Origin of the sequence: Maribellus sp. YY47, assembly GCF_023111095.1 — a bacterium.
Taxonomy (GTDB): domain Bacteria; phylum Bacteroidota; class Bacteroidia; order Bacteroidales; family Prolixibacteraceae; genus Draconibacterium.
Genome location: NZ_JALGYW010000033.1, coordinates 1 through 41,549, shown reverse-complemented (window position 1 = coordinate 41,549; position 41,549 = coordinate 1). Strand labels below are relative to the sequence as shown.

Below are 41,549 nucleotides of genomic sequence, written 5' to 3'. Positions count from 1 at the left end.
GAACGAAAGATTTTAGGTGGCTACAGCGGCGGGGCACCACCTCTTCCCATTCCGAACAGAGAAGTTAAGCCCGCCAGCGCCGATGGTACTGCGTAACAGTGGGAGAGTAGGTCGCTGCCAACTTTATCAGGCCCTGGTTCCGAAAGGAGTCAGGGCCTTTTTTATGCAATAAACCCAGGCCGAAGCAAAAGAGAACCCACCCAAAACTCAAAAGCCCGGGTTAATAATTGTAAAAAGTGCCTGCCCAATGCCACGGGCTTCAATGCTTTTTTTAGTTTTGTGCTGTTAACGCAAAGTTATATGCAAAGGATACTTACTGTTTTATTTATTATATCTGGTTTTCTGTTTACTGCATTAAACGCGTATCCGCAACGCGATTTAGATTTGCAATCCAACAGAGGAGAAGTAGAGGCAAATGCGGGAAAGCCGGATACAATTAAACCTGAAATAGGTTTATGGTATTTGAGTGGCTATGGTGCGTTTATCGATTCTACCCAATTAGATACGTTGCAGGATTATATCCATATTTTTCATCCGGTTTACAAAAACAATGTTATTACGGCTTCTTATGTGGGTAATTACGGAACTCCGGCATTGGACAATAACTTCTTTAACCGCAAGTACAACACAAATTTCTTTTTTGCACGAACACGCGATGCTTATATTTTATCGCCAGCGAAATTGAAATACATCAACACCCATACGCCTTATACGCGCTTGGATTATACCCAGAGCGAGAACAAATCAAAAAATAACGAGACAAGGTTTAATGTAATTCATTCACAAAACATAAAACCTTGGTGGAATTTTACATTTAGAGTTGATTTAGCCAAGTCTGACGGACAATACATTGCTCAGGAGGCAAAAAATAATTCCGTTACGCTATATACGAGCTACACAAAAGATAATTTATTCATACATGGCGGTTTTATAACAAATTCGCTGAATAATAACGAGAACGGAGGCTTAATATCGGATTCGTTGCTTTTGGATGAACAAGGCGCTGAATACTGGAATGTCAATCTTAATTCAACACAGTCGCATTTTGCCAGTAGTTATTTCTTTGCAGACGGAGAATATCGTTTTGGAAAGTTTATTGAAACAGGAGAAGACGGTGAGGAACAATTCCGCCCGATATTTGGAATGCTGTATAATGTTGAATTGAATTTTAACCGGCAGGATTTTACTGACAAGGAGGATGATAAAAATAAATTTTTCCCGACTACCTATTATCCCGAGAGTTATACAACAGATTCGATTCGATATAACCGCGTTTCCAATATCTTTCAATTAAAACAATACGAGAATACCAACAAAAAATACAGTTTTGGGAAACGGGCGTTTTTAGGCGTTGAATTAAACCGGGGATCGATGCCTGGAGAATACGATTATGTAAGTAAAAGCTCGCAGTTCCCGTATCCGGAACATCTGTTGGGAGTTCAGGTTGCCGATAGTATGGTGTACAAAACCGATATAAAATATTCAAATACATTTGTTGGCGGAGGAATTTTTAGAGAGACCGGGAAATTCTGGAAGTGGAATGCTGAAGGGAAAATTTATCTGACCGGACGAAATGCAGGGCAAACTGAATTGAGAGGTATTATTTATAAACCTATGCATTTTCTGGGAGATTCTCTTGCTTCCATTAGTTTTTCAGGAGCTATAGAAAATCTGAAACCCGATTATTTTCAGGAAAAATTTTATTCCAATCATTTCCGCTGGGATCAGAACCTGAAAACGGAGCAACGCCTAACTGCAGGAGGTACATTTAAAATGCCCCGCAGAAAACTGGAACTCGGAGCAAAATATGCGGTAATCAATAATTACATTTTCAACGATACACTGGGTATCCCGGATCAAACGAGTAACGAAATATTGGTTTTATCGGCTTACGTCGATAAAGATTTCAACTTTCGGAAACTGCATTTTCGCACACGCGTGCTCTGGCAAAAAGTGTCGGAAGAAAGATATATTCACTTACCCGATTGGTCAGCCTTTATTTCGGCCTATTATCAATTTACGATTTCCAAGGTTATGTTTACGCAAATCGGAACAGATGTGCGTTACAATACCAAATATTATGCAGATGCTTATGCTCCGTCAACCGGATTGTTTTACCTGCAGAATGAGAAACAATACGGAGACTATCCTTATATCGATGTGTATGCAAGTCTTCGCTTAAAACGCACACGCGTATTTTTTAAATGGATGAACATTGGAACGCGGTTTCTGGATGGCGAGTACATGACTGTGCCGCATTACCCGATGAATCAATCTACGTTCAGGTTGGGCGTTTCGTGGGCATTTTACGACTAAAGCTCTTTTTTGTGCGTGATGGTTTCCAGTACATCCGAAAATTCAGAAAGAATCATAGCAGTGGCTCCCCAAATAACTTCATTTTTAAAGATGACACAGGGGACATCTATGTCTCCGGTTGAAGTTGCAAGCTCGAGGTGTTGAAAAGGAGGTTTGAAAAGCTCAATTGGAAAGTGAATGATCTTTTCCACTTCTTCGTTACAGAGCCTGCATGAAGGGATCTCGTGCAGCCAGCCAACAATCGGCTTTATCTGAAAACGACTTACTTCAACGTAGAACTCTGATAATTCTCCCAAAATTTCAATGGCTTCCTTTTTTACCCCTATCTCTTCCCAGGTTTCGCGCAGAGCCGTTTCTACAGCTGTTTCGCCTTCTTCTATTCTACCTCCCGGGAGTGCAATTTGTCCGGCATGGTGTTTCATGTGCCGGGGGCGTTTAATCAGCAAAACGTTCAACCGTTTTTCCTCCTCAAAAAGTAACAATAAAACACTGCTGTACTTTATCCTGCTTTTATCCTCCGGAGCAGCCTTTAGCGTACGGTTGGCCGGAAGCAACTTGTAATGCGACCCCAGTCCCGGAAGTTTATGGTGCAGTGCAGCTTTTATATGGTCTTTAAGGACGATCATGGAGCAAAAATAATCAAATCAGCTTTACTTCGGAATTCAATAAACGCAGGTGTAGAATTTCTATTGCCCAATATTTATGTGAAAGGTTGGGGAGTGATTGTAAGTATACCGAGGCTTAATCGAAACGAATGGTTTTGTCGGGCGAAATACGGCTGATCAGCCAACTCGGAATAATCAGGATAAGCGAGGTAACGGTAATGGTTCCCAAATTCAGGAGCAATAGGTGAAGAACCGAAAAATTCATCGGAACATAATCGACATAATAGGCCGTGGGATCTAGTTTTATGAGGTGGAAAAACCCCTGTGCCAGAACAATGGTTATTCCAATCGCATTTCCCCACAACATGCCACGTCCGGTCAGAAAAACGGAAAGGTAAATAAATACTTTGCGGATGCTCCAGTTGGCGCTTCCCATCGCTTTTAATACCCCAATCATCGAAGCCCGTTCCAGGATGAGCACCAACAATCCGGAAACCATATTAAACGAAGCAACAATTACCATCAGCAACAATATGATCCAGACGTTCATATCGAGAACCGACAGCCAGTCGAAGATTTGCGGATACAGCCGGGTAATGCTCTCGGTGCGCATTATGTCGGCCTCAGCATCGCGAAACTGAATTACACTGTTGCGGATTTCCTGTTCGATGTTATCGATTTGATTGAAATTGTTGATTGCCACTTCAAATCCACTGATCTGGTCGTTTCGCCAATCGTTTAGGCGTTGTACCTGTTTCAGGTCTCCTAAAATGAAAATCTTGTCGAATTCTTCAAAACCACTGCGGTAAATGCCACAAACCGTGAGTTGCAACAAACGGGGCAACGGGTCTTTTTCGTTGATAAAATAAACGACAACCTGGTCGTTCAGCTTAATGTTCAGTAGATTCGACAGGTATTCTGAAAGGATGATTTCGCGTACCCGGTTGCTGTCGTTAAGGGCGGGAACGTGTCCGGTTACCAGGTTTTTTGCAAAAAAGTCCCAGTTGTAGTCCTTGGTTACTCCTTTAAATATGATTCCCTGGTGGTATTCATTCGTTTTCATCATACCTGGCTTAGTGGCAAAAGGCTGAATGTATTTCACTCCCGGAATCGAACGAACCGCTTCAAGAAAGGGTTGATCGCTAGAAACCGGACGGGTTTCGTACGAACTGTTGGAATCGTAATTAATGATCTGAATGCTGGAGCCAAAGCCAATTACGCGGTCACGGATTTCTTTTTTGAATCCGGTAACAACTGCCACCGAAACGATCATAACCGCAAGACCCAATGCAATACCGATTAGCGCAATTCGAATAATGCGTTGCGAAAGCAGCTTCCGGGTTGCTTTGTCAGAAAACAGTCGTTTGGCAATAAAAAGCTCGGTATTCATGAAGCTGAATTTACACTTTTATGGGCACAAAATACCTTTTCAGGTACGTACATTATGTAATTCCACCACATCGTTTCTCCGGTTGATAAACGGAAGGATCAGCAGCGAAATAATACCAATTAAAATGATCATAACCGTCATGGAAGTGTGGGCGACAAACGCAAAAATAATTCCGTTTTCATTGGCAACGCCATATAAGGAAAGGGCTTCTTTGGCCATAAAATGCCAGGCGCCAATACCTCCCTGCACCGGTGCAACCATTCCGAAACTTGCCAGAACAAAGGTGGTAAGCCCGGCGATCGGGTTCAGATCAGATGTAAACTCAAAGGCAAAAAAGATAACATAAAGCATCAGGTAATACATCCCCCAGATAAACGCTGAATGAAAAAAGAACCAGCCTTTATTCTCCATATTACGTATGGAAATAAAGCCTTCCTTAAAGTTGCTGACAATTTCCATGATTTTACGGAAGATAACGGTATGTTTAAATGCTTTGCGGAATACAATAAACAGGATAACCACCACGACTACAACAATGATCAGCACTGGAGAGCCGATGACAGCCATGAGTTTCCCTTTTATTTCGGGATTGGCGTCGATAAAATTAAGCATTTTGCCAAACTGCGAAACAATCACAATTCCGAGTAAAATCAACAGCGATAATACATCAATGAGACGCTCAGCAACCACTGTCCCGATTAGTTTGGTAAAAGAAATTTTTTCGTAACGAGCCAATACGCCGCAACGCGATACTTCACCCATTCGAGGAAACGCCATGTTCATCAGGTAACCCACCATAACGGCCAGAAATGTATTGATAAACCGAGGTTTATGTCCTACCGGTTCGATCATCATCCCCCAGCGAAGCGTTCGGCTGATGTGACTTAGCAATCCTAAAAAAAGCGATAACCAAACCCAGCCATATTTAACGTCGTTTTTTAGTACCGATTTAATATGTTCAATATCCTGATCTTTATAGATGAGCCAGAATATAAAGGCTCCCACTGTGAAGAAGGCCAGAAACTGGAGAATCTTAACAATTGTCTTTTTCAAAATTCAGATTTTTTAAGCTTTCTGTTTGCAATACCCCGTACTCCTTAAAATTTTACTACTTTTGGCTTGCAAATTTACCGCCTGGTATAAGCTGTTTGCAGCAAGCAAAAATAGAAATTTGTTTGAGAATCGAAGTAAAAAAGAACAAGAAGTAACGAATAGAAATGGACGACCCGGAGAGTAATGAGTTTAGTAAAACCCAAAAAAGTACTTGGTCAGCACTTTTTGACGGACCAGAATATTGCCCGTAAAATTGTTGACAGCCTGGGGAGTGAAGTTCCGGATATTCTGGAAATCGGCCCCGGAATGGGCGTTTTAACTCAATACTTGTTGCAACGTTCGGAACTGAATGTTCATGTTATCGAAATCGACCGTGAATCGGTTGAATATCTTCAACAACATTTTCCAACGCTTCAGCACATCTGGTCTGAAGATTTCCTGAAAGCCGATATTGCCGCCAGGTTTAGCGGAAAATTTAACGTGATTGGTAACTTTCCGTACAACATTTCTTCTCAGATATTTTTTCGCGTGCTGGCCCTTCGGAACCGGATACCGGAAACCGTAGGAATGGTGCAAAAGGAAGTTGCAGAACGTATTGCCGCTTCGCATGGCTCGAAAGTCTACGGAATTTTGAGCGTTTTGCTACAGGCTTTTTTCGATATCGAATACCTGTTTACCGTTTCTGAAGGCGTATTTAATCCGCCGCCAAAAGTCAAGTCAGCTGTTATTCGGTTGAAACGTAACAACGTGGAGGCGCTTCCCTGCGATGAAGATTTTTTTGTGCAAGTGGTAAAAGCTGCTTTTAATCAGCGTCGTAAAATGCTACGAAATTCATTAAAAGATTTTTGTGACAGTTTGCCCGCTGAATTTGCCGAAAAACGCCCGGAACAATTAAGTGTAGGCGATTTTATTTCGCTTACCTGCCAGATTGAGAACCTGAAAAAGAATAAGGCATGAGCTTCGAAATTACCAGAGAATTTGTAGATCAGCTAAAGGCTTTTATCGAAGAGGAGAATCAGAAAGAAGTAGCCGCATTGCTGGAAGATCTTCACCCGGCTGATATTGCCGAGATGATGGACGACCTGACGATGGAGGAGGCCAAGTTTATTTATCTTTTGCTTGATGGAGTAAGAGCCTCTGACGTTCTGGTAGAGATGGACGAAGCCGATCGAAAGCGCCTGTTGAGGGAGTTGCCTTCTGATATTATTGTAAGTAAGTTCATCGACTTCATGGATTCGGATGATGCTGCCGACGTGGTGGCTGATCTGGATGAAGAACAACAGCGCGAGGTTCTAAACGAAATTGAAGACATTGAACAAGCCGGCGATATTGTTGATCTGCTTGAATACGACGAAGACTCTGCCGGTGGGATCATGGCCAAGGAGCTGGTGAAGGTGAACGAAAACTGGAACGTTGCCACCTGTTTAAAGGAAATTAGTGTACAAGCCGAAGAGGTTGACGAGATATTTTACATTTATGTGACCGACGACGATGATAAACTGAAAGGTGTATTGTCGTTGAAAAAACTTATCCTAAATCATACGAACGCCAAAATAGCCAATCTGTACGATCCTGATGTGAAGAAAGTAAATACCGATGCACGACAGGAAGAGGTAGCCGAAATTATGGATAAGTACGACCTGGTTGCCATCCCGGTGGTGGACGACATTGGACGTTTAAAAGGTCGAATTACCTGGGACGACGTGATCGACATTGTACGTGAAGAAGCCGAACGCGACTACCAGATGGTTTCGGGTATTACCGGCGACGTGGAGTCGAGCGACAAGGTGTGGCCGTTGATTCGCGCCCGTTTCCCCTGGCTGCTGGTTGGTTTACTCGGAGGAATTGTTAGTGCCACGATTTTGCGAACCCATGGCAATTCAATTTCAAAGGTAACACAGCTGGCCTTTTTTATTCCTCTAATTGCTGCAATGGCCGGTAATGTAGGGGTTCAGTCGTCTTCCATTATTGTAAAAACGATAGCGAGTGGGGTAAAAGACCTGGAAACGCCTGTGCGTAAATTGCTAAAAGATACCTCGGTGGCTTTTCTTACGGCAACAGCTTTTTCGGTGCTGATTTTCATCTATAATTTCTTTACCGCCGGAGATATCAACTTAACTTATGCAGTCTCCATTTCTTTGTTTATCGTGATTTTATTTGCCTCCTTATTTGGAACCGTCATTCCTTTAATATTGCATCGTTTCAAGATCGACCCTGCACTTGCAACCGGGCCGTTTATTACTACCATGAACGATATTCTCGGATTGTTTATTTATTTGGGAGTTGCCGGTTTATTTTTTGACCTTCATTAAAGCGAATTAATTGCGATCACCGGGTCGAGTCTCGCGGCAGAACGCGCCGGCATAAATCCAGCCAGAAATCCGATCACACTCGAAATGATTAATCCTTTAATGATGTTGACCATCGTAAGCGTTATTTCAAATTCGGTGGAATAGGAGATAATGAGTGTTCCGATGTAAATCAGCAATAACCCGACAAGTCCTCCGATTACCGATAATACAATTGCTTCAAAAATGAATTCAAGCAAAATAAAATAACGTTTGGCTCCCAACGATTTTTGAATTCCGATGATTTTAGTGCGTTCTTTGACCGACACAAACATGATATTGGCAATTCCGAATCCTCCGACAAGAATCGAGAAGCCACCAATGATGGCCCCCGCCAGGTTAAATACTTTGAAAAACTGATCGAACCTTGACGAAATCAGGCTGACCTCGTTTAAGGCAAAATCGTTGTCTTCCACAGGTTTTAAGCGGCGAAGTGTTCGCATAATGCCTTCGATTTCGGCTTTAAAGCGTTCGTTGTCGACATTCGGTTTCGCTTTAATACAAATCGTCTGTCCTACATCCCGGTTTCGGATATCCACCATACTCATCGACTTCATGACCGAAATGTGAACGTTTTTGTCCATCGTATTTCCAAAGGCATCCTGTCCTTTTCTGCGGTATACTCCGATAATCCTGAATTTGTGCCCCTGAATTTTTATATCCCGGCCAAGCGCATTCATCCCGGCGAATAATTCCTTTTCAATGTCGGCGCCAATAACGGTAACCGGGGCTCCGTTTCGCATTTCCGATTCGGTAAAATAGCGGCCTTTTTCCACATCCAGACTCCATACATCGTACATGGCGTGGGTGGTCGCCATAATGGTAACATTGTCCATGTTGTCGCTTCCGGCTTGTACAGTGCGCGAAAAGCCAAATAAAAAAGCCGCATTTTCGATAGTGTTGGCTCGGCGTATAATTTCTTCGGTTTCCTCAAGTTCAGGAGACGGGCGGTTCATGTACCTCCACCACGGGTATTCCGTTTCGCCTTCGGGAGGTGTCCAGGGCCATTTCGCTACGTAAATCATATTGCTGCCTAATCCTTCGAGCGATTCCCGGATGCCTCGCTCCAATGAATCGATGACGGTAAAAACAGAAATAATCGCAAAAATACCAATGGTGATGCCTAGTAACGATAAAAACGTACGCAGCTTGTTTGCCCGTAACGAATTAAAAGCAAACGATAAACTCTCATATATAAGGCGAATCAAAAGCATCAATCTGGTTTATGCAGGATAAAAATAGCACATGTTTTTCAGAAAACAGGTGAATCCTTTCATCCTTTCACTTGTAATATTAGTGTCGAAATAAATAAATGATTACACTTTACGTTCTAAATAAGAATTACGCATAATAATATTTTTAAAGTACTGTTATAATAGTAAATGAACGGTTTTTTTTATCTTTGCGAGCGAATCCGAAAAATCCAATAAATGGCTGATAATAAAAAAATTAAGACTGCGTTGGTTTCAGTCTTTCACAAAGAAAATTTAGATAAGATTATTTATAAACTAAACGACTTGGGTGTTAAGATTTTAAGTACGGGGGGTACGAAAAGTTTTATCGAGTCGTTAAATGTTGAGGTTACTTCTGTTGAAAGTCTTACCGGTTATCCGTCCATTTTGGGAGGCAGAGTAAAGACCTTGCATCCGAAAGTATTTGGGGGGATTTTGTCGCGCCGTGATAATCAGGGAGATGTGAGCCAGTTGAACGAGTTCGAAATTCCGGAAATCGACCTGGTAATTGTGGATCTTTATCCGTTTGAAGACACCGTTGCTTCGGGTGCCGCAGAACAAGACATTATTGAAAAAATAGATATCGGCGGAATTTCGTTGATCCGTGCCGCTGCCAAAAATTTCAAAGACGTGGTAATTGTTCCTTCTCAAAAGGAATATCAACCACTGTTGGATCTTTTGGAAGAGAAAAACGGAGAGTTTTCACTGACCGATCGCAAATGGTTTGCAAGTCGTGCCTTTGGCGTTTCGTCACACTACGATTCAGCCATCTTCGGATATTTCAACGAAGGAATTGGAGAAGCTACCGAACGTGTGAGTCTGAACGACGGACAGGTTTTGCGTTATGGCGAAAACCCGCACCAGGCAGCGTCGTTCTTTAAATTCAATAACGGAGGTAATTCTGCAACACTTGCAGATGCTGAAGTTTTGCAAGGAAAAGCGCTTTCATACAACAATATGCTAGATGCCGACGCAGCCTGGAAATCAGCCAGCGATGCCTATCATTCGGTAACGCATCTCGAAAACAAAGTGGCGGTCTCTGTGATCAAACACTTAAATCCATGTGGTTTGGCTGTGACCAATAGTATCATGGAGTCACTGGAACTTGCCTGGGCAGGTGATCCGATCAGTGCCTACGGAAGCATCATCTGTTTTACAGATACGGTTACACAGGAAGTGGCTGAATGGTTTGGGAGTAAGTTTGTGGAGATTTTAATCGCTCCGGCTTATACAAAAGAGGCCATGGAAGTCCTTGGTAAGAAAAAGAACCTGCGTGTATTGGTGACACCCATTCGCGAAGCAGTGCCGGGCGAGAAGCTTTATCGTTCGATTAGCGGAGGTATGTTGGTTCAGGACGAAGACGAAGGTTTGGATCAGGAATTCAACACTGTTACTGAAAAAGAATTTGAAGGATCAAAAATGAACCTGGCTAAATTCGGAACCATTGCCTGCAAACACCTGAAAAGCAATGCAATTGCGGTGGTAACTGAAAACGCTGACGGAGGATTCTGGTTAACCGGTGCAGGTATGGGACAACCCAACCGTTTGGATAGTTTGCGTTACCTTACCATGCCACGCTTCGAATTAAAAGGAGGTTTGGATATCACCAATTCAGTACTGATTTCAGACGCATTTTTCCCGTTCCGCGACAGCATTGAAGCCGCCAACGAATACGGTGTGAAATACATTGTTGAGCCTGGAGGAAGTATCCGGGACGAAGAAGTTATTGCTGCCTGTAACGAATTTGGCATTGCCATGGCTTTTACAGGAAGACGACATTTCAGACATTAATATTAATTATATCTTTATAAAACAATACCACTAGATAAACAGCAAATTAATGGGGTTATTTTCATTTTTAACACAGGAAATTGCCATTGACCTTGGCACTGCAAATACCATTATTATTCATAATGATAAGATTGTAGTGGATGAGCCCTCAATTGTTGCCATCGATCTGAAATCAGAAAAGATGGTTGCAATCGGTGAAAAGGCGCGGCAGATGCAGGGGAAGACACACGCCAACCTGAAAACAATCCGGCCTTTACGCGACGGTGTAATTGCGGATTTTAACGCGGCGGAACAGATGATTCGGGGAATGATTAAAATGATTAACCCAAAACCGAGGATGTTCTCACCGGCGTTGAAAATGGTGGTTTGTATTCCATCCGGAAGTACAGAAGTTGAGATTCGCGCGGTTCGTGACTCCTCGGAGCATGCCGGCGGACGCGAAGTGTACATGATCTATGAACCTTTGGCAGCAGCCATCGGGATCGGGCTCGATGTGGAGGCTCCGGAAGGTAACATGGTGGTGGATATCGGTGGTGGTACAACCGAAATTGCTGTGATTTCGCTTGGTGGTATCGTTACCAACAAATCGATACGTATTGCAGGGGATGACCTTACTGCCGATATTATGGAGTACATGCGTCATCAACATAATATAAAAATCGGGGAACGCACGGCCGAAGAAATCAAAATTCATGTGGGATCAGCGCTTTCTCAGTTGCCTGAACCTCCTCAGGATTATGTGGTACAGGGCCCAAACCAGATGACCGCTTTGCCGATCGAGGTACCGGTTTCGTACCAGGAAATTGCACACTGTCTCGAAAAATCGATTTCGAAAATCGAAACAGCCGTGTTAAGTGCATTGGAACAAACTCCGCCTGAATTGTATGCCGACATTGTTTCCAAAGGAATTTGGCTGGCAGGTGGCGGGGCGCTTTTAAAAGGTCTTGACAAACGTTTAACCGACAAGATTGGAATTCCGTTCCACATTGCTGAAGATCCGTTAAGGGCTGTGGTAAGAGGTACGGGTATTGCCTTGAAAAATGTAGATAAGTTCTCGTTCCTGATTCGATAAAAGCCTTCTTAATACTGTAAATGCGAAGTTTATTCAGACTACTGGTAAAAAACTATCCGTTTCTTCTATTCCTTTTTTTAGAAGTTATCTCAGTGGTGTTTATCGTAAACTACAACAGTTTTCAGCGTTCCAGGTACCTGAATACTTCCAATGCAATCAGTGCATCGCTCTATAGTTCCTATAGTTCGGTGGTTCAGTATTTTGGGTTAAAGAAGGTGAATAAGCACCTGATGGAAGAGAATGCCCTGCTGCGGAACCGGATTGATCAGTATGAAAGCAGTCTTTTGGATTCGGTACGTTTGGAGACATCTTCAGACAGTACTTTTCGCTATATTCCGGCGAGGGTAGTCAACAATTCGGTGAACCGTCAGCAGAATTACATTACGCTAAACCGTGGGCGAAAGCACGGTGTAAAACCCGACCAGGGAATTATTTCAAGTACCGGTATTGTTGGAATTGTGACCTCTGTGTCCGAATCGTATTCCATGGGTTTGTCGGTTTTAAATCCACGCTGGAGTATTTCAGCCAAACTCAAAAAGAACGGTTATTACGGGTCGTTGATTTGGAACGGAAAAAGTTATAAGAATGCTGAACTCGGTGACATCCCGTTTCATGTGGATGTTGCAGTTGGCGATACCATTGTAACCAGCGGTTATTCCTCGGTGTTTCCCGAAGGTATTTTAGTCGGAAAGGTCGAGTCTTTTACTCAGCCGCCGGGAGAGAATTACTACGTGATTAATGTGGAGCTTTCAACCGATTTTAAATCGGTAACCTGGGTCGAAGTAATCGACGGCATCAAATCGGATGAATTGGAAAAATTAAAACAGGCAACATTTAATGGAGAGGATGGGATTTAAATATTTTGTCATGTTCATAGTGCTGCTGGCGGTTCAGGTGTTGTTCCTGAATCAGATTCAGTTTAGCGGTTACATCAATCCGTTCATTTATGTGCTCTTCATTATGCTGCTTCCTGTAAATATTCCAAAGTATGCGCTGATGTTGCTTGCCTTTGCGATGGGAATCAGTGTCGATGTTTTTTCCAATAGTTTGGGAGTGCATTCGGCGGCATCGGTGTTTATTGCCTATTTAAGACCGGGTATTATCCGGGTAATCACCAATCGCGAAGAGGATATGAATGAATATCCCGGGCTGGCTCAAACCGGTTGGCGCTGGTTTTTAGGCTACGCTATCCTGATGGTGCTGTTGCATCATCTGGCTTTATTCTATCTCGAAGTATTTACTTTTGCGAATTTTCTAAACACTTTATATCGTGTAATTTTAAGTTCTGTATTTTCATTTTTTGTGATAGTTTTAAGTCAGTTTATCATTTTTAGAGATTAGGGCAGAACGTGAACGATTATTCAAAAAGAAGTTACATTATAATACTGGTTTTTGTACTTGTGGCCCTGGTGTTTCTTATCCGGCTGTTTCGCTTACAGGTACTCGATTCCACGTATAAACAATACGCTACCAATAACGTGTTGCGCGAAGTGGTGCAATATCCGGCACGCGGACTGATATACGACCGCAACGGAGAACTGTTGGTATACAACAAAACAGCATACGATTTACTGATTACGCCCCGCGAAGTAAAAGCATTTGATACCACCTTGTTTTGTAATCTCCTGGATATTACCCGCGAAGACCTGGAGGCAGGAATTGATAAAGCAAAGAAGTATTCGAAGTACAAACCATCCATCCTGGTGAAGCAAATATCGCCCGAGAATTATGCAGTATTGCAGGAGCAGCTGTATAAATTTGTGGGCTTTCATACCCAGACCAGGACACTTCGCGAGTATTCTGCACCGGCAGCAGCTCACGCTTTAGGGTATGTGGGAGAGGTTACTCAAAATGATATCAACAAAGATGCTTATTACAAATCCGGTGACTATATCGGGGTTAGTGGAATTGAAAAAACGTATGAGGCGCAACTTCGGGGCACTAAAGGTGTGAAAAAGAACCTGGTGGATGTGCACAACCGTATCCAGGGAAGTTATCTCGGAGGCAGCGAAGATATACCTGCGCAAATTGGTAATAACCTGACAACTACGCTCGATATTGATCTTCAGTTGTATGCCGAGAAACTATTTAAAAATAAAAAAGGAGCAGTAGTTGCCATTGAACCTTCAAGCGGTGAGGTTTTAGCTTTGGTAAGCGCCCCGGTGTACGATCCCGGGTTATTGGTTGGAAGGGTGCGAGGTGCAAATTATAGTATGCTGGAATCCGACTCTTTATTAAGGCCCTTGTTTAACCGTGCGTTATTGGCAAAATATCCGCCCGGATCTACCTTTAAAACGATTAATGCCCTGATTGGCTTGCAGGAACAGGCCATTACCACGAATACAATGTTTACCTGTTACGGGAAAGGATCGAGTCCTATTCGATGTACTCACGATCATGGAACCATTAATGTTGTTGGAGCTATCAGCGGTTCGTGTAATCCGTTTATGTGGAACACTTTCAGAAGTATTATTGGCAGATCAAAAACATCGGCAGAAGGATTTAATAAATGGCGGCATTATTTGCTGGATTTTGGCCTGGGCACAACTCTCAGTGAGGATTTCGCCAACTCGCTAAAAGGCGATCTTCCTACTGTAGATTATTATAACCGGATTTACGGGAAAGGGCACTGGAATGCACTTACGGTGCGGTCGCTGGCGATCGGGCAGGGTGAACTTGGCGCAACGCCGCTCCAAATGGCTAATGTGGCTGCAATTGTTGCCAACAGAGGTTATTATTATGAACCTCACATCGTAAAAGCTATTGAAGGTGACACGATTCGTAGTTCATTCAAAACAAAGCATGGTGTAGAAATCGATGCAAAGTATTTTGAACCGATTATTGAAGGTATGAGTCGGGTTGTTAAAGGAGCCTATCTGATACCGGGTCTTGAATATTGCGGAAAAACGGGGACAATACAGAATAACCACGGGATTGATCACGGCGCTTTTGAAGCCTTTGCACCCAAAGATAATCCGGAAATTGCAATTTTTGTTTATGTTGAAAACAGTAAGTGGGGAGCCAGTTATGCTGCACCCATTGCCGGTTTGCTTATCGAAAAATATTTAAATGATACTATTGCAACAAACCGGCAATATGTGGAAAAATTGATGTTAAATGCCAATCTTTTGGATCCCAATAAAATTGTAATTGAAGATGATTCAGAGGAATAACATATGGTCGAACATCGACTGGATTACAGTGCTGTTGTACCTGGTGCTGGTCTTTATGGGCTGGTTTAATATTTATGCTGCGGTGTACGACACCGATCATCAAAGTATTTTTGATATCTCGCAACGCTACGGCAAACAGCTTTTGTGGATTGGTGCAGGCGTGGCCTTAGCCATCATTATCATGTCGATAGAAACCAACTTTTATGTTTTTTTCTCTTATGCCATTTACGGCGTAATGGTTTCTCTGCTGCTGCTGGTATTGTTGATTGCCAACGAGGTAAACGGCGCCCGGTCGTGGCTTGAGATCGGCGGATTTAAATTACAGCCTTCCGAATTTGCCAAATTTGCAACAGCGCTGGCCCTGGCGCGGTATATGAGTACTTTCGATTTTAAACTAAAGAACTTTAAATCGCTGGCCATTATGGCGCTGATTATTTTTACACCGGCGGCGCTTATCCTTTTGCAAAACGACACCGGATCAGCGCTCGTGTATTTTTCGTTTGTTCTGGTGTTGTTCAGGGAAGGACTCTCAGGTTTGGTATTGTTTCTCGGAACACTCGTTGCTACATTGTTTATTCTGGCTTTAATCCTTTCAAAACTCACACTAATATTGGTTTTGCTGGGAGCTGCGGCCCTTATTTATTTGATCCTGAATCCAAAGTTTTCCCAGTATTTTAAAATACTTGTGTTTTTTGCCACTGGCATTTTATTGTCTTTTCTGTTGAATGCAATTCTGGGGAAGAAATACGAGCTGGGAGATATTATCATTTTTGGATCCATTCTGGGATCGTTGGTGACTTTGGTATATTCGCTCATAAAGAAGTTTAAAAATTACGCAATCATATCGCTCTTTTTCCTGGGATCAGTACTGTTTTCTATTTCGGTTGATTATACATTTAATAATATACTGGAAAGCCATCATCAGGTTCGAATCAAAGAATTATTGGGGCTTGAATCCAATCCATATGGTGCAGGATACCACGTAAATCAAAGTAAAATTGCCATTGGTTCCGGAGGAATGTGGGGAAAAGGTTATCTGAACGGAACGCAAACCAAGTTCAATTTTGTGCCCGAGCAAAGTACCGACTTCATATTTTGTACAGTAGGAGAGGAGTGGGGATTTGCCGGAACGTTTGTAGTAATCGCGCTGTTTGTGTTTTTTCTGAGCCGTTTGGTTTGGTTGGCTGAACGACAGCGATCGGTTTTCTCCCGTATCTATGGTTATTCAGTAGCCATTATCCTGTTTTTCCACTTTGTGGTGAACATCGGGATGACAATTGGTATCATGCCAGTGATCGGGATTCCTTTACCTTTTTTTAGTTATGGTGGCTCGTCGCTTTGGTCGTTCACCATTCTTCTTTTTATTTTTATCCGGCTGGATGCAAGTCGTTTAGAAAACTTCCGCGACAGTCGAAATACCTGATGTCTTGCTGGAGCTTGGGCATTCCCCTTATTTTTACTATCTTCACCAGGCTTTTTAAAAATCGTAAGATTTTTATTCTAGGGCATAAAGACAAATAAACAGACATTAGAAGTAGTTCGACTTTGATCCTGAGGGAAATGCAGAACCACTTTCTTTCAAACTTTTTGTGGATACTTTTTTGAGTGTTCGTATGCGAACGCTTTCAGGTGTGGTATCCCATTAAACAAAAATTTAATGAGATGATATACAAACCTTATTCTCTTCATAATTTCAGACAAATATCCCAAATGTCGGTTTTAACCGAAGAACAAAAACTGGAAATAGAGGTAGTGGGAAACGTATTGCCGTTTAAAACCGATAATTACGTGGTAGATGAACTGATCGACTGGTCTAATTTTGAGAAAGACCCGTTTTTTATTCTCAATTTTCCGCAAAGGGAAATGCTTCAGGAAAAGGATTTTAACCGGATTGCTTCGCTTCTCAAAAAGAATGCTTCAAAAGAGTTGCTTCAGGAAGAGGTTAGAAAAATACGTTTGAAATTGAATCCCAATCCGGCAGGACAAGAAAACAATGTTCCGGTTTTTAACGGGAAGCGTTTAAACGGAATTCAGCATAAATACCGCGAAACGATGTTGTTTTTCCCAACACAGGGACAGACTTGCCATGCCTATTGCACCTTTTGTTTCAGGTGGCCGCAGTTTGCGTTAAACGAATTTAAATTTGCCATGAAGGAAGCCGATCAAATGGTCGAATATTTGAAGGCACATCCGCATATTACCGATGTTTTATTTACCGGTGGTGATCCTGCGGTAATGAAAACCCGTTTTTTCGAAAACTACTTCAATGCGTTGATCGAAGCCGATATTCCGCATTTGAAGAATATCCGGATAGGAACAAAGTCGCTGGCTTACTGGCCGTATCGTTATACCACCGACCCTGATGCCGATGATTTGCTTCGTTTGTTTGAAAAGGTAAAAAAACATGGAATCAACGTTGCCCTGATGGCTCACCTCAACCACCCGGGCGAGTTAAAAACAAAGGCGGTGCAGGAAGCCGTTCAGCGCTTGTTGAATGCAGGTGTTCAGATTCGTTCGCAATCGCCGGTGATGCATAACATTAACGATCGTGCAGATATCTGGGCCGAAAACTGGAGAGAACAGGTTCGGCAGGGTATTGTACCATATTACATGTTTGTGGCGCGCGATACCGGGGCACAAGATTATTTTGCGGTTTCGTTAAACCGCGCATGGCAAATCTACCGGGGAGCCTATAACCAGGTAAGTGGAATCTGTCGCACCGTAAAAGGGCCAAGCATGTCATGCAGTCCGGGAAAAGTACAGATAGTTGGAGTTTCCGAGATAAAAGGACAAAAAGTGTTTGTGCTGAATTTTCTGCAGGGCAGAGATCCGTCGTGGGTAGGCAAACCTTTCTTTGCCAAGTTCGATCCGAAGGCGGTTTGGTTTGATGAACTGGAACCGGCATTTGGTGAAACCGCATTCTTTTTCGAAGATTCGTACCTCGAAATGCTGGCTTAGAAATCTTCCCGGTCAGAAGGCAGGGGAAGTTCCAATGCTATGTCGTATTCTGTTTTTACGTAGTGGATCAGTTCCAGCATAAAAGCTTTGAAATTGCCTTCGAGCGTTTCGTAATTTGACCGTAGAATATTTTCGGCAAGGTGTGCTTTTGTGGGCAACGAAGAATATTTCCCCATGATGTGCATGGATTAGATGATTCCTTCGATGGTGGCATACGATTCCAGCCTCCGGTTTTGGATCAGAAAGGGTAAAAAGCCTTGCACACGCAAGGGCAGATAAGCGAAGTGGGATAAAAGGACCGAATGCGATCGTTTGGCAAACCAGCGAAGCGAAAGATCGGAAAAAGTCGTCCAGTTGGCAGCCAAAAAATGATCGTAAACCAAATCCACTACAATGCCCGCATAATGTCCAAAATCGTCTCGAAAAGGCTTTTTTGCCTCTTTATGTAATGGATGATTGTCGGTAAAATGATCGATACGGCGATGTAAAAGAATGCCGTCAGCAATTTCCTTTGGGTAATTTTCATACTGCTTTCCTTTTACGTAATCGCCTATAAAATTGCCCACCAGCATCTGTTCTGATTCGCCCGATAAATATAGATGTGCAAGATAATTCATGACAATAATTTTCAAACGATTAAGTTGGCTTAAAAGTTTTTGAAAAATACATTATGCAGGAAGGTAAAGAAAATAAGAATCCTGCGGCCCCGTATGTTGAGGTTCATAAAAATTATGTTGTCGCTGAACTTTGATGCAGATTTTTTAATCGTTATTTTAGCGGCCGAATTGTAACGCTATGGCAAAACGAATTGTGGCATTTGGAGAGATCGTTTGGGATTTATTGCCTCACGGTCAGGTTTTGGGAGGAACTCCGCTAAACCTTGTTTTCAGGTGCAATTCGTTTGGAGAGGAAGGACATTTACTTTCGCGTGTCGGCGACGATGAACTGGGACAGGCTGCGCTCGACAAACTGGTTTCGCTCAATATTTCGGATAAAAATGTACAGTTGGATTCAGAGTTTCCCACCGGTGTGGTTAATGTTACTTTTGATGAAAACGGAGAGAGTCGCTACGAAGTCAAAGAAGATGTAGCGTTCGATCATATCGAATTTTCAGCCGAAGCCTTAAAACTGGCCCGTCAGGCCGACTGTCTTTTCTTTGGACTTTTGCCGCAACGCTACGGCTTGTCCAAAAACACCATTCGCGAACTAATCAAGGAATCTCCCGATTCTATTCATTTTTTTGATTTGAAGTTGTTTCAGCACTTTTTCAATATTGATGTGGTGGAACGTTTGCTCGATTGTGCCCATATTGTGCGAATCAAGGAAAAGGAAGTGGAGTTTTTGGCAGGTAAGCTAAAGATGGAATTCACCGACCTGGATGCGTTTGCCGAACAATTATCGAAGAAATACAAAATCGAATTGGTGATTACGACCCGGGGAAACAACGGTATTTCTGCCTTTCATACAGAAAAGGGGTGTTTTTATGATCCTGGTTTTGTAGTGGATATGGAAGATAATATTGGTTCGGGAATGGCTTTTTCAGCTGGATTTCTTCATTGTTACCTGAACGGAAAATCACTGGAAGAATCCATCCATTTTGGAAATGCCGCCGGCGCACTGAACACGACCAAAAGAGGTGCCACCGAATTCTTTGATAAAAATGACGTGCTGGAATTTATGAAATCGACTTCCCAGCAAGCCTGATTATTTACAAAGTTTTTTTTAACAAAACAATATTCTTAAACATCTGCTTCGAAGTAACATAAATGCCTGTTGAGGTGTTTAATAGTTATGCAGAACATCTTAAAAACTAAGCAGATGAAAATCAAGACCAATGAAATTACAGCCATGTTGCTGGAGAGCCTTTGGAAGCAATATATTTCGAGGGTTTCTTACGCGAAAACATATGCGGAACTGGTGTTGGAAAAAGGAGGGAAAGTTGTTAACGATCATATTGCCATAAGAACCTTCAATACCCACACCGGAGAACAACCCGAAGGAATCAGGGCCATAAAACACTTGTTGAATTACCTGGGGTATGTGCCGGTCGACAAGTATGAATTCAAAAAGAAAATGCTGAAAGCCGTTCATTTTGAACATCCCAATGAGTTGTTTCCCAAAATTTTTGTGAGCCAGCTGGAAGTGGAGTTGTTGCCCGAATGGGCACAGCAAATCATTAATAATTCGGTTAGAGATACTCCGTATCTTATATCCGACGAAAGCCTTGAGTTACTGGCTGTATTGAAAGAAGAAGGCGAAATGCCCAAGGTGGCGGCTGAAGCGCTCGTACTCGATTTGACCCAATATTTCAGACGGCCCTGGTCACCCCCCGCCAAAGATGATGTTATAAAACTCAACGATGTTTCGCAATATGCCGCCTGGACTTTGCTCCATGGAAATTCGGTGAATCATTTTACCGCTTTCATTAATCACCAGGAGGTGAAGGAATGGCCCGATCTGGAGTCAACCTGCAAAGCGTTGGCAGCAGTCGGTATCCCTATGAAAGAAACGATTGAAGGAGAAAAAGGAAATAAATTGCGACAATCGGCTACCCAGGCAGTCAAAGAGGAAGTTGACGTAACGAATGACGACGGGCCGGATAAAATTACCTGGACCTATGCTTATTACGAATTGGCGGAACGCGGTTATGTAGAAGAAAACGGGGAGCGGAAACTGTTTTCAGGATTCCTGGGAGATCAGGCTGTTCATTTGTTTGACATGACCCGCACCCGCGATAACTGATCGGTCAGAATGTTTTCTAATAAACTTCGGGAACAAAAGTCATTTCCGATATAGGAGGTCGAACGTAACCCTTGCTGTCTTTTCGCGGAGGGAGTTCGATGGGGTGGTAGTCCAGTTCCTTGTAGGGCACCATCGACAACAGGTGGTGAATACAATTCAGACGGGCACGTTTTTTATCGTCGGCATCCACAACAAACCAGGGGCTGATCTTTGTGTCGGTGTAGGCAAACATATCGTCTTTCGCCTTTGAATACTCGACAAAAAGCTGCATCGACTTGATGTCCATCGGACTTATCTTCCATCGTTTGGTCGGATCTTCGATACGCGAACGGAAACGCTTTTCCTGTTCTTCTTCGCTCACCGAAAACCAGTATTTCACCAGAACAATTCCGGAGCGGATCAGCATTCGTTCGAAGTTGGGGCAGGAGCGTAAAAATTCCCAGTATTCATCGTTGGTACAAAATCCCATCACTTTCTCAACACCGGCACGGTTGTACCAGCTGCGGTCGAACAAAACCATTTCTCCGGCTGCCGGCAAATGAGGTACATACCGTTGAAAGTACCACTGTGTTTTTTCGCGTTCAGTAGGTGTTCCAAGTGCAACTACACGGCATATCCGGGGATTCAGGTATTGTGTGATCCGGGCAATTGTTCCGCCTTTCCCGGCTGCATCGCGGCCTTCAAAAATAACGACCACTTTCAGCCCTTTGGCTTTAATCCACTCTTGCAATTTTACCAGTTCAATTTGCAGTTTGTTTAATTCCTTTTCGTAAAACTTCGTGCTGATTTTTTTCTTTTTTGGTGTCCCGGATGAATCCATATTTCAGTTGTTGAATGCAATTAAAGGTAAGAAAAATAGTACAATCAAAACGAATATGATGAGCCGGCTAAAATATAGGCGCCAAACCTGCTATCCTGCATTGCATCGGTGAGCGAAATAAATCCGGATTGAATTTTGCCGTTTTTCAGCAGAGGCGGATGTTGCTTTTCCATCGTGGTTTGAAAGGCATGAAAACTTTCTGCGCCGCCATACCAGGTTCGAAACAGCGCTTTAGTTGAAGGCACCAAAAGCTTTTCAAGTTTTAATGACAGCAGCCCCATATTCTGGCGGAGATTGATTTCGAGACAGGGATTAACAGCCAATTGTTTGTCAGCCATTCTGAAGATGAGGGCATCGACCCCAAAATTTCCTTCATATCCTGAAGCAAGTTCACTTTTCTCCAGGGTTTGAATTAGCGGATCAATGATTTTATCAGGCAAACGTTCAGCAAAAGTTTTAATTTCAGAATTCATATCATCAGGTAGGCCATTCAAACGGTTGCCAATGTATTGTCCTTTTCCGTCGGTCATAAAATTGCTGATGCCGAGGTAGTCGATTTTTCCATCGATTAGTTCGAACTGAAAAGCAATATCCAGTTGTTTCCCGAGAAAAGGTTCCACAATCACATAACCCTGATCTTTGATTATGCCCAGAATTTTCTCCCAGACTTTTGGATGAACGGGGGTTTTCGTGATGGGTTGCAGGCCTCGCCCGGAGCTGCTCCACGGCGCTTTTACCATCAGGTTGCCCCACTCACTGATCAGTGTTTCAATCTCGTGTTGTTCGCAGCAAACTTTTCCGGCCAAACCCTCCGGTATAAAAATAGAGTCCGGATATTCCCTGATCATCTGACGTAAAATTCCAAGGGCAAATTTTTTCGAATACAGGTTCCTCGATTTGCTGGTCCAGTTGAAAACCGGGGAGTTTTGAAAAGTTGCTGAACATTTGGGTTTTAATGGACTGAGTAGTTTATGTGCTGCCGGACTCCATCCCCAGGGTTTTAGCGCTTTAATGTTCTGTAAGGGAGACGTATCGGCACTTAGCGCTTTTTGAATTTCGATGAAATCAGGAATTGCAGTGTCTAATTTATGGAGTGAGTCGAGGAATCTTTTTGATGGAAGCTGTCCCGCCAGAACCACATCTTCAGAAGTAGCTAAGAACAATGGAAGTGCGGATAAATCAGCTTCCATTTTTGTAAGTAGTTTATTGGGCTGCCAATTGGGGCTTCCGTTCCCAATTGCTACCTCGCAAGTGGGATTGTATAAATAGATATCAGGTAAAAAAGTCACATCCAAAACTAGTAAAAATTTGAGTAGGAGTGTCTTTCCATTCTCTGTCTCCTATACATATTATGTTATTGATCCGTTTCATTCTTTTAGCTTCAGTTAGCAAGTCAACTTTAAAGGAATTGAGGGTATTTTAAGAATTATTAAGAAAAAATGATAGAAATGTTAATTAATGTAATATTTTTTAAAGGAAAGATATTATATTAATACCCGGAATAAGAGTGCTTTACCTATTGTATGTATTTAGTGATATATGTACTAAGATGAGAATAAAAACCATAAACTAGCGATGCCAACTAAAGAGAGTGTTTAACTTAATTTTTCACTTAAATTCTTTTTTTATGAAAAAACTTGCAATGTTGCTTGTATGTATTCTATTGCTGGGAATACATTTTGGGAACGCACAGGTAAAATCCATTAGCGGAACTGTCACAAGTTCGGAAGATGGAACTTCCATTCCGGGAGTTTCTGTGCTGGTTAAAGGAACAACCATAGGTACGGTAACGAACATTGATGGTTATTACGAACTGGATGTTCCGGACGATGCAAAACATCTTATTTTCTCGTTTGTAGGGATGCAAACGATAGAAACGTCTATTTCCGGAACGGTTATCAATGCTCAAATGAAACCGGATATATTAGGCCTGGATGAGGTAATGGTAGTGGCGTACGGAACGGCGAAGAAAGAATCGTTAACCGGTTCGGCTGCTGTAATTGGAGAACAGGAGATCGAATCTCGCTCGGTGTCTTCTATTGGTCAGATTCTTACCGGATCTACCACTGGAGTTCAGACAACGGCCGGCTCTGGTCAGCCAGGTAGTTCTCCTACGATTGTTATTCGGGGGATCGGTACTTTGAACACATCGGCAGATCCGCTGATCGTATTGGATGGCGTTCAGTACGAAGGTGTACTTTCAAGTATTAATCCGGGCGATATTGCTTCTATGACTGTGTTGAAAGATGCTGCTTCGACTGCCCTTTATGGTTCGCGTGCTGCGAACGGAGTGTTGATTATTACCACAAAAAAGGGAAGCAAAGGAGTTGAATCAATGAAAGTGAACCTGAAAGCACAGGCAGGTATAATAAATCAGGCGCTTCCGAACTATGAAGCGGTTAATGCGCAGGATTATTACGTACTCCAGGCTGAAGCTTTTGCTCAGAGTCGGTTTCAGTCGGGGAATGCCAATAGCATTGCAGAATCAAGAGGTTATGCATACGAAAATATTTATTCTCAACTAAAGTATAATCCATTTTTAGGGATAGCCAATGATCAGATACTAACTGCGGAAGGAAAAATAAATCCAAAAGCAAAAGTTGGATTTCGCGATTTGGATTGGTATGATGCAGCAAAGCAACAAGGGTACAGACAGAATTATGATTTAAGTCTGAGCGGAGGAAGTAAAAAGGCAAGCTATTTCTATTCGTTGGGCTATCTGGACGAAAGAGGTTATATTATCAAGTCGGATTATGAGCGTTTTAATACACGCTTGAATATTGACTTTGATGTAAAGGACTGGCTGCAAATTGGTGGAAGTGTATATGCCACAATCGTCAATAGTGATATTGGTTCTGCTGAGTCGGCTACTTATGCAAATCCTTTCAGAAATGCCAGGATGACAGCTCCGATTTATCCTGTTTACCTGCTTGATCAAACTACAGGGGATTACATTTTGGACGGAGCTGGAGAAAAACAGTACGATGACGGTGGAACTTATGCCAGGCCGATTAACGCGGGTAGAAATGCTATTGCAGAGTTAAATTGGAACAGTGAGGATTTCAAAAGAAATGAAATGGGAAACAGGACGTTTGCCCGGTTTAAAGTAACAGAAGAACTTACTGCCACTATTAATTTAGGTGCCGATTTTCAAAACTACCACTACAAAAGATTTGATAATCCGGAGATTGGCGATGGTGCTCCAACGGCAAGGATGGCCGAAGACAGATATACGCGAACTACGGTTAACGTGAACCAATTGCTGAATTATGAAAAAACGGTAAATGAAGTTCATAATTTCTCTGCTTTATTAGGTCACGAATCTTACTCACGAACTTATACACGCCAGGAAAGTTTTAAAAACCAGTTTATTGTAACGGGTATTTATGAACTAAATAACTTTGTAAATACTGCCGATAATACCGGTTGGACTGATAAGAAAAAAACAGAAGGTTATTTTGCAAGGCTGAATTATAACTATGCAGATAAATATTATATCGATGGTTCATATCGAAGAGACGGATCTTCTGCTTTCCACGAAGATGTAAGATGGGGGAACTTCTATTCCGTTGGAGCCAGTTGGAGAATTGATCAGGAACAGTTCATTTATGGTGCTGATTGGATCAACAGTTTAAAATTAAGAGCTTCTTACGGTGAAGTTGGTAACGATAATATTGGAGAATATGGATATCAGGCTTTATATGAGACCTATCCGAATGCGTCTGCTCCAGGTCTTCGTTGGGCATCGGTTGGAAATGCGGCACTAACCTGGGAGGTGAATAAAACCTTCGATGTTGCTTTAGATTTTGCATTATTTGACAGAATCAGTGGTACTGTGGAATGGTATAATCGAAAATCAGATGATTTATTATACGAAATGCCTTTGGCGCCATCAATGGGATTGATGGAGCAGCCACGGAACATTGCAGCCATGCTTAATCAGGGGTTCGAGATAAATATTGAAGGCGATATTATCAGAACAAGCGATTTTAGGTGGAACATGAATCTAATGGGATCTACCAATAAAAATGAAATTACCTCTATTCCCGAACCATTTGTTGATGGGACCAAAAGATGGTCGGAGGGGCATTCCAGGTATGATTTCTGGCTGAGGAAATTCTATGATGTGGATACTGAAGACGGAGCTACAAGATTCCATGTATGGAAAGAGGTTACCAACGACGAGGGAGAAGTGATAGGGACAGAGCTGTCATTCGATGATAACGGCGACCCGGAATTAACAAAAGATGCCGATGACGCAGGTTTTGGTTATGTTGGGGCTTCCACAATTCCAAAACTTCTCGGATCAATCGGAAACACTTTTACTTATAAAGGACTGACTTTAAGAACACTTTTTACTTATTCTTTAGGCGGGAAAATGATCGACGCTATCTATCAGGGAATGCTAAGTTCAACAGTTGGTGAGTCGTACCACCCTGATGTTAAGGATTCCTGGATGAATCCCGGTGATGTTACTGAATTTCCGAGATTACAGTATTCCGAATCAAACTTGTATGCGACATCTGATTTCTTCCTGATCTCTTCCAATTATCTCAACATTAGAAATGTGACTTTAAGTTACGATTTCCCAAAATCCCTTATGGATAATTGGGGCCTTGGGCAGTTAAGTGTATTTCTAACCGGAGAAAATCTTTACATGTTTACTGCAAGAAAAGGGATGAACCCCATTTATAACTTTTCGGGAACGCAAGATGAATTGGCATATGTTCCGAGTAGGTCTTTTATCCTGGGATTTAGCTTGCAGTTTTAATTAACAGAAAATATACTACAATGAAAACAACATATAAAAATCTAGTATACTCGCTGGTCTTGGCAATGGTGCTCGGATTAAGCTCATGTAGCGATGACTTTTTACAGACTGTTCCTACCGATGCAGTTTCTACTGATATTGCCCTGGGATCAACCGAAAATATGATGCTGGCCATTAACGGAATTCACCGTACTCTGTACGCACAAAACCCGGAGATCATTCGCTTTTATGCCGGGGAACAATACATGATTCCGATGGCTGAGTTTGCTGCAGGCGATGCATTGCACTCTGCTGCCGGAAACGGTTGGTTCAGAACTGTTGCACAATGGACTTCTCATACTGATGCCACGTCAAACGACGTAACCTATCCATGGTGGTACTATTACAATATTATTGGTTCTGCAAATAATATTATTAACGCGGCCGAAAGTCTGCAGATGTCTGATGACTTGCACAATATTTTAGGGCAGGCTTATACTTATCGTGCATGGGCACATTTTAACCTGGTACGTTTTTTTGCTAAAGCATACATGATTGGAGATCCCGATACCGATTTAGGTGTTCCGATTATGCTGGCAACAGAACCTCCGTACGAAGGATTAGCCCGCAACACAGTAACGGAAGTTTATAATCAAATTAAGACTGATCTTACTGATGCAATTACACATTTTGCCGATGCATCGCCAAGGGCTGATATCTCTCATTTAAATGTGGATGTTGCTAAAGGTATTGCTGCCAGGGTATATTTAACCATTGGAGAATGGGCCAACGCAGCAAAATATGCCAATGAAGCCAGGGAGGAATACTCCTTAATGAGTGAAGCGCAATTCAAGGCAGGATTTAATACTGTCGATAATCCTGAATGGATGTGGGGATCCAAAGTGATTACGGATCAAACGGCTTATTTTTGGTCGTATTTCTATTATACTTCGAACAATTTTAACGGTTCGCAGAACAGGAGTAATCCTAAATTTATGAATCATAAGTTGTACGATATGATGTCGGAGACTGACTATCGTCGTGACCTGATTCTGAAAGATTGCCCAAGTACTTTTTCTGCCTGGGATAAAGGAGAAAACGCCGGAAGGTATGCCAGTAAAGAAGAATACGATGCAGCAGTAAAAACTTATCGGGGGATTATTGGAAATTCAAGTACCCACAATATGGTTCCCTACCTGCATATTAAATTGCAACAATCTGATGGTGCAACAATCACCCCGATGGATGTAATTCACATGCGCGCTGCTGAAATGTATCTGATTGAGGCAGAAGCTTTGGCTCGTCAGGGCGGGAAGGATGCAGAAGCTCAAAGTGTATTGTATGATTTGGTTTCCGTAAGAGATGAAGGATATACAAAATCAACCAATACCGGGCAGGCACTTGTGAATGAAATTCTGACTCAAAGAAGGATTGAATTATTCCTGGAAGGTCACCGTTGGTTTGATATGCTTAGAAACGATGAGACGCTTGATCTTGCAGGATCGGGTGCAAATCCAGACCTTTATCTGGAAGGGATGTACGAAGATAAACCAAGTATGAACGACCGTTGGATATTTAGAATTCCGCAAAGAGAACTAAATGCCAACCCGAATATGGTTCAAAATGATTAAAATTCAGTTAATTACTGATATGTGATGGAAACGGGAGAGTTTTAACTCTTCCGTTTTTTTATTGCAGAATATTCAATTTCAACATGCATGATACTTCGGAGAGAATAGTTTGAGATTGCGCTATTCTCAAATTGCATCTTTTCGCAACAAAATTGTGTTAAGCTTTTTTCTTTGTCCTGAAAACCCCGGCCTGTGCCAGCGCCATAATTAAAACGCCAAGAACCGTTAAAAATCCTCCGATTAACTGATGACGAAGCGGTAGCGTTCCAAAAAACAGAAAGGCGCCGAGCAGGACAAAAATCCCCTTCATGCTTTGTACGATCGATGAACGCGATGCTTCAATATACCGGAAAGAATAGTAAACCGTTAAAATGGCAATAAATTCCAAAACGGCGCCAATTGCGGTATTCTTAATGGCTTCGGCCGAAAATACGGTTGATTCATCCATCACGAAAAACATAATAATGGAGAAAGTAAAGAGCCACACAGCCCGGTTTAAATTCAGCAGTTCGGGACTTAGTTTTTGCACGTGAGCCTTTACTACAAGTGTGGCGGTTGTTGCAAAAATGGCATTAAAAAATACCACTCCCGTTCCTTTTATAAAAAGTGTTTCGAGCGTAGTTCCGCCACTGTAACTTATGGCAAAGGCTCCCGCCAATGCCAGAAAACCACCCAGTATTTCGATCGGTCCAAAACGCTCATGCAAAATAAAAATGCCGCCAAGCATTACCATTACGGGGTAAATATTTCCGAGAAATGAAGTAACCGATGGATCGGGAATGATATGTATCGATAGGAAAAACAAGGTAGTTGTTGCAATTTCAAGTAAGCCGAGCGTCAACAAAATTATTACCTGTTTGCGGGTCAGGTGCGCCACTTGCTTAAGTTTCTTGTTGAAAAGAGCAAAAGCCATACAGGAAACTGATACAATAAAATACCACAGGCTTCCGAATTGCGCTAGTGGAATCTCGTTTAACGCCGCTTTGCTGAAAATATATACATTCGAAAAAGCCAGGGTTGCAACCAATGCAAAAACATAGCCCTTGTAGGTGTTTGATTTCATTTGGTGAAAATTGAGGTGATAAAGATAGGAAAAATGAATTCGGGGTGACTCCGGAAATTTTGATTGGGGGAGACAAACTTCCTTTTTGTTTCAGAATATAGAAATGGGTAAAACTCCGTGTGCCTTTCTGAGAAACTTAGTGTTCTCTGTGGTTAAAAGTCAAAGAAACCGCAGAATAAAACCAGAGAGAAAAGCACAGAGTGCCACAGAGATTCAGCAGGGAGGAAGATTGCCCATGCTCTTCCAATTGTGGTGGGTGAGCTTAACTTGACCGGCTGATTTTAAACTGATTTTTAAACCTTCAGTAAGCCGGGGCCTGTATGTAGCAGTAATTTTTAGATTACATTATCTTTGTTGAAAAATTGAAAGAAGTTGCAGGTGTTTTGAACTTCTTTAATCCTGAAAAATATAAATCTATGTTGCCGAAAATTAATCCGATGGAAACAAAAGCCTGGCAGAAACTCGAAGAAATGTACTTCGATTTCGAAGGCACGCATATGAAAGATCTGTTTGCGCAAGATGCCGACAGGTTTGAAAAATATTCACTCAAATTTGAAGATATCCTCTTGGATTTTTCAAAGAACATTTTAGACGATGAGGTAAAAGCTGCTTTGCTTGAACTGGCCGACGAATGTGGCTTGAAAGCTGCTGTTGAAAGCATGTTTACAGGCGATAAAATCAACGCTACCGAAGATCGTGCGGTGTTGCATGTGGCCTTGCGTAACCGCAGTAATACTCCGGTTTTGGTAGACGGCAAAGATGTGATGCCCGAAGTTAACGCCGTGCTCGACCAGATGAAAGCTTTTTCAGAAAAAGTAATTTCGGAAGAGTGGAAAGGATACACCGGAAAACCCATTACTGATGTGGTAAACATTGGTATCGGAGGTTCTGACCTTGGTCCGTTGATGGTGACAGAAGCGTTGAAGCCCTATAAAAATCACCTGAAACTGCATTTTGTTTCGAATGTTGACGGAACACACATTGCCGAAACCTTGAAAGCCGTTGATCCTGAAACGACCCTGTTTATTGTAGCTTCGAAGACTTTTACAACGCAGGAAACCATGACCAACGCCAATTCGGCCAAAGACTGGTTCCTGGCATCGGCCAACGAAATTTCGCATGTAGCCAGGCATTTTGTGGCCGTTTCAACCAATGCTGAAGCTGTTTCTGCATTTGGAATCGACACCGCCAACATGTTTCGTTTCTGGAACTGGGTAGGTGGTCGTTACTCGTTGTGGTCGGCCATTGGCTTGTCGATTGTATTGGGTATCGGATTCGATAATTACGTGGCTTTGCTCGAAGGAGCGCACGCCATGGATAACCATTTCCGTACAAGTGATTTCGATAAAAACTTCCCCGTAATTCTGGCATTGATCGGCATCTGGTACAATAATTTTTATGGTGCCGAAACTGAAGCTATTTTACCATACGACCAATACATGAACCGTTTTTCAGCCTATTTCCAGCAGGGAAATATGGAAAGCAACGGGAAATACGTTGACCGAAACGGCGAGCAGGTCGATTATCAAACCGGGCCAATTATCTGGGGAGAACCCGGAACCAATGGTCAGCATGCTTTTTACCAGCTGATTCACCAGGGAACCAAGTTGATCCCCTGTGATTTTATTGCATCGGCGATTAACCACAACCAGTTGGGTGATCACCATCAGAAATTGCTGGCAAATTTCTTTGCGCAAACCGAAGCAATGATGGTGGGTAAAACCGAAGAGCAGGTGACTGCCGAATTAAAAGCCGCCGGCAAATCAGAAGCTGAAATCGCGGCACTTTTGCCTTTCAAAGTATTCCCGGGGAATATTCCAACCAACTCTATTTTGGTAAAAAAACTCACACCTCATGTTTTAGGTGCATTAATTGCCATGTACGAACATAAAATATTTGTACAGGGCGTTATCTGGAATATTTACAGTTTTGATCAGTGGGGAGTTGAGCTTGGAAAACAGCTCGCTAACGCCATTTTGCCAGAACTTCAGGGAGACGGGAAAGTGACCGGACACGATGCTTCGACCAATGGCTTGATCAATGCATGGAAAGCAATGAAATAATTTTCGCATCGAAATTATACACGATAAAAGGGACTGGCTAAGATTTTAGTCAGTCTTTTTTTGTGCGTTTTCGAACAAATTTTCGTGGTTTGGCGTATGCGAGGAAAAACCAAATACAATTTGTATGAACAGCGAAAAAGTTTGGAACATTCCCAATGCCTTAAGTCTTTACAGGATCATTGTTTTTCCATTCGTAATGTTCCTGGTGGTTTCCGGAAACGAAGAGTGGTTTGCCATTTTCCTGTGCATCAATTTATTTACCGATTTTCTGGACGGCTTTATTGCCCGAACCTTTAACATGGTGACCAAACTTGGCGCCCGGCTCGATTCGCTGGCCGATTACGGCACTTACATTTTGGCATTTACCGGAGTGTTGACCTTTAAAAAGGCAGACTTGACCGGCAATGCCTGGATTTTATACCTGTTCATCGCGATGATGCTGATGACACAGGCCGTTCATTTTCGGAAATTCAAAACCTTTTCCAGTTATCATTTGTATTCCTTTAAAGTTACCGGCTATCTCCAGGCACTTTTGTTTTTTACCTGGTTCTTCGTCGGTTTTTGGGAAGCTTACTATTATTTTGCTATCGGATTTGGAATACTTGCCGAGTTGGAAACGATTACCATAACTTTTTTGCTAAGGGAACGGCGTTCCAATGCCCAGGGCTTGTACTGGGTGCTAAAACAAACTCCGGTTACTGCAAAATAAAGCATTCCTGATCTCAGGAAACCTCCAACAGAAATGAAAGTAAAGATGTGTACTTCTGTCCTGGATTTATTTTTATTTTTTTAAAGCAGAATATCCAATATCCAACTTCGCTGATTTTATTGGATATTTTATTTTCAAAATTGACTTTCAGAAAAAACAAAAAATATAGCTATGCGAGTTGGCCCGTCAGCTTTTCGAATGTTTTTTTACACGAAGCTCCTTCATACAAAATTTCATACACCGTCTCCGAAATGGGCATGTTTACTTTGTACTTTTGGTTGATGGCATGGATCGAAGCCGCTCCGTAGTAGCCTTCAGCAATCATGTTCATTTCCAGCTGGGCTGCTTTTACCGAATAACCTTTCCCGATCATTGTCCCGAACATGCGGTTGCGGCTAAACTGCGAGTAGGCCGTTACCAGCAAGTCGCCGAGGTAAGCCGGACTTTTTATGTCGCGGTTGATGGGGTGAACGGCATCCACAAAACGTTTCATTTCCTGTATGGCACGTGATATAAGCACTGCGTGGAAATTGTCGCCGTAACGCAAACCATGAGCAATTCCGGCTGCAATCGAAATCACGTTTTTCAGCACAGAAGCATATTCGGTGCCCCAGATATCGTCCGAAAGGGTAGTTAAAATGTATTCGCTCTGAATCAGCTGCGCAAATTTTTCGGTTCGTTCTTCATCGATTCCGGCAATGGTCAGGTACGAAAGTTTTTCGAGTGCTACTTCCTCCGCATGACATGGGCCGGTAATAACGCCCATCATATCGAGTGCCACGCCAAAATGTTTGTTCAGGTATTCAACAACCAACAGATTTTCCTCCGAAACAATTCCTTTAATTCCCGAAAGAATATATTTCTCGCTGAGATCGGTTGTTAATCCTTCAAAAACGACGGGCAAAAAAGCAGACGGAATAGCGAGTACCAAAATGTCGGATTCTTCGGTAATTTTATTGATGTCGCTGTAAAAGCTGATTCGGGAAGTATCAAATTCCACATCTCTTAAGTAACGCGGATTATGACTGTATTTTTGAAAGGCTTCGATGGTTTCTTCCCTTCTGATAAACCAGTTTATCTCTCCCACATTTTCCAACAGCATTTTTGAAATGGCAGTAGCCCAGCTGCCGCTTCCAATAACGGCAACCTTGTCTGTTTTAATATTCATCTCTCATTTCCCTTTGGCGCAAAAGTACAATTTGTAATCCCAAAAATCCAAGGAATGGAAGGAAACAACCGGAATTTGTCAGCGAATAAACCATTAATTGTTGAGAAAGATGCGTTTAAAATGGCTTGAATAACATCATAAAATGTATATTAACGGTCCGAAAACAAAAGCCAATAAATATAAACCTATGAGTAAATATATTTTGTCGCTCGATGCAGGTACCACCAGCAGCCGGGCCATCCTTTTTAATCATTCCGGAGAGATAGTAGAAGTAGCCCAGCAGGAGTTTGAACAGATTTATCCAAAGCCGGCATGGGTGGAACACGACCCGGATACGATCTGGGAAACGCAGTTGAAAGTGATGCAAGACGTGATTCGGAATGCCGGTATAACAGCAGAGCAGGTCGACGCCATCGGTATTACCAATCAACGCGAAACTGCAGTGGTGTGGAACCGTGAAACCGGAAAGCCGGTTTGTAATGCCATTGTTTGGCAGGACCGTCGAACGGCAGAATATTGCGATGAATTAAAACGCCAGGGATGGGAGAAAAAGGTGGCCGAAAAAACCGGATTGGTGATCGACGCCTATTTCTCGGGGACAAAAATCAAATGGATTCTTGATCATGTTGAAGGCGCACGCGAACTGGCTGACCAAGGAAAACTGGCTTTCGGGACCGTTGATTCCTGGTTGATATGGAAGCTGACAGGTGGAAAACAGCACATAACCGATGTAAGTAATGCCAGCCGCACAATGATCTACAACATTCACGAGTTGAAATGGGATGCCGAATTATTGGATTTACTGAATATTCCGGAAAGTATGTTGCCCGAAGTAAAAGCGAGCAGCGAGGTTTACGGAAAAACATCGGTGGACGGTTTGGAAACGGAAATACCGATTGCCGGAATTGCCGGGGACCAGCAGGCGGCCATGTTTGGACAAATGTGTATGAACGAAGGCATGGTGAAAAATACCTATGGTACCGGTTGTTTTGTGATGATGAATACCGGCGAAAAACCGATTGCCTCGAAAAATAAATTGCTGACAACCATTGGCTGGCAAATTGGCGACAAAGTGGTTTATGCACTGGAAGGAAGCATTTTTATTGGTGGCGCCGTGGTGCAATGGCTACGCGACCAGTTGGGAATCATTCAATCGTCTTCCGAAATTGAAGGACTTGCCCGCCAGGTAGACGATAATGGCGGAGTTGTATTTGTACAGGGATTTGTGGGGCTTGGAGCGCCGCACTGGGATCAGTATGCCACAGGAGCCATAATCGGATTGACACGCGGAACCGGAAAAGCCCACATTGCAAGGGCTGCACTCGAAGCCATCGCCTTTCGCTCCATGGAAGTGATCAACACAATGGTGGTCGATTCGGGAATTGCCTTAAACGAATTACGGGTAGATGGAGGCGCTGCGGTAAACGACTTGTTGATGCAGATTCAGGCCGATTCGATTGCGACTACGGTTGTACGTCCGAAAGTGACCGAAACTACAGCTTTGGGAGCTGCTTATCTGGCCGGACTGGCAACGGGTTACTGGAGCGACATTGAAGAACTGAAAAGCCAGTGGCAGGTCGACCGCAAGTTTATACCGTCTGAAGATAGAAGTTTTGTGGAAAAAACCATCAAAAACTGGAATAAGGCGGTGGACAGAAGTAAATCGTGGAACCAAAATTAGCAACAGCAAATTTTTTGATTTTAAAAACAATAAGAACCTATTTATATGCTAACTGAACTTTTTGGCGAGTTTTTAGGAACCGCCGTACTTGTACTGCTCGGAAACGGAGTGGTGGCAAATGTAAATCTGAAGAATACCATCGGAAACAGCAGTGGATGGATTGTTATAACAACGGGGTGGGCGCTGGCTGTATTTTGTGGCGTTTTTATGACAGCTGATCTGAGTGGAGCACATCTGAATCCTGCTGTAACCATTGGTTTGGCAGCTGCCGGGCAGTTTGCCTGGGCAAAGGTTATCCCGTTTTCGCTGGCACAAATTGCAGGTGCTATGTTTGGCGCTTTGCTGGTTTATTTGTTTTATCGCGATCATTTTAAAATTACCACTGAGCCGGGAATGAAAAGGGCTTGTTTTTGCACGGCACCCGCAATTGCCAATGCCAAAAGCAATTTCTTTTCTGAAATGCTGGGGACCTTTGTTTTGGTGCTGGGAGTGCTACTGGTTACAGTCCCCGAATTTCAGGTGGACGGAATACATACCACGAAAGTTGGTTTGGGATCGCTCGGGGCGATGCCCGTTGCCCTGGTGGTGTTTGTTATCGGGCTGAGTTTGGGCGGAACTACCGGATATGCTATTAATCCTGCGCGTGACCTTGGGCCAAGAGTTGTTCACGCTTTATTACCTTTAAATTCAAAAGACGAGAACGGTTGGGAATATTCGTGGATTCCGATAATGGGGCCGGTTGCAGGGTGTATATTTGCGGCACTGGTTCACATGTTGATATTATATTTGCTTCAGTAATGAGCTTTTTTAATATATTGTTGTTACTGTAATTAAACGTAACGTAAAGAAATATGCCACACAATTTAAGCGACAGTTCGATTCGTTTGAGAGAAATGATCGAAAAAGCGATTGAGGATCACAAGATCACACGCGATGAGTATGATAAAATCCTGAATATCGCAACCGAAGACGGTTTTATCGATGCGCACGAACAAGCATTGCTCAGCGAATTGCAGCAGATGATTGAAGACAAGGTTGTGCGTTTTGTAATCTGATAGCGAAATGAAACGTTTTCTGAAACGAATCGGCTGGCTTATGGCACTGCTGATAGTGGGGGCATTGGCTTACACTTACATCAGTTTTAATTATTATTCACCGGAAGATCCCGATGTAGAAATTGATGCGCAAAGCCTCGGCTTTTATCAGGACTCCTGGAGCGATTGCCGCGCAGCTTTTCGCAATCAGGCCGAAAATATGAAAAGCCGCTTCGACAGTGTGGAGATCTTTTCGGTTCCCTTGAAAAGCCAAACAGACAATGATCTAACCATCGATTTTTGTTATGTGCCCCCCAAAGATACGACCGAAAAACTGGTGATTCTTATTTCGGGGACGCATGGCATCGAAGGCTATGTTGGCAGCGCTGTGCAACAGATGCTGATGCAGGAATTCTTTCAGCCTGAAATGTTTTCAACTACCGGATTATTACTTGTACACGGCTTGAACGCATGGGGATTTAAACACCAGCGGCGCTTCTCGGAAAACAACGTTGATCTGAACCGGAATTTTAGCGATGATCGTACATTGTTTGAAACACAAAACGATGGATTTGTGGCGCTTTACGATATGCTGACACCCAAAGGTGAATTAAACATGAACAGCATTGGCAATCGCTTTTTTATGCTGAAAGCCATTCAGAAGATTGTACTGAAAGGTATGCCGGCCTTGCTTCAGGCCTTTGCGCAGGGACAATATCAGTTTCCTGAAGGAATTTATTTCGGAGGACAGAATTTTGAGCAGCAGGTTGAAATTCTGAAAAGTGTTTTAACCGAAAAAGCTTCATCTTACTCAATGCTGCTGAACCTGGATCTTCATACCGGCTTTGGAGAACGCGGGGAGTTGCATCTTTTTCCTAATCCTGTAGATGACCCGGTGCTGAAACACAGTATGGAAAAAGTATTTGCAGGTTACCGTATTGATTGGGGCGACTCAGATAATTTTTACACCGTTCACGGACAAATGGTGGAGTATGTGAGTAGCTTGTTTCCCGGAAAATTATCTATTCCCATGCTGATGGAATTTGGAACGCTCAACACCGGAACAACGGTGGGAGCTGTAAAATCGGCGCACATTTCGATTGTTGAGAACCAGGGGGCACACTACGGTTATAAAACACCTCAGGACAGTATTAAAGCCAAAGCCGGCTATTACGAAATGTTTTATCCGCCGTCAGAGAAATGGCGTACCAATGCTATCCATGCTTCAAAAGCGATGATGGAAAATATTTGGGAAAATTTTCAGGAATTGTAGTTCCGAAACGTTATTTCAGGATGTAGGCAACAATTACACCCAGGTAATTTCCAACGGCATAGCCGGCAATCCCAACAAACATTCCGGTTAGAATTACCTCTCTGTTTTTAAGTGCGGTGGCTACCACCGGAACAAACGGAGGCGAGCAGATCAGCGCACTTCCCGAAATGATTACGGTGTCGGCATCGATCTTAAAAAAGCGGGCAATCAGTGCATGAAGCAGGTGCGACCCAAACATGGCAATCCCAACATAATAAAACAGCGAGATGGAAATGTCGGCCAGTTTGCTAATATCGGCCATGGAAGCAACAGCCACACAGAAAATAAGGATGAGGTACATTCCCAGCTGGAACGTTTTTTTGATTCGACGGATGCGCGGCACAAACGACAGCCCAATCCCAAAAGTAGTGACCAGAATAACCACAGCGGCATTGGCAAAATCGTCGGAGAAAAGCTTACTCAGCAAAAAACTGACACCTAAAATACCTACCGAAATACCAAAAGCGCCAAGCAGCGGCCAGAAAATATCTTTTCGGAACAATCCGTCATACGAGTCGTAATCTTCAGCAATATCAATTTCACCCGTCTCTATTTGTTCTGAATTCTGCGATTTATAAGGGGGAAGAAACCATAGAAATACTTTTTGCCCGATGGTGAAGATAAACACCAGGTAAATTGCACCCAATGTCATTTCGTAGGTATGTGTAAGAATATAAATCTCCTGAGACACGTTCAGCGCTGTTTTTATGGCTGCCATATTGGGCGTTCCACCGGTGTAAACACCAACAAGCATTCCCGAAACTTTCCAGATTTCTTCAATGCTTCCCCTGAACATCCAGAATCCGACAAAAACCATCAGCAAAACGGTAAACAATCCGATAATCAGTGATCCGACCGCCTCCTTTGCCTGACGCATCCATTTCTTCACGTCCAGCGAAAACAGGATCAGCGGCAAACAGAGCATAATCGGAATACTTGAAAACAAGTCCTGCAAAAACGATATAGTATTTCTCGACACATCCTGTTGGGTAACCAGTCCTTCAGCCAGGTATTCACGCATTTTGGCAAAAGGGATATAAACCGATCCTTCTACCAGGGCATGGTAGGCGGGAGATATTTCCGGAAGTATCCCCACATTCCCGATGAAGATACCGAGTCCGTAGCAAATTAATACTGCGCCGATTTTTTTGGCGAGCGAATATTTACTTTCCAGATAAATGATAATAACGGGGGCGACAACAAAAAGAAAAATAATAAGAAAGAAATGTGTATCCATCCTAAACAGTTCGTTTTAACGGGGTGTAAAGATATCAGAAAGAGTGATTCGAACAAATTTTTGAAAAAATGCACTAACGATTTTATCCCGCGGGAAATATGTATTTGGCATACATATAAACTACGAATTTTTCAGAAATCCTTGTCCTTCTATTTTGTTTGTATTTTCCAGCCTAAAGGGCGGGGTTAAAGATAACGATGATTTTAATTGCACTGAATTTGTTTTTTCGTTTTCAGTTTTGATGGTATTGCAATTCTATTTGAAAATAGAACAGTACGGTTTTAATTAGTGAATTTTTGCCAATTCTTTTGCCGCTAGAACTAACAAAGGAGGCCGAAGCCTCCTTATAATTATTTAAGCGAATTAATAAGTGCAGCAATCGCTACTATGATCTTCACTAGCGTATCGATTATTCGCAAAATCAAACGCCCAATTGCTTCATAATTTGCACTTTTCAAATATTACCTCCTTCCCGAAATGTGAAGCAAAGCCAAAAAAAAATTTGCGGAATTGGATTTGAAAGTATAAATTTGAACTGCAAAGAAACAAAACTTGACTTTCAAGTCCGGGCAATGCTCCGGTTAAAAAATGCAGGTCCGCGACCTGTTTTTTTTTATTCGTAACGCAAGTTACAAAACATAATAGTCCACTAGAAGAAGAAATATGCAAATTCGTCAAAAGTTATCAACGTCATTGTGCCTTATTATTGACAGGCAGCATATTAACTTGATAGAATAGGTAAAAAGTTTACCAAAAGTGTAATGCTGTTTTTCAAAAACTTCGATTCAATGAATTGTGTCTGATATTGTAAGTCAGGAAAATAATAGAGAGTGATAATTCATCTTTGTCAAGACAACGATTTATTATCTTTCCCTTTCATCCACACCCAACCGTAAAAATTGTCAAATTCCCCAACGTGCTTAGCTTTCGAGAGCGGGGGTTGTTCTTTTTTTTATGGATTAGAACTTACTTTGATATGGTTTTCAATATCCAATCTCTAATGGATTTAAGAACTCCAGGATCGATGGTTTCTTCAATCTGAGCATATTCAGCTACGGCACCGCTTGTACAATGCTGGAACAAATGATTGTGGTTCTCAAAACTCAGGGTATCCACCTGCATGTTTCCTCCGGAAGTCACGGCCTGGTATATTTCCTGAAGATTCGAAACCGGCACCTGAACATCTTTGTTTCCGTTGAGCGCCAGCACCGGGCATTTAACCCTGGCCAGCGTTGGTTTGGGGTTGTAAGTCAGGAAATGCCGAAACCAGGGAGAATTTACGCTGTTGATCTTAGCATCCACCAGTTTTTTGTTTTCTTCGCTCATACCCTCGTACATTCCCTGTGTTAGTTTTGTGCGTAATTGCTCAGCAGCTTTGTCCGGGTCGCTTTCGTTTTTTAGTACATCAAACATCAGTTTTTGCACCATTTTATTTTGCTGAATCGCATAATCGGGCATGCCTGCCGCTTTTAACGACAGGTCGTTTTGCTCATAAAGAATTTGTTCCCCTGTTTCGCCCGGTCCGGCAAGCAGAACAATAAAGGCTACATCTTTCGACCCGGCAGCAACAATGGGGGCGATCAATCCGCCTTCGCTGTGCCCAATCAACCCGATTTCTTTTGGATTGATTTCCTTCCGGGTTTTCAGGAAATCAACGCCTGCCAACACATCAGTGGCAAAATCCTCGCTGGTGGATGAGCTGATGTTTCCTTCCGAACCGCCTATTCCTCGGTCGTCGACCCGCAAAACAGCAATTCCCTGGCGCGTGAGATAATCGGCAATTACCGCAAACGGTTTATGCCCGAAAATGGTTTCGTCGCGGTCCTGTGCCCCCGATCCGGAGATCATCACTACTGCCGGGCAAGTCTGAGCATCTTTCGGTAGCGTTAGTGTTCCGGCAAGTTTTAACCCCGATTTAGGATTGGTGTATTTCACTTCCTCCGAAAGATAAGGATAGGGCGGTTCTGGTGTTTGTGGTCGTTTTAATTCGTTAATTACCTTTGTTCTTTTCAGGTTTAAATCAAGTGTCAATCCGCTTTGCTGCCACTTTCCTTCGATGTAATCGGCAGACGTAAATTTGCCCGTATACATTCCCAAAATTCTAGGAATCTTCATTTGTATACTGTCGTTTTCGGTAGTAATTTGGCCCTCAATATTCGCTGCGCCCTGAAGCGGAACATCCATCTTTACTTCATATTCTCCGTCAGTTTCTGTTATCTTGAAAATAACTTCGAGCTTAACCGTTGGTAATTCCAACATTCCCGACCAGTTCCCCGAAATATCAGTATTCTGCGCCTGAGTCGAAGTAAAGGGAAAGAGAACAAACGAGAGGGCAAACAACGGACAGAGCAAGCGTTTCATCTGTATGATTTTTTGTGATTATTGTTTTTTCAGCGGTTTAATCTCCTTTAACAGGATTTCCAGTGCCGGGGAAGCCATGCCACCGTGATCAAATCCATCCAGTTCCAAAAGTTTGGTTTGCGGGTGTCCGGCCACTTTCATCATGCGGTACATGTAGGCATTTTCTTCGTAACGTCCGAGCATTTCCAGTTCGCGGTCGCCCGTGATCAACACCAGTGGCGGAGCATCGGGGCGAACAAAATAAAGTGGTGCCAACTCATCTACGATGGGTTGCGTGCCTGGGATTCCGCGTTCTTCGCGCACTGTAAAATGCGTAATGGTGTGCCCGCTAAAAGGGATGAGCATGGCAATATCGTTGGCGTCGATGCTGTATTTAGCCAGGTAATGTTTGTCGAGGCCGATCATCGATGTAAGATAACCTCCGGCAGAGTGACCTGAAACAACAATTTTTTCTTTGTTGCCGCCGTATTTTTCAATGTTGTTGAAAGTCCAGGCAACGGCAGCTGCTGCATCTTCAATGTAAACGGGGCATTTCACCTTGGGGTACAAGCGGTAATTCACCGCAACCACGGCAATTCCCTGTTCCTTTAATTTCTCGGGAATAAATTTTTCTCCTCCGGTCAACCCTCCGCCATGAAACCAAACTACGGTTATAAAATTGGTTTGGTTTTCAGGATAGTACAGATCCAGTTTACAACGCTCTGCAATGTAGTCATCGGAATTTTGTTCATCGGCACTTCGGTACGAAATATCTTTTGCCGTTTTATAGGTTGTTTGAGCGTGGGTAAGATTAACGGTGGCGCTGATCATTAGGATCAGCATTATTGAAAGTATTTGCTTCATGAGTTGATTTTTTAAGACGAATAAAGATAGAGGAAAAAGTTTCAATCGAAGAAAATCTGATTTCATAGTTGTGACTAGTCCTAAATAAGCGTTACAGATTATTGGACTAAGTTAATAGATTCACAGACCGTTTCAAAGCTAGCTTTGAAACGGTCTGTTCTTTTATAGCTTTTAATTTTAATGGTATCTTGTTTGTG

Annotated in this window: 33 protein-coding genes and 1 rRNA gene; 21 read left to right on the top strand and 13 right to left on the bottom strand. The window is 42.7% G+C overall.

The genetic code is table 11. The features are described 5' to 3' along the window. Window positions 1-12: 12 nt before the first annotated feature. Together rrf and MR764_RS19325 are read left to right on the top strand one after the other, a co-directional pair. Window positions 13-123: ribosomal RNA gene (gene rrf, locus MR764_RS19330) — 5S ribosomal RNA — on the top strand. 177 nt (window positions 124-300) lie between these two features. Then, window positions 301-2,316, top strand: a complete 2,016-nt coding sequence (locus MR764_RS19325) for a putative porin (protein WP_247981102.1) — start codon at window positions 301-303, stop codon at window positions 2,314-2,316. Here the strand turns inward: MR764_RS19325 and MR764_RS19320 are convergent. From MR764_RS19320 to MR764_RS19310, 3 genes are all read right to left on the bottom strand, one after another. Further along, window positions 2,313-2,942 (bottom strand): CoA pyrophosphatase, encoded by a 630-nt coding sequence (locus MR764_RS19320; protein WP_247981101.1) that lies wholly within the window; start codon window positions 2,940-2,942, stop codon window positions 2,313-2,315. The genes MR764_RS19325 and MR764_RS19320 overlap by 4 nt on opposite strands. A 115-nt stretch (window positions 2,943-3,057) precedes the next feature. Beyond that, window positions 3,058-4,311 (bottom strand): FtsX-like permease family protein, encoded by a 1,254-nt coding sequence (locus MR764_RS19315; RefSeq protein ID WP_247981100.1) that lies wholly within the window; start codon window positions 4,309-4,311, stop codon window positions 3,058-3,060. Between the two features lie 39 nt (window positions 4,312-4,350). Beyond that, window positions 4,351-5,364 (bottom strand): lysylphosphatidylglycerol synthase transmembrane domain-containing protein, encoded by a 1,014-nt coding sequence (locus tag MR764_RS19310; RefSeq protein WP_247981099.1) that lies wholly within the window; start codon window positions 5,362-5,364, stop codon window positions 4,351-4,353. A 183-nt stretch (window positions 5,365-5,547) separates the two neighbouring features. Here MR764_RS19310 and rsmA point away from each other — a divergent pair, with 183 nt between their 5' ends. Both rsmA and mgtE read left to right on the top strand, forming a co-directional pair. Continuing rightward, window positions 5,548-6,321: a 16S rRNA (adenine(1518)-N(6)/adenine(1519)-N(6))-dimethyltransferase RsmA gene (rsmA, locus tag MR764_RS19305; RefSeq protein ID WP_247981098.1), complete on the top strand. Its 774-nt coding sequence runs from the start codon at window positions 5,548-5,550 to the stop codon at window positions 6,319-6,321. Continuing rightward, window positions 6,318-7,676, top strand: a complete 1,359-nt coding sequence (gene mgtE, locus MR764_RS19300) for a magnesium transporter (RefSeq protein WP_247981097.1) — start codon at window positions 6,318-6,320, stop codon at window positions 7,674-7,676. The genes rsmA and mgtE overlap by 4 nt, the downstream gene beginning before the upstream one ends. Here the strand turns inward: mgtE and MR764_RS19295 are convergent. Continuing rightward, on the bottom strand, window positions 7,673-8,926 hold the full coding sequence (locus MR764_RS19295) for an ABC transporter permease (RefSeq protein ID WP_247981096.1): 1,254 nt from the start codon (window positions 8,924-8,926) through the stop codon (window positions 7,673-7,675). The two genes, mgtE and MR764_RS19295, sit on opposite strands and share 4 nt — an antisense overlap. A gap of 216 nt (window positions 8,927-9,142) precedes the next feature. On the opposite strand from MR764_RS19295, the gene purH reads away from it, so the two are divergent. The 7 genes from purH (at window position 9,143) to MR764_RS19260 (ending at window position 17,938) form a co-directional block, all read left to right on the top strand. Continuing rightward, a complete protein-coding gene (gene purH / locus MR764_RS19290; protein ID WP_247981095.1) occupies window positions 9,143-10,735 on the top strand; it encodes a bifunctional phosphoribosylaminoimidazolecarboxamide formyltransferase/IMP cyclohydrolase in 1,593 nt (530 codons plus the stop codon). A gap of 49 nt (window positions 10,736-10,784) precedes the next feature. Continuing rightward, window positions 10,785-11,807, top strand: a complete 1,023-nt coding sequence (locus tag MR764_RS19285; RefSeq protein ID WP_247981094.1) for a rod shape-determining protein — start codon at window positions 10,785-10,787, stop codon at window positions 11,805-11,807. 20 nt (window positions 11,808-11,827) lie between these two features. Beyond that, entirely contained in the window at window positions 11,828-12,664 is an 837-nt protein-coding gene (gene mreC / locus MR764_RS19280) for a rod shape-determining protein MreC (protein ID WP_247981093.1), read from the top strand. Between the two features lie 10 nt (window positions 12,665-12,674). Beyond that, window positions 12,675-13,148 carry a rod shape-determining protein MreD gene (gene mreD, locus MR764_RS19275; protein ID WP_247981092.1) on the top strand — a complete coding sequence of 158 codons (474 nt, stop codon included), beginning with the start codon at window positions 12,675-12,677 and terminating at the stop codon, window positions 13,146-13,148. A gap of 8 nt (window positions 13,149-13,156) precedes the next feature. Beyond that, complete coding sequence (mrdA, locus tag MR764_RS19270) at window positions 13,157-14,980, top strand: penicillin-binding protein 2 (protein WP_247981091.1); 1,824 nt, start codon at window positions 13,157-13,159, stop codon at window positions 14,978-14,980. Beyond that, window positions 14,964-16,403, top strand: a complete 1,440-nt coding sequence (gene rodA, locus MR764_RS19265) for a rod shape-determining protein RodA (RefSeq protein ID WP_247981090.1) — start codon at window positions 14,964-14,966, stop codon at window positions 16,401-16,403. Before mrdA ends, rodA begins: the two co-directional genes overlap by 17 nt. Window positions 16,404-16,642: 239 nt before the next feature. Beyond that, window positions 16,643-17,938 carry a lysine 2,3-aminomutase gene (locus MR764_RS19260; RefSeq protein ID WP_247981089.1) on the top strand — a complete coding sequence of 432 codons (1,296 nt, stop codon included), beginning with the start codon at window positions 16,643-16,645 and terminating at the stop codon, window positions 17,936-17,938. On the opposite strand, the gene MR764_RS19255 is transcribed toward MR764_RS19260, so the two are convergent. After that, on the bottom strand, window positions 17,935-18,114 hold the full coding sequence (locus tag MR764_RS19255; protein ID WP_247981088.1) for a hypothetical protein: 180 nt from the start codon (window positions 18,112-18,114) through the stop codon (window positions 17,935-17,937). The two genes, MR764_RS19260 and MR764_RS19255, sit on opposite strands and share 4 nt — an antisense overlap. 12 nt (window positions 18,115-18,126) lie before the next feature. Then, complete coding sequence (locus MR764_RS19250) at window positions 18,127-18,555, bottom strand: ACP phosphodiesterase (protein WP_247981087.1); 429 nt, start codon at window positions 18,553-18,555, stop codon at window positions 18,127-18,129. Between the two features lie 178 nt (window positions 18,556-18,733). Between MR764_RS19250 and MR764_RS19245 the strand changes: the two genes are divergently transcribed. Both MR764_RS19245 and MR764_RS19240 read left to right on the top strand, forming a co-directional pair. Continuing rightward, window positions 18,734-19,642 carry a PfkB family carbohydrate kinase gene (locus tag MR764_RS19245; RefSeq protein ID WP_247981086.1) on the top strand — a complete coding sequence of 303 codons (909 nt, stop codon included), beginning with the start codon at window positions 18,734-18,736 and terminating at the stop codon, window positions 19,640-19,642. A 114-nt stretch (window positions 19,643-19,756) separates the two neighbouring features. Continuing rightward, complete coding sequence (locus tag MR764_RS19240; protein WP_247981085.1) at window positions 19,757-20,680, top strand: DUF1338 domain-containing protein; 924 nt, start codon at window positions 19,757-19,759, stop codon at window positions 20,678-20,680. A 16-nt stretch (window positions 20,681-20,696) separates the two neighbouring features. Here MR764_RS19240 and ppk2 read toward each other — a convergent pair whose 3' ends face one another. Both ppk2 and MR764_RS19230 read right to left on the bottom strand, forming a co-directional pair. Next, window positions 20,697-21,500 carry a polyphosphate kinase 2 gene (ppk2, locus tag MR764_RS19235; RefSeq protein ID WP_247981084.1) on the bottom strand — a complete coding sequence of 268 codons (804 nt, stop codon included), beginning with the start codon at window positions 21,498-21,500 and terminating at the stop codon, window positions 20,697-20,699. 44 nt (window positions 21,501-21,544) lie between these two features. Further along, on the bottom strand, window positions 21,545-22,690 hold the full coding sequence (locus MR764_RS19230; RefSeq protein WP_247981083.1) for a hypothetical protein: 1,146 nt from the start codon (window positions 22,688-22,690) through the stop codon (window positions 21,545-21,547). A 437-nt stretch (window positions 22,691-23,127) separates the two neighbouring features. Here MR764_RS19230 and MR764_RS19225 point away from each other — a divergent pair, with 437 nt between their 5' ends. Together MR764_RS19225 and MR764_RS19220 are read left to right on the top strand one after the other, a co-directional pair. Beyond that, a complete protein-coding gene (locus tag MR764_RS19225) occupies window positions 23,128-26,271 on the top strand; it encodes a TonB-dependent receptor (protein WP_247981082.1) in 3,144 nt (1,047 codons plus the stop codon). A gap of 20 nt (window positions 26,272-26,291) precedes the next feature. Further along, the gene (locus MR764_RS19220) at window positions 26,292-27,881 is read left to right on the top strand and encodes a RagB/SusD family nutrient uptake outer membrane protein (protein ID WP_247981081.1); all 1,590 of its coding nucleotides are present in this window, start codon (window positions 26,292-26,294) and stop codon (window positions 27,879-27,881) included. 157 nt (window positions 27,882-28,038) lie between these two features. Here MR764_RS19220 and MR764_RS19215 read toward each other — a convergent pair whose 3' ends face one another. Continuing rightward, window positions 28,039-28,944, bottom strand: a complete 906-nt coding sequence (locus MR764_RS19215) for a DMT family transporter (protein WP_247981080.1) — start codon at window positions 28,942-28,944, stop codon at window positions 28,039-28,041. A gap of 416 nt (window positions 28,945-29,360) precedes the next feature. On the opposite strand from MR764_RS19215, the gene pgi reads away from it, so the two are divergent. Beyond that, window positions 29,361-31,007 (top strand): glucose-6-phosphate isomerase, encoded by a 1,647-nt coding sequence (gene pgi / locus MR764_RS19210; protein WP_247981079.1) that lies wholly within the window; start codon window positions 29,361-29,363, stop codon window positions 31,005-31,007. Window positions 31,008-31,131: 124 nt separating this feature from the next. Continuing rightward, window positions 31,132-31,716 carry a CDP-alcohol phosphatidyltransferase family protein gene (locus tag MR764_RS19205; protein ID WP_247981078.1) on the top strand — a complete coding sequence of 195 codons (585 nt, stop codon included), beginning with the start codon at window positions 31,132-31,134 and terminating at the stop codon, window positions 31,714-31,716. Between the two features lie 169 nt (window positions 31,717-31,885). Here MR764_RS19205 and MR764_RS19200 read toward each other — a convergent pair whose 3' ends face one another. Continuing rightward, complete coding sequence (locus tag MR764_RS19200) at window positions 31,886-32,884, bottom strand: NAD(P)H-dependent glycerol-3-phosphate dehydrogenase (protein ID WP_247981077.1); 999 nt, start codon at window positions 32,882-32,884, stop codon at window positions 31,886-31,888. Window positions 32,885-33,071: 187 nt separating this feature from the next. Here MR764_RS19200 and glpK point away from each other — a divergent pair, with 187 nt between their 5' ends. From glpK to MR764_RS19180, 4 genes are read left to right on the top strand one after another with little or no spacing between them, the layout of a single operon-like run. Beyond that, entirely contained in the window at window positions 33,072-34,565 is a 1,494-nt protein-coding gene (glpK, locus tag MR764_RS19195) for a glycerol kinase GlpK (protein WP_247981076.1), read from the top strand. A 45-nt stretch (window positions 34,566-34,610) separates the two neighbouring features. Next, complete coding sequence (locus MR764_RS19190) at window positions 34,611-35,363, top strand: MIP/aquaporin family protein (RefSeq protein WP_247981075.1); 753 nt, start codon at window positions 34,611-34,613, stop codon at window positions 35,361-35,363. A gap of 53 nt (window positions 35,364-35,416) precedes the next feature. Continuing rightward, complete coding sequence (locus tag MR764_RS19185) at window positions 35,417-35,620, top strand: hypothetical protein (protein WP_247981074.1); 204 nt, start codon at window positions 35,417-35,419, stop codon at window positions 35,618-35,620. A gap of 7 nt (window positions 35,621-35,627) precedes the next feature. Next, window positions 35,628-36,872 (top strand): M14 family metallopeptidase, encoded by a 1,245-nt coding sequence (locus tag MR764_RS19180; protein ID WP_247981073.1) that lies wholly within the window; start codon window positions 35,628-35,630, stop codon window positions 36,870-36,872. 10 nt (window positions 36,873-36,882) lie between these two features. Here the strand turns inward: MR764_RS19180 and MR764_RS19175 are convergent, their stop codons facing one another. The 3 genes from MR764_RS19175 to MR764_RS19165 all read right to left on the bottom strand — a co-directional run bounded on the left by MR764_RS19175 (window position 36,883) and on the right by MR764_RS19165 (window position 41,352). Then, a complete protein-coding gene (locus MR764_RS19175; protein ID WP_247981072.1) occupies window positions 36,883-38,148 on the bottom strand; it encodes a DUF819 family protein in 1,266 nt (421 codons plus the stop codon). A gap of 966 nt (window positions 38,149-39,114) precedes the next feature. Further along, the gene (locus tag MR764_RS19170; RefSeq protein ID WP_247981071.1) at window positions 39,115-40,509 is read right to left on the bottom strand and encodes an alpha/beta hydrolase; all 1,395 of its coding nucleotides are present in this window, start codon (window positions 40,507-40,509) and stop codon (window positions 39,115-39,117) included. Between the two features lie 18 nt (window positions 40,510-40,527). Beyond that, window positions 40,528-41,352, bottom strand: coding sequence for an alpha/beta hydrolase (locus MR764_RS19165; protein WP_247981070.1), 825 nt, complete (start codon window positions 41,350-41,352; stop codon window positions 40,528-40,530). Window positions 41,353-41,549 lie beyond the last annotated feature (197 nt).

Excerpts from the sequence above, each read along its gene's own strand:
- MR764_RS19325 (WP_247981102.1), top strand. The coding sequence starts at position 301 with ATGCAAAGGATACTTACTGTTTTATTTATTATATCTGGTTTTCTGTTT.
- MR764_RS19320 (WP_247981101.1), bottom strand. The coding sequence starts at position 2,942 with ATGATCGTCCTTAAAGACCATATAAAAGCTGCACTGCACCATAAACTT.
- MR764_RS19315 (WP_247981100.1), bottom strand. The coding sequence starts at position 4,311 with ATGAATACCGAGCTTTTTATTGCCAAACGACTGTTTTCTGACAAAGCA.
- rsmA (WP_247981098.1), top strand. The coding sequence starts at position 5,548 with ATGAGTTTAGTAAAACCCAAAAAAGTACTTGGTCAGCACTTTTTGACG.
- mgtE (WP_247981097.1), top strand. The coding sequence starts at position 6,318 with ATGAGCTTCGAAATTACCAGAGAATTTGTAGATCAGCTAAAGGCTTTT.
- MR764_RS19295 (WP_247981096.1), bottom strand. The coding sequence starts at position 8,926 with ATGCTTTTGATTCGCCTTATATATGAGAGTTTATCGTTTGCTTTTAAT.
- purH (WP_247981095.1), top strand. The coding sequence starts at position 9,143 with ATGGCTGATAATAAAAAAATTAAGACTGCGTTGGTTTCAGTCTTTCAC.
- MR764_RS19285 (WP_247981094.1), top strand. The coding sequence starts at position 10,785 with ATGGGGTTATTTTCATTTTTAACACAGGAAATTGCCATTGACCTTGGC.
- mreC (WP_247981093.1), top strand. The coding sequence starts at position 11,828 with ATGCGAAGTTTATTCAGACTACTGGTAAAAAACTATCCGTTTCTTCTA.
- mreD (WP_247981092.1), top strand. The coding sequence starts at position 12,675 with ATGTTCATAGTGCTGCTGGCGGTTCAGGTGTTGTTCCTGAATCAGATT.
- rodA (WP_247981090.1), top strand. The coding sequence starts at position 14,964 with ATGATTCAGAGGAATAACATATGGTCGAACATCGACTGGATTACAGTG.
- MR764_RS19260 (WP_247981089.1), top strand. The coding sequence starts at position 16,643 with ATGATATACAAACCTTATTCTCTTCATAATTTCAGACAAATATCCCAA.
- MR764_RS19255 (WP_247981088.1), bottom strand. The coding sequence starts at position 18,114 with ATGGGGAAATATTCTTCGTTGCCCACAAAAGCACACCTTGCCGAAAAT.
- MR764_RS19250 (WP_247981087.1), bottom strand. The coding sequence starts at position 18,555 with ATGAATTATCTTGCACATCTATATTTATCGGGCGAATCAGAACAGATG.
- MR764_RS19245 (WP_247981086.1), top strand. The coding sequence starts at position 18,734 with ATGGCAAAACGAATTGTGGCATTTGGAGAGATCGTTTGGGATTTATTG.
- MR764_RS19240 (WP_247981085.1), top strand. The coding sequence starts at position 19,757 with ATGAAAATCAAGACCAATGAAATTACAGCCATGTTGCTGGAGAGCCTT.
- ppk2 (WP_247981084.1), bottom strand. The coding sequence starts at position 21,500 with ATGGATTCATCCGGGACACCAAAAAAGAAAAAAATCAGCACGAAGTTT.
- MR764_RS19230 (WP_247981083.1), bottom strand. The coding sequence starts at position 22,690 with ATGGAAGCTGATTTATCCGCACTTCCATTGTTCTTAGCTACTTCTGAA.
- MR764_RS19225 (WP_247981082.1), top strand. The coding sequence starts at position 23,128 with ATGAAAAAACTTGCAATGTTGCTTGTATGTATTCTATTGCTGGGAATA.
- MR764_RS19220 (WP_247981081.1), top strand. The coding sequence starts at position 26,292 with ATGAAAACAACATATAAAAATCTAGTATACTCGCTGGTCTTGGCAATG.
- MR764_RS19215 (WP_247981080.1), bottom strand. The coding sequence starts at position 28,944 with ATGAAATCAAACACCTACAAGGGCTATGTTTTTGCATTGGTTGCAACC.
- pgi (WP_247981079.1), top strand. The coding sequence starts at position 29,361 with ATGTTGCCGAAAATTAATCCGATGGAAACAAAAGCCTGGCAGAAACTC.
- MR764_RS19205 (WP_247981078.1), top strand. The coding sequence starts at position 31,132 with ATGAACAGCGAAAAAGTTTGGAACATTCCCAATGCCTTAAGTCTTTAC.
- MR764_RS19200 (WP_247981077.1), bottom strand. The coding sequence starts at position 32,884 with ATGAATATTAAAACAGACAAGGTTGCCGTTATTGGAAGCGGCAGCTGG.
- glpK (WP_247981076.1), top strand. The coding sequence starts at position 33,072 with ATGAGTAAATATATTTTGTCGCTCGATGCAGGTACCACCAGCAGCCGG.
- MR764_RS19190 (WP_247981075.1), top strand. The coding sequence starts at position 34,611 with ATGCTAACTGAACTTTTTGGCGAGTTTTTAGGAACCGCCGTACTTGTA.
- MR764_RS19185 (WP_247981074.1), top strand. The coding sequence starts at position 35,417 with ATGCCACACAATTTAAGCGACAGTTCGATTCGTTTGAGAGAAATGATC.
- MR764_RS19180 (WP_247981073.1), top strand. The coding sequence starts at position 35,628 with ATGAAACGTTTTCTGAAACGAATCGGCTGGCTTATGGCACTGCTGATA.
- MR764_RS19175 (WP_247981072.1), bottom strand. The coding sequence starts at position 38,148 with ATGGATACACATTTCTTTCTTATTATTTTTCTTTTTGTTGTCGCCCCC.
- MR764_RS19170 (WP_247981071.1), bottom strand. The coding sequence starts at position 40,509 with ATGAAACGCTTGCTCTGTCCGTTGTTTGCCCTCTCGTTTGTTCTCTTT.
- MR764_RS19165 (WP_247981070.1), bottom strand. The coding sequence starts at position 41,352 with ATGAAGCAAATACTTTCAATAATGCTGATCCTAATGATCAGCGCCACC.